Source organism: Streptomyces sp. NPDC001027 (assembly GCF_040299045.1).
Lineage (GTDB): Bacteria > Actinomycetota > Actinomycetes > Streptomycetales > Streptomycetaceae > Streptomyces.
Map to the genome: position 1 here is coordinate 1 of NZ_JBEPBI010000009.1, position 57671 is coordinate 57671.

Sequence of the window (57671 nt, forward strand, 5' to 3'; positions counted from 1 at the left end):
CCGGCGAGGTGTTCGCCGGGCCCGCACGGTTCGGATCAGAGGTCGGGCGACGGCGTCAGCTCCTGGCCCACTGCTGGTTGGCGCTTCCGTTGCAGTACCAGACGTCGACCGACGTGCCGTTGCCGGTGCCCGCGCCGGCCGCGTCCAGGCACAGGGCCGGGTTCGCGACGCTGGTCACCGAGAGGTCCGCGTTGACGTTCCACTGCTGTGCCGTCGCGCCGGTGCAGTCGGAGATGACCACCGGGTCCCCCGCCGAGGCTCCGGTGCCTCCCACCGTCATGCACTTGTCGCCGTAGACGGTGAGCTGCTTGCCCGCGTTCCAGTTCCAGGTCTGGTTGCCGCCGTCGTTGCAGTCCCACAGGTCGAGCTGGGTGCCGTTGGTCGTGCTGAAGCCGGGCACGTCGACGCAGCGGCCCGAGCCCACTCCGCGCAGCACCTCACCGGGAGGCGCGGGCGGCAGGTTGTTGACGGGCGGGGTCTTGCCGAAGCCGTAGCCCCAGCGCAGCAGCGCGACTCCGGTGGCGCTGTTGTCCACCAGGTTGCCCTTGGCGTCCAGCGACTCGATCGAGTAGGCGTCGCCGAACCGCAGGCCCGGCCAGTACACCAGCCCCATCCCCTTGCTGCGGGCGGTGTTCGCGACGGCCGCGAGGTACGAGGTGTAGACGTTGCCGTTCCACGCGCCGTAGTTCAGACCGATGGTCATCGGGGCGCCGGCCTCGTCGATGACGGTCCGCCCGGCGTACTTGCCGAGGCGGGCCTCCAGGTCGGCGGTCCAGTCCGACTGCTTGGTGTACTTGTTCCAGAAGCCGTAGAAGTGCAGCGACAGCAGCGTCCCCCGCAGTGCGCGGGCCGCGCCGACGCCGGTGACGTTGTCGTTGTAGCCGGTGCCACTGATCACGACTCGGCCGCGCGGCACGTCCTTGTGCTGGGCCAGCCAGCCGCTGGTGACGCCTACCCACTGGTCCAGGGTGTAGCCGTGCGGCTCGTTCATGGGCTCGAAGTAGACGCGCGGGTTGTGCTTGTACGCACGCACCACCGTGTTCCACATCTTCTTCCAGGCGGCCGTGTCGTCGACCAGGCCGTCCTTGCTGGTGTCGGCCTCCCAGTAGCTGACGATGACCTTGTCGCCGTGGGCCGTGGCCGCGTCGATGGTCGCCCGGTACGACTTCCACCAGGCAGTGCCCACGCTCGCCGGGTTGATCGGCAGGCGCAGCGTGTTGGCGCCCAGGTTCTTCTTGAAGCCGCTCACCATGCGGGTGGCGGTGCGGTACACCGTGCGGTAGTCGTCGGTCACCTTCAGCCCGCTGGGCACCACGGCGTCGCTCGCGTAGTTGTCCCTCGGGTCGGCCCAGTTCACCCCGCGGAAGTCACTCGTACCGCCCTTGGACGCGGGCTTGGCCGGCGCGTACGAGCCGGCCTGCGCCGGGGCGGCCTGCTGGGCGAGGGCGGGTGCGGGGGCGGACAGCAACATGAGTGTCGCGCCGAAGCCGGCCATGAGCACACTGGCCAGTCTTCTCGACCTCGTCGGGGTCTTGGTCATGTCGTCTCCAGTGACGGAAATCGCGGGGCGCCGTGCGGGTTCGTCACCTGAAGCCGAGGCAGTGAGGAACCAGGGTCCGGGTCCGGGCACAGCTGGTTCGGACCCTTGTGAACCGGCCATGGTTACGTAACCATGGCCGGACACTGGCACGTCGGCCGCACCGGTGACAAGACCTGTGACCGGTTCGGGAGGAGGACAGCCCCTTTGCTCCGCCGGGGAGGCGCGGTCAGGCCCAGGGGCCGACCGGCGTGAGGGAACTGTCGGGCGCGAAAGGCAGCGCTGTCCTGGTAGGGGCCGGCGGAGACCGGGTCGATGCCGCTCGGCGTGGGGACGACCTTCTCGATCAGGCCGTCGGCGCCGAACTCCGTCTTGTCGACGGTGTTTTCACGGTGGGTGCCGTCGCCGCTGGACCCTTTGCGAACAATGTCAGATAGGTCGAACAGCCCCTGACGTGTCCCCGCTCGACTGACGCAGCGTCACGGAGTCCTCACGGCAAGGCAGTTCGGCGTCAGATCCAGGGCTGCACCACGACGAACGAGCGGCTCGCCCGGTACGCGACCGTGTTCTCGGAAGGATCGAGCCACAGCTGGAGGTCGTCGCGGTGGCGCAGGTAGCGGCCGGGGTAGTTGTACGACTCCAGGGAGACCGAACCGGCCGTGGAACCGGAACGGGGGCAGAAGGTGGCGTCCTTCCGGAAGATGGCGGATCCGTCGTCGGCGTCCAGCCGGATGCGGAACGCGTAGTGCCGCACATACCTGCCCTCGGCGTCCCTGAGCGAGTAGCAGCGGGGGTCGGCCAGGCCGGGAACGAACGTGAAGGCGGCCGCCCGGCGGACAGCGGCGGAGCTGGTCGCCCCGACGGGACTCAGGACGCCGAACCGGCCGGACCGGCTCACGTAGCCGCCCCGGTCGTCGACCGACCGCAGGGCATGCCGCCCCGAGATCCGCGTCGCGGCCGTCGCGGTCGGAGCCGCCGCGGACGCCCGCGTCGTCGGCGTCGGCTTCGATGTCGGCGTCGGCGTCCGTGAGGCGGAGGTTCTCGGGGACGCCGGCGCGGACGAGACGGCGGGCGACAGCGGAGCCGCGACGGCAGGGCGCGGGACCGGCTCGTGCGATCCGGCGGTGGCGTACCAGGCGGCTCCGGCGACCGCGAGTGTGACGGCGGCTGCGGCCGCGGTCGCCGCGGGCTTGGCGGCCAGCTTGCCGAGCGTCCGCGCCGCACGACTCGCGTCGCCCACCGCACGGCTCGCGTCGCCCGCGGTTCGCGCGCTCGCGCCGCCGGCCGCCCCGGCCGAGTTCGCCTCCAGCACCCTGGCCAGCACCAGTCCCGTCAGGGCGACCGGCGCCGGCACCAGCGCGAGGCCGGCCAGCAGGCCCTCGGCCGGAACGAGGTCGGAGGAGTTCGACAGGCACTGCGGGCAGTCCCGGACATGGCGCGCCAGCCGCTTGCGCCACAGCCCGGACGGCCGCCCGTCCCAGGAGGCGAGCACGGCGGCGAGGTCGGGACAGCGCGGCGAGGCCGTGACGGCCCGGACGACGGCGCGCGCCGTCTCCAGCCGTTCCTTGACCCGCTGGACCCGGACCGCGGCATGCTGCGGCGCGAGGCCGCAGGCCTCCGAGAGCTCGCCGCGGGTCAGCTCGCCGGCGCGCTCCATCCACCACAGCGCGAGCACCTCGCGCTCCTCGTCCTCCAGCCAGCGGGTCGCCTCGACCGCTTCGCGCCGCTGGCCCGACAGCGCGAGCCGGAGCACCACCAGGTCGGAGAAGTCGGCCTGCGGGTCCGTGTCGTGGGCGCTCTCCTCCAGAGGCTCCGCGGTGTGCCAGGTCCGCCCCTTGCGCCACCGGTCGCGGATCTGGCGCACGGTGATGGCGACGAGCCAGGACCGGAACCGATCCGGTCGCTCCAGCCCGGGCAACCCGTCCAGGACCCGCATCATCGTCTCCTGGACCACGTCGTCGACGTCGCTGTGGCCGTTCAGGGCCCGCCCGACGATGTTGTAGACCAGCGGCAGAGAGTCCCGTACGAGCTGTTCCGAGGCCTCTCGGTCCCCGGCCCGCGCCGCCATGACGACGGCGACGTCCGACCGTTCCCGCGCGTCCTGCGAGCGCACCCAGCCTCACCTGTCCCGTCGCCGTGCCGATCTGTCGCTGTCGCGGGCGACAGTGTGCCAGGAGCGAAGCCCGGACGGTCCGCTCGGGTCGCTCCCGGGCGCCGCCCCACGCGTTCCTCGGTCCGACGATTTGCGCACGGCGATTTCCGCCGGGCGTTTTCCGTTATGCGCGACGCTCCGGCGCGTCTCCCCTGCGTACGCCGCGAATCCTCTCTCTTGACACCCGTTCTTACCTCGCTCTAACTTCTTGCCGACTTTACGAACAATGTCCGTAATTTCGAACGACGTGACCGACCCGGTCACACGCCCGGCACTCCGCTTTCCCCCCGTCCCGGCACCCGCACTCAGACAGGAAATGCGCATGTCAAGGGTTCTCACCCGGCTGGCGGCGATACTCGTCGCCGTCGGCCTCTTCTTCACCTCGCAGTCCCTCACCGCTCCCCAGCAGGCCGCCGCCGCCGACCCCGGCTACCTGATGGTGCACTTCATCGGTGAGGGGGCGACCAACCAGCAGATGTATCTCTCGCACAGCACGGACGGCCTGCACTGGAGCGACCTCAACGGCGGCGGCATGGTGCTGCGCTCCACGATCGGCACCAAGGGGGTGCGCGACCCCGCACTCGTGAGGTCCCCCGACGGCAGCAAGTACTGGATCATCGCGACCGACCTGTGCATCAGCTGCGGGCAGGACTGGAACGCCTCCATCAACAACGGCAGCCGGAACCTGGTGGTGTGGGAGTCCACGGACCTGGTCACCTGGTCGCAGCCGTGGCTGCTCAACGTCGCCGGCGCGATCCCCGACGGCCGCAACGCCTGGGCCCCCGAGGCGATCTGGGACCCCCAGACCAACGACTACGTCCTGTACTGGGCGACGAACGTGCCCTTCAACGGCAAGACCAAGCACCGCATCTTCTACGCCCGCACCAGCGACTTCCACACGATCAGCGCCCCGCAGATCTACATCGACCGCCCCGGCGCCCAGGAGATCATCGACACCCAGATCATCGAGATGCCCGCCGGCGTGGGCGACTACCGCTACGTGCGGGCCTCCGGCGACGGACAGATCACCCTCGAAGGCAGCAACTCCATCCTGGGAACATGGACCGACCTCGGCAACCTCTCCGGCATCGGCCTGACCGGCGCGATGGTCGAGGGCCCGATGTGGATGAAGTTCAACGGGCAGAACAAGTGGGGCCTCTACCTCGACCAGTACGCCTCCAGCCGCGGCTACATGCCCGTCCTGACGACCGACCCGTCCAACCCCGCCTCCTACCAGACGCAGGCTGCGGGAAACTACAACATGGGCGGCACGAAGAAGCGCCACGGCTGGATCCTCAACCTGACGGCCGCCGAGGAGAGCCGTGTCCTCGCCCGCTGGCCCAACACCCCGGCCCAGCGCCTGCAGTCGTTCAACTTCCAGGACCGGTACGTGCGGCACGCGAACATGGACGTGCGCATCGACCAGAACGTCACCAGCGATGACGCCAAGTTCCGGATGCGGCCGGGTCTGGCCGGGACGGGCACCGTGTCCTTCGAGTCGGTGAACTTCCCCGGCTACTTCCTGCGTCACGCCAACTACGACTTCCAGCTGGTCTACAACGACGGCAGCGCGCAGTTCGCCGCCGACGCCACCTTCCGCCAGGTCGCCGGCCTCGCCGACCCGACCTGGTCGTCGTTCCAGTCCTACAACCACCCCGACCACTACATCCGCCACTACGCCTACCAGCTCCGCCTCGACCCCATCACCACCGCGACGGGACGCAGCGACGCCACCTTCCGCCTGACGAGCTGACCCCGACCCCGACACCGACACCGACACCGAATCAGATCACCGACACCGCCAGGGATGCCGGCGCCTGCACAGGAGGCGCCGGCATCCCTGTGCGTCGTCACCGGTCGCGACCGCGACGAGACCCGTCGCGCCGGCCCGTAGCCCAGGCGTGTGACGTGCCCGGCCGAATGCGGCCGTGAGGCGTGCCGCTCTGTCCCGCACACGGCGCAGGATGTTTTGGTCGGAAACGCCGGGCTGCGACGGCCCCTGCGTCCGACGACCGTTCCGCACCCCGCGTGCCTGCGGGGCAGACCCCCGAGGCGCACATGCTCAGCACAGCGGCCGCCCTCCTGGCGAGCACCCCGTCCCAGCTCCTGCCGGCGCGGGAGCTGATGGCCTTCACCCTGGCCTCGCACATCCTGCTGGTCCCGTTCGGCGTCGCACTGCCGTTCATCACCCTGCTCATGCACCACCGGGCGCTGCGCCGCGACGACCCCGTCGCCCTGACGCTCGCCCGGCGCTGGTCGGCGGTGATGGCGGTGCAGTTCGCGGTCGGCGTCGTCACCGGAACCGTGCTGTCCTTCGAGTTCGGCCTGCTGTGGCCCGGCATGATGGGCCGTTGGGGAGACGTCTTCGGCCTGGGATTCGGCGTCGAGGCGTGGGCGTTCTTCCTGGAGGCCGTCCTGATCGCGGTCTACCTCTACGGGTGGCGCCGGCTCAGGCCCTGGACCCACTTCTGGCTGGCCGTGCCGCTGCCGCTGGCGGCCCTGATGGGAGCGTTCGGAATCATCGCGGCCAACTCCTGGATGAACACCCCGCAGGGGTTCCGCCTGGACGCCCAGGGCCGTCCGGTTCAGGTGGACGTGCGGCAGGCGATCTTCACACCGATCTTCGGCGCGGAGTACTGGCACTTCGTGGTGGCGATGTTCCTGACCGCCGGCTACGTGGTGGCCGGCGTGTACGCGGTCGGCTGGCTGCGCGGGCGCCGCGACCGCTACCACCGGCTGGGGTTCACGCTGCCGTTCACGGTGGCCGCGATCCTCACGCCGGTGCAGTTCGTGCTCGGCGACTCCGCCGCCCGGGCCGTCTTCCACAAGCAGCCGGTCAAGTTCGCCGCCACGGAGCTCGTCTGGAAGACGGACACCCATGTGCCCGAGTACATGTTCGGTCGGCTGAACAGCGACGGGACGATCTCCGGCGGCCTGCGGATCCCCCAACTGGACTCGATCCTCGCCGGGTTCAAGCCCAGCACCGAGGTGACCGGGCTGACGTCGGTTGCGGCCGCCGACCGTCCCACCGTCCTGCAGGCCACCATCGCCCACTGGGCGTTCGACATCATGGTCACCATCGGCAGCCTGCTGATCCTGCTCGCCCTCTGGTACGGCTGGTGCCGGCTGCGGCGCCGCGACCTCCCCCGCAGCCGCTGGTTCTTCCGCTGCGCGGCGGTCGCCGGGGCCGCCTGCCTGGTGACGGTGGAATGCGGCTGGATCACCACGGAGGTCGGCCGCCAGCCCTGGATCGTCTACGACCACATGAGGGTGTCGGAAGCGGTGACCTCCACCGGCGCCGGGTCGCTGTGGACGATGCTCGGCATCGTCGTCCTCGTCTACGCGGCGGTCTTCGGCTCGTTCCTCGCGGTCGTCCTGAAGATGCGGACCGGCTGGCGTCGCGCGGACGAGGGGCGGGCCGCCGCGGGAGCCGTCTCGGCCCCGGAGACCGGCACGCCCTACGGCCCGAGCGAACCCGAGCCCACGGCCGCGGCCGCGGCCGCCCGGGCCCTGCCCGGCGAGGGGTCGGACCGCTCCACGGGCGGTGCGTCATGATGGCCGACCTCGTCGCCTGGGTCATGGTGATCGCGATCGCCGCCTACGCCTGCGCCGGGGGCACCGACTACGGCGCCGGCTTCTGGGACCTGCTGGCGGGCGGCACGGACCGCGGCCGACGGCCCCGGTGGCTCATCGACCATGCCATGGCGCCCGTCTGGGAGGCCAACAACGTCTGGTTGATCTTCGTCCTGGTCATCATGTGGACCGGCTTTCCGACGATGTTCCAGGCCGTCTTCAGCGCCCTGTGGCTGCCGCTCGCCCTCGCCTGCGTCGGCCTGGTGCTCCGGGGCGCCGGATTCGCCCTGCGCAAACCGACCCGCCGACTGGCCCAACGACGCGTCTTCGGCGCGACGTTCGCCGTGTCGTCGCTGCTCACGCCGTTCTTCTTCGGAGCGGCGCTCGGCGCCGTCGCCTCGGGCCGGGTCGCGGTCGGCACGACCGCCACGGCGGACGCCTGGGCCAATCCGACCTCGGTCCTGACGGGTCTGCTGGCGGTCGCCGCGACGGCGTTCCTCGGGGCGGTGTTCCTGTGCTCCGACGCGCTGCGGTTCGACGCCGACGACCTCGTCGGATACTTCCGGCTGCGCGCGACGACCGCCTTCGCCGCCGTCGTCGTCCTCGCGCTCATCGGCCTGCCCGTCACCCACCACGACGCCCGGTACGTCTGGGACGGCCTCACCGGGGGCGCGGGACTGCTGCTGGTCGCGGCGGCCGCGGTGTGCGGTCTGACCACCGTGCTGCTTCTGCTGCGCAGGTCCTACGGCTGGTCCCGGTACACGTCGGTGGCGAGCGTCGCCCTGATCGTCGGCGCCTGGGGCCTCGCACAACGCCCGTATCTGCTGCCCACGTCGCTGACGGTGGCGCAGGGGGCGGGCGCCTCCCACACCCTGCGCTGGCTGGGCATCGTCACGGCCATCGCCGTCGTGCTCGTCGGCCCGGCGCTGGCGGTGCTCTACCGGCTCGACACCATGGGCGAACTGGAGCCGCTCACCGAAGCCGACACCGGTGCCGCCAAAACCCCCGGCGACGGCCCCTGACGACGTCCGGCCGGTCCTCGCACGGACGGACCGGCCGGGCGTCGTCCCCGTCAGCCCAGCCGCGCGGCGATGTGGTCGCCGACCCGCAGGGCGTTCGCCATGGCGGTCAGCGACGGGTTCACCGCGCCGATGCTCGGGAAGAAGGCGGTGTCCACGACGTACAGATTGTCGAGGTCGTGAGCCTTGCAGTGGACGTCGAGGGCCGAACTCCTCGGATCCTCGCCGAACCGCACGGTGCCGGCCTGGTGCGCGGTGGCTCCGATCGGCATGCCCTTGTGCAGGTAGATGCTGTGCGACAGCAGACGGTCCTCGTGCATGCCCAGGCGCCCGAGCATGCCCTGCAGCTTGTGACGCAGGCGGTTCAGTCCGGCGATGTTGTTCTTCTCGTCGAGGGCCAGGTGGATGCGGTCGTCCCGGTCGAGGGTGACACGGCTCTCCGGCAACGGCAGGTCCTCCCCGCACAGCCAGAAGTCGACCGCGTGGTGGGCGAGCATCTCGAACGGCATGTCCGGCGCGACCGCGCCGGCCCAGCGCGGGGCCTCGCCGTGGATCTGGTCGGCGTCCGACTTGCCGAGCATCTGGATGCCGCCGAGCGGATACTCCCAGTCGTCCGCGCCCAGATACCAGTCGTGCAGGGCCAGGGTCTTCTGGAACCTGGTGGGGTTCGGCTCCCTGGACACCGCCATCAGCGCCTGGTTGTTGTGCCGCATGTAGTGGCGTCCCACGACGTCCGAGCTGTTGGCCAGACCGCCGGGATGTCTGTCGTTGGCCGAACGCAGCAGCAGGGCCGCGGAGTTGACCGCGCCACAGGCGACGACCACGATGTCCGCGCCGAACGACTCGGTCGTTCCGTCCTCGAACTCGGCGACGGTGCCGGTGACGTTGCGTCCGGTCGGATCGGTCTCCAGGCGCCGCACACGCGCGCCCGTCACCATCGTGACGTTGTCGTGCCGCAGCGCCGGGTCGACGCAGATGACCTGGGCGTCGGACTTGGCTCCCATCAGGCACGGGAAGCCGTCGACCCGGTCGCAGCGGATGCAGACGCTGGAACGGGTGGCCCCGCCGTGATCGTCCTGGGTGAGGTTCACGCCGATGGGCAGGTGGAAGGGGTGCATTCCCCTCTTCTCCAGGTCGTCGCTGAGCTGCTGGATGCGCGGCTCGTGCTCGACCGGGGGGTACGGGTACTGGCCGCCGGCCGGCCCCTCGGTCGGGTCCTCGCCGTGGCGCCCGTGCACCAGGTAGAGCTGCTCGGCCTGGGTGTAGTAGGGCTCCAGGTCCTCGTAACCGATCGGCCAGGCCGGTGAGACGCCGCCGTGGTGACGTATCTCGCCGAAGTCCTCGGGCCGGAGCCGGAAGAGCGCGGCACCGTAGAACTTGGTGTTGCCCCCGACGTAGTAGTTGACCTCCGGGGGGAACTCGTCGCCGTGCTTGTCGCACCAGAACTCCGGTGCGCGGTACTTCCCCTTGACGAAGACGGCGGTGGAATCCCAGTTGTCCCGTTCCCTCGGCAGATAGCCGCCGCGTTCCAGGATCAGGATCCGCTTGCCGGTGGGGGCCAGCCGGTGGGCGAGCGTGCCGCCGCCCGCGCCCGTGCCGATGATGATGACGTCGTAGTGGCGGTCGTCGACCATGAGGACATCCCGTTCGCAGAGCGCCCACCAGGGCGACAGGAACATTCATGCCTTTTTCGACGCTATCGGGCGCCGGCGGGGTCGGCGACTCGAAGGAGGCCGGCCATGCGCCCTTCCCGCCCGGGACGACTCAGAGAACGGCGATCGGGTTGACCGGTGAGCCGGTGGCGTGCGGCAGCCTCAGCGGAGCGACGACGCACAGGAACGACCAGCGCCCCTCCTCCTCGCAGACCTGCGCCAGGTCCTCGAACTGCAGGTAGTCCAGCAGGTGGAGGCCCATGGCGTGGATCGCGAGCACATGCACGGGGAAGTCGACGCCCTCGGTGCAGCTCGGGGCGGTGTCGTTGTTCCCGTCGCTGCCGAGCACCGACACCCGGCGGTCCGCCAGGAACTCCAGCGCGGTCGGATGCAGTCCCGCCCGCGCGTCCGCCGCGTGCCACGCCCCCAGTTCGGCACGGCGCCGGCGATGCCCGACACGAACGAACAGGAGGTCGCCCTCGCCCACGCGGACATGCTGGGCGGCCTCCGCCGCACCGAGGTCGTCGGCGCTCACGTGCTCGCCCGGTTCGAGCCACGGCACGCCGTGCAGCCGGGGGACGTCCAGCAGCACACCGCGTCCGACGATCCCGTCGTGAGCCGTCTCGATCGAGAGCGCGCCCGCGCCGTCCGCGGTGACGGTGTCCGCGCTCACGCCGCCGTGGAGCGTGCCGTCGTAGATCACATGGCACAGGGCGTCGACATGACTGTCTGCGTCCCCGTGCACGTTCATGGCGACGCTGTCCATGGCGAAGTGGAGTCCGCTCGCGGCGTCGCCGGGCTCTCGTGGCCAGGCGCGCATCCGGTGCCTCGCGGGCTCCGGATCGTCGGGGCCGGGCGCGGTCTGCACCGGCGCGGCCATCGTGACCGACCGGCCGGCGCGCACCTCGCGGTTGGCGGCCAGCACACGGGCGGGAGTGAGGGCCGACAGAGCGCCCCGGTCGCCCTCGGCCCAGGCGGCGCGCGAGGCCACGCGCCGGTACAGCGCGTCGAACTCGGCGGCGGTCAGCCGGGGTCGTCCCGTCGGCCGGGCATGGGTCGCCATGGCTGCTCCGGAATCCTGGGAGAAGCCCCCTGCGTCCACTATCGGTCACCCCGGTCGCGCCTGTCACATGGAAGCCGGCCTCGAGCACTCACCCCACAACCGTGCGGGGCCACGGGGCCGGGCGGCCCGCCGACCGGCGGGGGCCGGGCGGCGGGCCGGAAGCCGTGCCGTGCGCGGTCGGCTCACGCAGTGGCGGGCTCGTCGTCGAGGCGGAACCTCGGGTCGCCCGGGACGGACGCCAGGAGTCGGGCGGTGTACGGGTGGCTCGGCCCCGCGAAGGTCGCCGCCGTCGGACCGAGCTCGACGAGGTCCCCGTGCAGCAGGACCGCGACCGTGTCGCTGACGTGCCGGACGACGGCCAGGTCGTGCGAGATGAACAGCATCGTCAGCGACAGCCGTCGGCGCAGATCGGCGAGCAGGTTGAGAATCTCGGCCTGGGTCGTCAGGTCGAGCGCCGAGGTGATCTCGTCGGCGATGACGAACCGGGGACGCGGCGCGAGGGCCCGTGCGATGGCCAGCCGCTGCCGCTGGCCGCCGGAGAACTCGTGCGGGTAGCGGTCCATGGCGTCCGGGTCGAGGCTCACCTGGACGAGCAGCTCGGCGATCCGGGTCCGGACCGGTCCGACCCTGGCCCGGACCGGGTCGAGTGCCTCGGCGAGCGACTGCGCGACGGTGCGCCGCGGGTCGAACGAGGAGTACGGGTCCTGCGGAATCATCTGGACCGTCGCGGCTCCCGCCCGCCCGCGCGAGGTGCGCAGCGGGGCGCCGTCCACGAGGATCCGGCCGCTCGACGGCCTGTGGACGCCGACGAGGGTCCGCGCGAGCGTCGTCTTGCCGGACCCCGACTCGCCGACGAGGGCGAGGGTGCTGCCCCGGGGGATGTCGAACGAGACCCCCTTGAGCACCCTGCGGGCCGCGTCGCCGTGGCCGAGCTCGACGGTGAGATCCTCCACGCGCAGCAGCGGGGCGGCCGCCTGCGGGTCCGGTGCGATGGCGTTGCCGGACATCAGCGGCTCCCTTCCGCGGCCGGGGGGCGGTCCGCGGCTCTGTCGGAAAGGTCGTCGGAAAGGTCACCGGAAAGGCGGTCAGAAAGGTCGTCGGACAGGTCGTCGGGCAGCGCTCCGTCCAGCTGTGCGCACGGCGCGTCGGCCGTCCACCGGACCGCGCTGAGGGTCTCGCCGGCCTCGACCGCGGCGGGCGTCGCGGCGAGCAGTGCGCGGGTGTAGGGATGGGTGACCGTCCCCCGGCGCAGGTCGGCGCCCGTCGTCCGGTCGACGACCCGGCCGCCGTGCAGCACCAGCACGGTGTCGCAGAGCACGCCGACCACGCCGATGTCGTGCGAGATGAACAGCATCGCCGTGCCGTGCTCGCGGTTGATGCGCCGGAACTGGCGCAGCACCTCCGCCTGGACGGTGACGTCGAGTGCCGTCGTCGGCTCGTCGGCGATGAGCAGCCGCGGGTTCGTCGTCATCGCGGAGGCGATCGAGGCGCGCTGGAGCATGCCGCCGCTCAGCTCGTGCGGGTGCTGGCGCAGCCGCCGCTCCGGCTCGGTGACGTGGATGTCGGCGAGGGCGCGCACCATGTCCCGGGCCGCCTGACGCCGGGGTTTCCCGAGGTGGACCCTGGCCACCTCGGTGAGCTGGGCGCCGAGCCTGAGCGCGGGGTTGAACGTGCCGATGGGGTCCTGGTAGACGATGCCGATCTCGGTCGCGAGGCGTCGCGCCTGCGGGGCCGCGAGCAGGTCGAGGTCGCCGAGGGCGAGGCGGGAGGCGTTCGCCCGCACGCCCTCGGGGAGCAGGCCCGCGACCGCCATGGCGATGGTGGACTTGCCCGAGCCCGACTCCCCGACGAGACCGACGATCTGACCGGCCCCGATGGTGAACGACACGTCGTCGACGAGTGTCCGGTCGCCGGCCCGCACGGTCAGTCCGGCGACGGTCAGCAGGCCGTCCGGCGCCTCGCCGTTCTGCGCCGGGGCGGCGAGGGCAGCCCCTCCCGCCGCGTCCGCGGCGCCGGCCGGTGCGGGCGCTGCGCCGCGGGTTCGCGGGTCGGCGAGCGAGGCCACGCCGTCGCCGAGGAGCATGGCGCCCACGCCGGTGACGATGAGCATGATCGACGGGGCGAGGACGAGCGACGGCTGGGCGAAGATCGACGGCAGGGCCTCGTTGAGCAGCCGGCCCCAGTCGTACTGCGGGTTCTGCACACCGAGGCCGACGAACGACAGGCTGCTGATGTCGAGCAGGGACAGGGTGAAGCTCGAACCGAGGAGCACCAGCAGCGGGCCGCTGATGTTCGGCAGGACGTGCCGGCCCAGGATGCGCAGGCCGGGAACGCCGAGCAGGCGCGCGGTGAGGACGTACTCCTTGTCCGCGACGGTCGCCGCCAGATTCGCCGTCAGCCGCGCGAACCCGGGGACGCCGGCGACGGCGATCGCGACGATCGCGGACCCCGTGCCCGGTCCGAGCACCGCCGCGATGACGAGGGCGAGGACGAGCGAGGGGAAGGCCACCGCCGAGTCGATGAGCCGCAGACAGGTCTCGCGCAGCCAGCCGGGCGCGAGGTGGACCAGCGCGCCGATCGCGACGCCGACGACGAACGAGGCGGCGGTGGCGGCGGCGGCCATGAGCAGGGTGAGCCGGGTCGCGACGAGGGCCCGGGCGAGGACGTCGCGGCCGAAGGCGTCGGTGCCGAGGAGATGGCCGGCGCCGGGGCCGAGGCGGGCGTTGTCGGTGAGGGTCTCCGCGGAGCTCCTCAGCAGCGGCGGGGCCACGAGGGCCACGACGAGGAGCAGTCCGAGGATGACGGCGCCGGACAGCAGCGACGGATTGCGGAGCCATCGGCGCACGCTTGTGTCAGTGGCCACGACGACCTCCCTCGAGGGTGCGGGGGTCGACGATCCCGAGGACGACGTCGACGAGGAGGTTGACGAGCAGGGCGAGCATGCCGACGACGAGGATGATGCCCTGGATCACCGGATAGTCCTTGTAGATGATCGCCTGGACGACCTCGGTGCCGAGCCCGGGATAGGTGAAGACGTTCTCCAGGATGATCGTCCCGCCGAGCAGCGACGTGAGGACGAGACCGCTCAGGGTGAGGACGCTCGTCACGAGGTTGGGCAGCGCGTGGCGCAGGTGGAGACGCACGGACCCCAGACGGTGGCCGCGGGCGGTCCTCATGTAGTCCTGGGTGAGCACCGACGCCGTCTCCTGCCGGACGACCCGCGCGATGGCGAAGGCCGGGCCGATGCAGAGCGCGGCGATCGGCAGGACGAGGGCGCTCGGCGTCGAGGCGCCGCCGGACGGCAGCAGCCCGAGGCTGATCGAGAACAGGACGACCAGGAGGGTCGCGACGACGTAGACCGGCGCGGACGCGAGAAGGCCCGCGACCGTGCCGAATCCGACGCCGAGCCGGCGGCGGCGTCCGTCACGGGTGAGGACGCCGACGGTCATGCCCAGCGGGACGGCGATGACCAGGGAGAGCAGGACGGCCGGGATGACGAGCTGGACGGTGTACGGCAACCGGGTCGCGACGATGTCCGCGACCGGGGTGTCGAACCGGAACGAGGTGCCGAGCCGTCCGGACGCGATGTCGCCGAGGTAGTGGACGAACCGTGTCGTCAACGGCTCGTCGAGGCCCAGCCGTTCGCGAATCGCCGCGAGCGTGGCCGGGGACGAGTTGGTGCCGGCGATGGCTCGGGCCGGGTCCCCTGGCAGCAGGGGCACGATGAGGAACGTCACGAGGACGAGCAGCAGCATGGACATCAGCAGGCCGCCCGCCCGGCGGACGGCGAACCCGGCCCAGCCCCCGCGCGGCCAGAGCCGAAGCCGCGGCCGGGGAACGCGCCGGCCGGGCGCGGCCGGCAGCGGTCCGGTCGGGACCGCGGACCCGGCGCTCACAGCGCCCCCGCGAGCGCCGCGTCGTCCGGGCGTCGCTCGTACCAGCGGAACCGAGGTTCGAGCTGGGCCGAGAGCCGCAGCAGAGTCGCCTCGTCGAAGGGCGCGCCGACGAGTTGCGCGCCGACCGGCAGGCCGTCCGCGGTCGTGTGGACGGGCAGCGAGACGGCGGGCAGCCCGGCGATGTTGGCGAACGCGGTGAACGAGACCATCCGGGTCTCGGTGTGCCGCGGGCCGTCCGGGTCGGAGTTCGCCTCGTCGTACACGGGGCCGACCGGCGGCGCGACGACCGCCGTGGTCGGGGTGAGGAGGACGTCGAAGTCCCTGCCCCACTGGGCGACGACGTCGCGTGACTCGGCCTGCAGGCGGGCCGCCGTCCGGGCGTAGTCGCCGGCGGTGACCTCGAGGGCGGTCTCCCGGCGGCGCCGGATGTAGGGGTCCACCGCCTCGGGGTCGTCGACCTCGATGGCGTAGGTGGAGGCGCTGATGACGGTCCAGGTGAAGCCCATGATCGCCTCGTACGAGAACATCTTCGGACGGGCCTCGACGACGTCGTGCCCGAGGTCGCGCAGCGCCTGCGCGGCCTTCAGCGCCGCCGTGCGGCACTCCTCGTCGACGGGCAGCCCGGTGGGTGCGTCGAGGAGCAGGCCGATCCGCAGCCGTCCGGGATCGGCGCCCACCTCCTCCAGGTACGGGCGCCCCGGGTCGGGCGCGCTGTACCAGGCGAGCCGGTCTGCACGGCCCATGACGTCGAGCATGAGGGCCGCGTCGTGGACGGTGCGGGTGATCGCGCCCTCGGTCGTCGAGTGCTCCCAGCCCCGCACGAACGCGGGCACGCGTCCCCGGCTCGGCTTGAGGCCCACGAGACCGGTGACGGACGCCGGGACGCGGATCGATCCGCCGCCGTCGGAGGCGTGCGCCACCGGGGCGAGTCCGGCCGCGACGGCCGCCGAGGCGCCGCCGCTGGACCCGCCGGAGGTGTGCGCCGGGTTCCACGGGTTGCGCGTCTTGCCGTGCCGGGCGTTCTCGGAGACGGTCAGCGCGCCGAACTCCGGCGAGTTGGTCCGGCCGAGGGGGATCGCTCCGGCGTCGAGGAGGAGCTGGACGTCGGGGTCGGTGACCGTCTGCGGGGTGTCCCGGATCGCCAGTGAGGACATCGTGTTGGGTTGTCCCGCGACGGAGTTGAGGTCCTTGATGGGGACGGGCACGCCGTGCAGCGGGCCGAGCGGTTCACCGCGCAGCACCGCCCGTTCGGCCCGGACGGCCGCCGCGCGCACGGCGTCGGCGTCGAGCCAGACGACGGCGTTGACGACCGGGTTGATCCGCTCGATGCGGTCGAGGTAGGTCTCGGCCACCTCCACCGGGCTGACCTCCTTCGTGCGCACGAGGTCGGCGATCTGCTGGGCGGTGCTGAATGGGTCGATCACCAGGGGACTCCTGTCGGAGAGTCGGAGAGGTCGAGGGTCTCGGTGCGGGACGCCGGACCGCGCGGGGTCTTCGCCCCGGGCGGCCCGGTCCGGCCGCGTGGTGCTGCGCCGCGTGCGGGCGGCCCGCCCGTCAGCCGGTGACGCGCAGGATGGGGTCGTCGAGCGAGCCGCCGAGCATCCGGGCGCTGAACCCCTTGCGGAGCGCGTAGATGAACGGGTCGTTGACCAGCGGCACCGCGTCCGCCTGCGAGATCAGGGCCTTGGCGGCCGTCTGGTACGCGGCGCAGCGGGCCTGCTCGGTCGTCGCTGCGGCGCCCTGGGCGAAGGCCTTGTCCACCACGGGGTTCTTCACCGCGCCGAGGTTGCCGCCGCCTTCCTGGACGGTCGGACCCACGAAGTGGGCGAGCGGGTTGGCCACGCTGCCGAGGAAGTTGAGGTCGGCGAAGACCGTGACGTCCCAGGCGTCGGGCTTGCCGAACACGGTCCCGACCCACGAGCCGACGTCGACGTTGGCGAGGGTGACGTCCGCGCCCGCGGCCCGCAGCGCCTCCTGGACGTACTGGTTTCCGGCGCCGGCCGGCCCGACGACCTGGGGGCCGACGATGCGGATCTTCTTGCCCTTGAGCACGTCGGCCGCCGCGGCCTTGTCCGTCGGCACGAGGAAGGAGGCGCCCGGGTCGTTGCAGGGGGTGGCCTTCTGCACGAACATCGTCGACGGTTCGCCGGTGTCCCTGGAGGCGACCTTGGCGAAGGCGGCGCGGTCGACGGCCTGGGCGACCGCCCGGCGGGCGGCGACGTCGGCGAAGACGGTGCCGGGTCGTTCGTTGAAGAGCAGGTAGAAGTCGGAGAACCGGCTGACGCTCACGGTGCGGCCGTCCACGCCGTCGAAGCGCGGGATGCCCGAGGCGTCGATCTTGCCGATGTCGAGCTGACCGCTCGTCACGAGGTTGCCGGTCGCCGTCGGGTCGGGCGAGACGAGGTACTCCAGCGTCGCGGCGACCTTGCCGGGGATCTTCGTGCGCCAGGCCGGCCAGGCCTTGTAGTCCGGGCGGAGCGTGTACGTGTACGAGACGCCGGACTGGGACTTCTGCAGAAGGTACGGGCCGGACTGGGAGCCCTTGGCCTTGCCCGCGGCAAGGGCCTTGAGGTCCTTGAGTCCCGCCGGGCAGACGATGCCCGTGCTCGCGACCGACAGGCCGGTGACCATGTCGCTCCACGGCCTGGCCAGCGTGATCGTCACCGTCCGCGCCGCGTCGTCGGCGCTCACCTTCACCGTGTTGCCGGGGCCGAAGACGGTGGGGAGGTCGGGCGCCGCCGTCTTCGGGTCGAGGTAGCGGTCGAGGGAGCCCTTGACGACCGTCGGCGTGATCGGCGTCCCGTCGGCGCAGGTCGCGTCGGTGCGCAGGGTGAACGTGGCCGAGGTCGGCGTGCTCTTCCACTGGGTGGCGAGACCGCCGACGAGACCGCCGTCGTCCTTGCGCACGAGGGTGTCGTAGCTGTCCCGGGCGAGCAGGTAGTCCGGCAGGGACAGGGCCTTGGCCGGGTCGAAGCCGGCCGGCACGTCGATCGTCGTCCGGATCTTCGTGGCGGTCGCGGCGCCGCCGCTGCTGCTCGTGTCTCCGGACGTCGATCCCGTGGTGGTGCAGCCGGCGAGCACGGCCGTCATGGCGACTGCTGCAGTCACGGGGACCGCACGAACACGGGTGGGGCGCATGGGTGCTCCTGGAGAGATTCAGGGCTCTGCGCAGGTCGGGATCGGGCGGGACGAGCGCGAGCAGTTCAGGGCGAGGGCGGTGCGCGCGGTCCTCTGCGGCTCGGTGTGCAAGCGAGCCGTGGAGCACTCGGTGTGCAGAGAATGCCGCCTAGTGAACGACGTAGTCAATAGCGTTAACTATCTCGGTGCACACCGATGCGCATCACGCTCCGAATCCGTCCCCCGGCCGTCCGTATGTCGGCCGTGCGGCGTCGCGGGCGGCCGCTCTGTTTCCCGGGGCAGGTGGCGGGGCGGCCCCGCGCCGGTCGGGCGGGTCGCGCCGCTCGCGTCAGCGCGTCAGTCGCGCGGGAGGGTCGCCGCCTCCGCCTCGAGGGCGGCGAGGAGGATGTCCGTCTGATGGCGGAAGACGTCGGTCATGTCGATCCTGCGCAGGTGTTCCTTCGCCGCCTCGGCGTAGGGGTAGAGGGCGGGATCCGTCGGCTGGTACTCCTGCACCCAGTTCGACTCGGCGCCGAACCGCTGGTTGACGAGCCGCCAGGCGTTGTTGCTCGCCATGGCGAGGATGAAGTTCGAGAACGCCTGGTAGTGCAGGACGGCGGCCCGGCCGCGCCAGCCGCCGAGGTGGAACGCCTCCAGGACGGCGTCGACGGCACGCAGCTCGTGAACGCCTCGGGTGACTCTGCCCATGCAGAGCGCGGCCGCCGCCGGGTGTTCCAGAGAGGTGTTCCAGGCGCGGATCGCCAGGTCCCGCAGCGACTCCGTCCACGACGCGTGCGGCTCGTACCCGTCCAGGGACATCCTGTCGAGCTCCTCGGCGACGGCGACCATGATGTGGTCGCGGTTCGCGAAGTGGCGGTAGACCGCGGTCGCGGAGGAGGACAGTTCCTTGCCGAGCCGCTGGAAGGTCAGCGCGTCCGGCCCGTCCTCGTCGAGGATCCTCAGCGCGGTCGCCACGATGAGCCCCTGGGAGAGGGTTCCCCGCTGGAGCCGCTTGGTCGACCGGCCTCCGGCGACTGCCACGCCGACACCTCCCCTCGGACGGACGGCGAGCCTGCGCCGCCGCAGCCTGCGCCTTTCCGCCGGCGACAGGGAGACCAGCGTAAGCGACCGCCTCCGAGCGGATCGTCCCGGCCGCGACACCGCGACACCGGGGGCCCACGTCCCCGGACCGTCGGGGGAAACGGCAGGGACGACGCATGACACCGTGACCGACGGTCAGCCGTCCGCCACGGCCGTCCGCCGCAGTGCACCACGGCCGTCCGTCAGCCGTTCGCCGCGGCCTTCTTGATCGCTTCGCGGATCCGGGAGTAGGTGCCGCAGCGGCAGACGTTCTCGATACGGTCGATGTCGGCGTCCGTCGGCTGGGGCGTCCTCTTCAGCAGGGCCACCGTGGCCATGATCTGGCCAGGCTGGCAGAAGCCGCACTGCGCGACATCGCCGTCGAGCCATGCCTGCTGCACGGGATGCAGCTTGTCGCCGTCGGCGAGGCCTTCGATCGTGGTGACCTCACGGCCCGCGCAGTCCGCGACCCGTACGACGCAGGGCTGGATCTCCTCGCCGTCGAGATGGCTCGTACAGGCGCGGCAGACGCCCACGCCGCAGCCGTACTTGGGCCCCGTGACGTCGAGCATGTCGCGCAGGACCCAGAGCACCGGCATGTCGGACGAGGCCTCGACCGTGACCGGCTTCCCGTTGAGGACGAAGGAGTAGGACGGCATCAGCACCTTCTCTGAGGTCGGGTCAGAAGTCGAGCGGGAAGCGGCGGGGCCTGGAACCGGTCGCCCGGGCATAGGCGTTGGCGACGGCGCCCGCCGCGGCCGGGACGCCGAGTTCGCCCGCCCCGCCCGGCTCCCGCCGGGAGGGCATGATGTGCGCCTCGAAGCGCAACGGGGCGTGCCGCTGGCGGGCGTAGTGGAAGTCGGCGTAGCTGCTCTCGCGGACGGCGCCCCGGTCGATGTGCAGACCGGCCCGCAGGACGGTGGAGATGCCGTCGATCGCGGCGCCCATGAGCTGGGCCTCGAGGCCGCGCGGATTGACGGCCGTGCCGACGTCGGCCGCCATCACCACCTTGGTCACCCGGGGGTTCTTCGGGTCGGTGGCGTCGATCTCGACCAGGCAGGCCACGCAGGAGCCGTACTCCTCGTGGACGGCGACGCCCTGCGCCTGGCCGGCGGGCAGGGTCCGGCCCCAGTCACCTGCGGCCGCGACCTTGTCGAGCACGGCTTTGACGGCCTTGTTCCTGAGTGTGGCGCGCCGGAAGGCGACCGGGTCCTTGCCGAGGCTCCTCGCGACCTCGTCGACGATGATCTCTTCCGCGGTCCGCATCGTCCCCGAGTCCACCGACCGCCAGGCGCCGAGGGGTATCGCCAGTCCCACCGATCCCGAATCCCCGGACACACGGCCGAAGTTGTACAGCCCGCTGTCGCTGGGCAGCGGGCCGGAAGCAGGGGTGAGCGCCTGCGTCCCGCCGTCGCCGACGTGTCCCTGAGCGGAAAGGCCCCGCCCTGGGTGCGACTCGCTCACCGAGGCCATCGCGTGGGCGAACGCCACCACCCGGCCCTGTATGCGGCTGGCCCGGATCCGGTGGTGGCTGGCCGGGCGCATCCGGCCGTGCCGGATGTCGTCGGCGCGGCTCCACATCAGCTTGACCGGCCGGCCCGCCGCCTTCGAGATGAGGGCCGCCTCGATCGCGGCGTCGTGGTTCAGCCGCCGGCCGAAGGAGCCGCCGCCTCGGACGACATGGACCTTCACCTTCGCAGCGGGCAGCCCGACCGCCGAGGCGATGCTCTCGCGCGCGTCCATCGGCGTCTGCGAGGAGAACCAGATCTCGGCGTGACCGGCACGCACGTCCGCCACCGCCGTCAGCACCTCCATGGGGGCGTGGCTGACGAAGGCGAACTCGAACTCGCCCTCCGTCTGCACCGATCCGCGCGGCGGGTTGCCGAGTCGCGGGACGGCGGCGCGCAGCCGCGAGCGGATCGCGGCGTCGGAGAGCGACACGAGCGGACCCGGCGCCCAGGTGATCCGCAGGGCGTCCCTCGCCTGGAAGGCGTGGTGGAAGGACTCCGCCACCACGGCGACCCCGCCGGCGATCCTGACGACGGCATGGACGCCCGGCATCGCGCGTGCGGCCCGGGAGTCGACCGAGAGGAGCTTCCCGCCCAGCGTCGGCGGCCGGGCCACCACGGTCGGCTTGGCTCCGGCCACCGCCAGGTCCCCGGCGTACTCGGCCTTGCCGGTGACGATGTCCCGGGCGTCGATCCGGGTCGTCGGCCGCCCGATCAGCCGGTGCCGGGAGGCGGGCTTGGGTTTGCTCGACACGGACGGCCGGGTGATCCGGGCGGCGCTCGCGGTCAGTGAACCGAAGGTGGCCGAACGCCCGTCCGGCGCGACCACCTTCGTGTCGCGGGTGCGCAGTGAGCGCGCGGGGAGGTTCCAGCGCCGGGCCGCCGCGGTCACCAGCTTGGCCCGCGCCAGGGCGGCCAGCTCACGGGCCGGACCGTACAGCGACCTCACCGAGCTCGAACCGCCCGTGAACTGGTTGCCCTTGGCGCGGGCGTCGGCGAGCGGGATGTCGACGTCGGCGAGCCGGGCGTCCAGCTCCTCGGCGATCATCATGGCCACCGCGGTGGTGACGCCCTGCCCGACCTCGACGCGCGGCAGCCGTACGACGACCCTGTTGGCTTCGGTGACTTCGAGGACCAGCATCTCCTCGTCGGCGCCGGTCACCAGGACGCCGGACGGCCGGCGCGACGCGGTCGCGGCGGGCTCGACGCCTTCCGCCGGCCCCGCGTCACAGCCGAGCGGCGCGGCGACGGTCAGCGTGGATGCCGCGAGCGAGTAGACCACGAACTTCCTGCGGGACCACTGACGGGCCAAGGAACGCTCCTCTCCGAGTATCCCGGCGGTTCGACTGGTATGAGGGAGCATCGCCCTCCGGGGTTGCCTGCGGAAGCCGGACCGCGTTCCCCGGGGTGTGGACTGCTGCGGGACCTCGCCGGGTAGCCCTTGTCGCAAGTTATTCGCAAGGGCGGTTCATGCGCAGCAAGGGTGTGAGGCACTGATGACGACCCGCCGAACACGAGGTGCCGCCATCACGGCGGTCGTGCTGACCGGGCTCGCCGCCCTGACGGCCCTGGCCACCGCCGCCGTGCTGGTCGGCAACCTGCTCGCGGACCTGTTCTACGGTCTGTTCGATCCAAGGGTGAAGTTCAGTGACATGTGACGCGCCGGAATCCCCGGCACCTCCCGTTCCTTCCCCGCCCGTCTGGCGGTCGTACGGCACGCGACGGCGCTCCACCCGGACCGTGCGAGGTCGAGGACTACCGCCGCACCACCGGCGCCGGCCTGCTCGCCGTCGGCCACGACCGGGCACTCCTGCACCGCTGGTGCGACCGCACGGTCGACTGGGGCACGCCGGCCGACCAGGGTCCTCACACGGCAGAAGGGCTCCCGCGAGTCATGTCCTCGCGGGAGCCCTCTGTTGTGCCGCCTGCAAGTGAAGGTTGAGAAGACGATCACGAGCAGGACGTCTGTTGCGACGCGGACGCGGCTACGGCGTCACGGCGTCGCCTGTCTTCAGGGCGCGAGCAGCAGGCTGTCGCCGCGCTCCTTGGCGGCGGCGTAACGCCGGGCCACGTCCTGCCAGTTGACGACCGCCCACATCGCGTCGATGAAGTCGACCTTCTGGTTCTTGTACTGGAGGTAGAAGGCGTGCTCCCAGGCGTCGAAGACCAGGATCGGCGTCGAGCCCTGGCCGACGTTGCCCTGGTGGTCGTAGACCTGCTCGACGATCAGCCGGCCGCTGAGCGGCTCGTAGGCGAGGACGCCCCAACCGGAACCCTGCGTCGTCGCGGACGCCTTGGTCAGCTGTGCCTTGAAGCCGGCGAACGAGCCGAAGGACTCGGTGATCGCGTCGGCCAGGTCGCCGACGCCGTCCGCCGCGAGGGGCTCACCGCCGCCGTCACCGGTCATGTTGTGCCAGTAGATGCTGTGCAGGATGTGGCCGGAGAGGTGGAAGGCCAGGTTCTTCTCCAGGCCGTTGATCGAGCCCCACTGCTCCTTGTCCCGGGCCTCCGCCAGCTGCTCCAGGGTGTCGTTCGCGCCCTTGACGTACGCCGCGTGGTGCTTGTCGTGGTGCAGTTCGACGATCTGCGGGTTGATGACCGGTTCGAGCGCCGCGTAGTCGTACGGAAGCTCCGGGAGCGTGTAAACCGCCATGTCCAACGTCCTCCGACGTTATTGCGAGTGGTATGCAGCTGAACGCTAACAGCAAGAGCGACATCTTGCCGATCAGGCATTGGACCTAGGACTTCGGACGTGTCGCGACGGGGCGCGAACTCGGCCGTCCGGGAACCTTCTCCTGTTGCAATACGTTCGCAACAGCCTGCAGGACTCAGGGGAGAGGCAACACCGTGAGCGGGAAACCACAGTTGGCGCACCACGACCAGACGGCACAGCCGGACGCGCGCGCACTCCTGCGTCGGCACGGACTGCGCTGCACCCCGGGCCGACTGCACGTCCTGTCCCTGCTGTCCACGTCCGAGCTCCACCTCTCCATCGCGGAAGCATGCGATCGACTCACCCGGGCCGGCGGCCACGTCCACCCCACGACGGTCTACCGCACGCTGGAGGTCCTGACGGCGAACGGCCTGACCCACGCGGCGCGCGGACCCCGCGCGACGCGCTACGGCATCACCGGCGCACCCCATCACCACGCGGTGTGCCAGCGGTGCGGGCACGTCGCGGCCCTGGCGAGTGCTCACCTGACCGAAGCCGTGGGGAGGATCGAGGAGTTGACAGGGCTGCGGCCCGACGCCTCGGGATCACTGCTCGTCTACGGCCGGTGCGCCGACTGCGGTGAATGAGAGGCGAGCGAGTGCGGGGCGCCGCCCATGGAACGGACGCTGTCAGGCTTACGGCGCCCCGCACTATTGCAATGTATAGGTTATTGCGAACATGTTGCAATAGTGGCCTCGAGGTCCCGGTCGGCCGGGTCCGGGACGCGGCCCGCAGCCGGTTCTATTCGACGGCGCCCTGGTCGGCGGAGGCCGGCCGGGCCAGGCCCGCCGTCCACTTCTCCTCGATCCGGCCGACCTTCCACACCAGCAGGGCGACGGCCCAGGTGGCGAAGAACAGGACGACGATGACGTAGCCGATGATGTTGAGGTCGAGGCCGGACACCCAGTCCCAGAAGGCGCCGTGCAGACCCGCCTTCTCGGCGACCAACCCCAACAGCTCGACCGTGCCGATGATGAGCGCGACGGCCACCGACAGGCCGGTGATGGTCAGGTTGTAGTAAACCTTGCGGACCGGCTTCGAGAACGCCCAGCCGTAGGCGAAGTTCATGAACGAGCCGTCGATGGTGTCGAGCAGCGACATGCCCGCGGCGAACAGGATCGGCAGGCACAGGATCGCGTACCAGGGCAGGCCGGAGGCCGCGCCCGAACCGGCCAGGACGAGGAGCGCGATCTCCGTGGCCGTGTCGAAGCCGAGGCCGAAGAGGACGCCCAGCGGGTACATCTGCCAGGGCTTGGTGATCGACTTCATCAGCCGGCCGAGGAGGCGGTTCATGAAGCCCCGCTTGTTGAGCTGCTCCTCCAGGGCGGCCTCGTCGAAGCGGCCCGAGCGCATCTCGCGGAAGACCTTCCAGATCCCGGCCATGATCACCAGGTTGACGATCGCGATGACGCAGAGGAACGTCCCGGAGACGGTGGTGCCGATCCAGCCGGTGATGCTGTGCAGCGTGGAGTCGTCGTTCTCGACCGGGCCCGCCAGCGTCTTGACGCCCAGGGAGAGCAGGAAGGCGAGCGCGAAGACGATGGTGGAGTGGCCGAGGGAGAACCAGAAGCCGACCGACAGCGGGCGCTGCCCCTCGTTCATCAGTTTTCGGGTGGTGTTGTCGATCGCCGCGATGTGGTCGGCGTCGAAGGCGTGCCGCATGCCGAGCGTGTAGGCGGTGACGCCGATGCCGATGCCGAAGGTCTTGGCGCCCAGGCTGTAGTGCTCGGGCGCGACGACCACCACGAGGATGAACCACCCGACGACGTGCAGCGCGAGGATGAACGCGGCCATCCCGCCGAGGCTCGCCCACTCCTTGCGGGTCATCGACGTGCGGATGCGATGCCATCTCGATTGATTGTTTTCAGCCACACCCTCCAGCTTGCTGCAATAAGTTTGCAGGTAATATCCATACGCAGCAAAACTCGGGTCAGCATTCGGTCGGCATCTTCAAAAGTGGGCAGGTGGGGTCGCTCGCCGATCCGGTCGACGACCCCCTGGGCTCGGACGCCGCCCGCACCCCGTCGAGCGTCCGCGGCCCGCGCGCCACGATCACGGACATCCCGGCCGCACGCTTCGAGCCGGCGGCCTGCGCCTCTCTGCTCGGGTTCACATCCCGGCCGCCTTATTGCACACTGCTTGCAATAACTTATGCAGGGCGGGAAGGGTGGGCGATGGGTTCTCCGATCGTGCTCGGCATCGAGTCGTCGTGCGACGAGACCGGTGCGGGGCTGGTACGGGACGGGCGACTGCTGGGCCATGCGGTGGCGTCGAGCATGGACGAGCACGCGCGTTTCGGCGGGGTGGTGCCCGAGATCGCCTCCCGGGCACACCTGCACGCGCTGCGCCCGGTGATCGGGGAGGCGCTGGAGGGGGCCGGTCTGCGGCTGTCCGACATCGGGGCGGTCGCCGTCACCACCGGGCCGGGCCTGTCCGGCGCGCTGCAGGTGGGCCTGGCCGGGGCCAAGGGGATCGCCTACGCCCTGGGAGTGCCGCTGTACGGCGTCCACCATCTCGCCGGGCATGTCGCCGCCGACACGCTCGAACACGGCCCGCTGCCCGACCCCTGCATGGTGCTGATCGTCTCCGGCGGGCACACCTCGCTCCTCCTCGTCCGCGACCTGGCCCGCGATCCGATCGTCCACCTGGGCGACACCCTCGACGACGCCGCCGGAGAGTGCTTCGACAAGGTCGCACGGGTCTTCGGGCTGCCGTATCCGGGCGGCCCTGCCATCGACCGGGCAGCGCGCGTGGGGGATCCGCGCGCTGTCCCCTTCCCCCGTCCGCTGCCGGGGTCGTACGACTTCTCCTTCTCGGGGTTGAAGACGGCCGCCGCCCGGTGGGCCGAGGGGCACGCGGGCGACGGCCGGGAACTGCCGGTGGCCGACGGTGCGGCCTCGCTCCAGGAGGCGGTCGCCGACGTGCTGACCCGCAAGGCGGTGGCGGCCTGCAAGGAGTACGGCGTGGGAACGCTGGTCGTGGTCGGCGGGGTCGCCGCGAACTCCCGGGTCCGGTCCCTGGCCGAGGAACGATGCCGGGCCGCCGGCATCGAACTGCGCGTGCCGCCGCTGAAGCTGTGCACGGACAACGGCGCGATGATCGCCGCCGTCGGCGACCTCCTCGTACGCGCCGACGCCGAACCCGCACCGCTGGACGTGTCGATCGACCCGTCGGCACCGCTGGAGCGCGCGTCCTTGCACCCGGTCTCGGCAGAGGCGGTCGCTGCCTGATGAGCGCCATCCGTATCTTCAGGGGCCCCGAACTGCGCGCGTACTCCGACGACTTGCGCTCCGTCTACGTCGAGGCGTTCTGTGCACCGCCGTGGAACGAGGACGAGGAGAAGGCGACCGGATTCGTGGGCCGACTGGCGAACGACGTCCGCCGCCCCGGCTTCACCGCCGCACTCGCCTTCGCGGGTTCGGACGTCGTCGGCTTCGCCACGGCCTGGACGACCTGCGCCCCCTTCCCCACCGACCGCTGCTACCCCCAGGCCGCGGCCGGCCTCGGCCCCGACCACACCATGGACTGGCTGGTCGGGGCCCGCGAGATCGACGAACTCGCGGTCCGTCCCGCCGCCCACGGCACGGGGCTGGCCGGTGACCTGCTGGAGGCGGTCACGGCGGACGCCCCAGACGACCGCTCGTGGCTGCTGACCTCCGTCCGGTCGACCCGGGCCATGTCCTTCTACCGCCGCCAGGGCTGGACTCAGGCCACCCACCCCTCCCCCGACGGCAAGGGCATCGTCGTCTTCCTCGGGCCCCGCCACCCGGCCCGCGCACTCGCCCCTCAGCCGCTGTAGTCAACGGCGCTCCGGCAGCAGGACAGCCCGGAACCCCTACGCCACAGACGTCATCGTGGCGAACACCACGACGTTGGCCTTCGCCGTGATGTCGCTGCGGTAGTAGATCACCGAGGTGTCGGCGATGAACGGGACCCCGTAGCAGGTCACTCGCGGCGCGGACGCCGTGGTCGGACACCGGGCCCTCAGCATCCCCGACGGCCGGAGAGCGGGGATGCTACCGGCCGAGGGGGACGGTTCTGGTCGGCCCGCGCTGCCCTGACGTACAGACCGGGCCGGCGGCTACGGCGACTGCCCGTCGGTTGGATGCGCGCTCGCCATGTTCACGAATCGCATTGCGTGGCGTCGCCCGCCGGATGCCTGGTGGGCACGTTCAGCAGTGTGCCGGACCTGACCTCGCGCACGTCACCGCTGCCGACGCGCACCGGGAGTGACGTGCCGGAGCGCAGGGTCAACTTGGTGGTCTGCTGGCCGAGCGTCACGTCGAAGGTGCGTCCGTGCCACTTCACCCCGGTGATGTTCACCCCCGGCAGCTGCGGCGGCAGGAACGGGTCGATGGTGATCGCGTCGGTTCCCCAGCGCATGCCCGTGAACCCGTACAGGAACTCCTGCAGGTAGCCGCCCTGGCCGGTGGTGAAGTTGAACGCACCGCCGTTGCGGGTCTCGTACCACTGGTTGAACGGTGCGGCTTGGTACGGCTCCGCGCTGTTGCGGAGGTAGTCGTAGACCTGGCAGCCCGGCGATCCGAGGGCCGCGCCGTTGATGGCGGCGATGGCGTCCGTCATGGACGGGCCGCCCGGATCGGTGCGCTCCTTGTAGTGGTCGAGGTCGTTCTGGGCCAGGCTGGGCGACATCGGCACAGCCCAGGGGTACTGCAGCAGGGTGACGTCGGCCTGCTTGACGGTCCGCCCGTCGTAGCCGTCGAACTCGGGGTGGATGTTGTTCTTGGTGTCGACCGGGATCTTCAGGCCGTCGGCGACCTTCTTCCACGCCGGGTCGGCGGTCCGGCCCACGAGTTGGGCGGCGCGGATCGCGATGCGCAGTGACTCCTGCGCTCCGGCTTTGGTGGTCGCGCTGTTGTCGACCGGGTAGTTGTACTCGTCCGGCCCCATGGCGTCGTTGATGTCGTAGCCGCCGGAGGAGTCGGGTACGGCGCGGGTGGCCCAGTAGTCGGCGATGCCCTTCAGCACCGGCCATGCCTTGTCCCGCAGCCACGCCTTGTCGCCGCTCGCCTGGTAGTACTGCCACTGCGCAAGGGCGATGTCGGAGTTGATGTGGATCTCGTACGTGCCCCAGGGGTCGGGGGCGGTCTCCTTGCCGGTCAGCGCGCTCTCCCAGGCGAACTTGGCGCCCTTGATCGGCTGGCTGGGAGTGGACAGTTTGGCGGCGTTCGCCTCGGCCGCGGACAGCAGCTTCTGCCGGTAGGTGTTCGCCCCGTTGGCGATGTCGGGGTACTGGGCGAGCAGCGCCGGGTACATCCAGGTCTCCATGTCCCAGAACACGTGACCGCTGTAGCCGTCCGAGGACAGACCTCCCGGGCTGGTGCTCCAGGTGACACCGGGTCGCATGCTGGCGAGCAGGTAGAACATGGACGCGTGGATCTGGGCGGTCATGGCGGTGTCACCGGGGATCGAGATGCTCGACTGCCACAGCCGTGACCATTCCTTGTCGTTGCGGGCGAGCAGCTGCTGGTAGCCGGTCTTGACGGCGCGGGCCGCGGTGCTCGCTGCGGCCTGCTGCGGGGTCGCGGCCTTGAGCGGTCGGTCGGTGTCGACGCTGGAAGCGATGCCCACGTACTTGGTGATCCGGTACGCCTGACCGGCGCGGACCGGGAACACGGCGCTCTGTGCGGCGCTGCCGTCGGGTACGTCCATCGACTTGGTCGGCACGGCCTTGTCGTTGACGCGCAGTACCGAGTTGAGCCCGGCGATGGCGAGTTTTCCGTCGGTGACGACGGTCTGTGAGAGGGCCGCGTTCTTGCCGTCCACGTGCGGGTCGGTGGTGGAGGCGCGGTGCAGGCCCCGGCCGTCGAACTCGTCCACGACGGTGGCCGTTCCGTTCCAGTGCGGGACGGCGCGCACGGTCACCGTCCCCAGATGGCCCTCCGCGCGGTTGGCGTTGACCTCGTAGGCGAAGCTGGTCGTGTCGCCCGCGGGCGAGGTCCAGTCGAACGACGTGCTCAACACAGGCCGCTGGGCCTGATCCGTGGCCTCGGAGTCCTGGCGGGCGGCTACCTCTGCGCCCGCCTCCAACCGTTCCCAGCCGAAACCGCGCCATCACAGCGGGAGTGACGGCGGCCCCGCGGTCGAGTGGCTCACCGAAACGCCTGGGCCGTTTCAGTTCGGGCAGTTTCCGTCCACGCACACCAGCCCCCACGGCCTGGTGCCGACGCGATCCGGCTCCTCGAAGATGCGGTCGAACCCGGTCAGCAGTCCCGCCCGGAGCCATCTCGGACGGCAAACAGCGGGCCTTCGGACGGTGGCCGGCGGACCTCATGGAAACCCCGCGTCCCGCGTCCCCACAATCATGAAAGTGAGGTCGAGGAGATGGTGCCGACTCGTCGACTCAAGCTCCGCTCGTTAGCATTTCCACAGGTCAGGGCGACATTCTGCTCTGCAAGAGAGCCCGAGCCTCACCACGCCCCGAAGTCGTGGGCAGCGGATTCAGTCCATTTAGGCAAAGTTGACGACCCGACAGGATCGTGCCGAAGGCATGGAGGACGATCGCGCCAGCTCAAGGACGGCCTTCGAACTCGCCCGCGGCGGATTCTCATTCCCCCGCGCAGAGGCTCCGGCCCTCTGCATCGGGCCGGAGCCTGTGTGACCGTTGCGGCAGGACCGGCTGGACGGCGACCAAGCGGCGCTCCCTTGACATGCCACGGCAGGGGTTGGCGATCGCAGCACCAGTTGGCGGTCATGACGGCCCACGGTTCGGCGAACCGACCAAGGCTCGGGACCACCGCCAACTGACGCTGCGCTCGTTAATGAATGGCGATCACCGGGTGCTGGGCCGGGTTGATCCAGCGGATGATCTCGGTCATCACCGAAGCGGGCAGGGCGACGCATCCTGCCGTGGGTCCGGCTTGTGGTCCCAGGTCGTGGAGGAAGATTCCGGCGCCGCGTCCGGGGACCGCCGGGGCGGTGTTGAAGTTGATGACGAGGGCGTTGTGGTACTGGGTGGGGTAATTGACGAGGTCTTCGCTGCCGTGCTCCCCCGCTTCGGTGAGCGGGAAGCCGCCCTGTTCCGAAGTGCGCATCTGGTTGTAGTAGGTCGAGGAGGGGTCCTCGACCCACCAGTCGTCCTGTGCCACCTGCTGGTAGGGCATCTGCGTCCCGGGATTCGCCCCGACACCGAATCCCTGGGTGATGGTGAAGGCGCCGGTCGGCGTGGTGTCCGTACCCTGCTTGCGTGTGGCCCCGTCAGTCACTCCGTTCGCCCCGACCCGGGCCTTGGTCGTGGAGTAGACCTGGTGCCAGGTGGTTCCGCTCTTCTGCCACGCGATGACGGTGGCGTAGGAGCCATGGGCCTGGACGGTGATGATCTGGGTCGCCCTGCCCGCCGTGACCGGCACGGGGAAGGGTGATGTCGTCGGTGCGCCCGCGACGGCGGGGAGAACCAGTCGCTCGCCCGGGTGGATGACGTACGGGCTGGTCAGGTGGTTGGCGCGGGCGATCGCCTGCCAGCCGCCGGGCACGTGGTGGGTTTGCGCGATGCCCGAGAGGGTGTCGCCCGCCTTCACGGTGTACGTCGTCGTGGTGGCGGCGACCGCGGTCGTCGTGGCGGCCTGCGCCGGGGCGGCGGCGAGGACGCCGCCCACGGCGGTGGCGGCGAGGGCCGAGGAGGCCATCGCGGTGCGCAGGCGTGGGGGCCGGGGTCTGGCGTGCCGTCCTGAGCCGGTGATGAAGGACATCGGTTTCCTGTTTTCCCTTGTCGTCACGGGATCTGCTGGTGAAGGGCGGTGACCTGGTTGGCGGTCAGCGCGTAGTTCCACGCCTGGACGTCGCTGATGGAGCCGGGGAAGAAGTCGCTGTTGGCCCCGTTGTACTTCGAGCGCCCGACGGAGAACGCGCCCGTGGCGCCCCACGACGTCACGTTGGCCGCGGTCCCGGTGAGGGTGCCATTGACGTATAGCTGGGCCGTCTTGGTGGACGCGTTGTAGACGCCGACAAGGTGGGTCCAGGTGTTCGCGGTGGCCCCGGAGGCGTAGGCGTTGGTGAAGGAAGGGCTGGTCGTGTCGGCGTTGGTGAAGGTGAGGGCCCAGCCGGGGCTGCCCTTGAGGGCGTGGTTGTACTGGAGGTAGAAGGGGCTGGCCTGGTTGCCGTCCTGTCCTGCGACGGTCGCGTTGCTGCTCGGCAGCGAAATGGGCTTGACCCAGGCGGAGACCGAGTAGCCGGCAGTGGTGTCGAGCACCTGGGCGCTGCTCGCGGCGTAGCCGCTGCTGCCGTCGAGGGAGAGGACGGTGCCCCGGGTGGCGTCGGTGGCCCAGGTCGTGCCGCCGGTCAGGGTGAGCGGGTTGTTGCCGAGGTTCGGGTTGGCGCCTGCCGCGTTGAGGGTGTTGAGGGTGTCGGTCGCGGCGGTGTCGGTGGCCACCGGCATGCCGTCGCCGTCGTCCAGGTTCCAGGTGTCGACGGGGGAGAGCAGGGCCGTGGTGAGCGCGCCGAAGGCGGGGTTGGACAGGTTGACGTGGTCGCCGCTGTCGGCTGCCGCCGCCAGCTTTTCCTCGCCGGTGGTCGCGTCCGTCACGGCGACGGCCGCGTCCAGGTCGGCGAAGTAGACGGCCGGGGTGGCCCAGGGGTTGCCCAGGTTCATGCCCCCGAGGAAGGCATTGACGTCCGTCCGGTTGCTGTCCGTGGTGCTGGTGCAGGGGTCGTTCGGCGTGGCGCCGTCGCCGGTGAAGCCCTCGCAAGGCGTCAGCGAGGTGAGCACCACGTTGATGCCCCAGCCCTGGAGCTGCTGCACGAGCGCCGTGTAGCCGTTGGCGTCCAGGTCGTCGCTGGTGGCCCCGGCCAGCAGGTCTTCGAGTCCGACGTCCACGATGACCGTGGAGATGCCGGGCTGGTCGAGGATGTCGCGGTCGAGGCGGGAGAGCACCGAAGGCCCGCCGATGCCACCGCCGTTGTAGGTCTCCGGGTTGTCGGTCATGAGCTGGTTGGATTCGATGCCCTCGGCGATGACGCCCTGGGGGGTGGGCGTCGAGGGCTCGGCGGCGGTCAGCTCGTCGGCCACCCGGTACCCGTTGGAGTTGGGCAGTGTGGTGCCAGGCTGGAACGGATCGACCAGGTGGTCGCCCAGCACGGCCTCGGTGGGCATGCTCGCCGACTGCACGTCCAGGTCGGTGACCAGGTCGGTGAAGTTGCCGTAGGCCGCGGCGTTGGTGGTGAACGGCGTGGCGCTGGTGCTCGTGGTCAGGTCGCCGGTGCCGCCGGCGGTGATGTACTCGTAGGAGCCGCCCGCGTAGGAGTGCTGCACCAGGTAGGGGACGGCGTTGCTGAGTTGGTAGGAGACCAGCAGGTATTGGTTCGCGGTGACGGTGAACGCCAGCGGGTCGCTGTAGACCATGCCGCCGACGGGGACGGTGACCGACTGGCTTCCGCCGAACTTGAGTGTCGTCGGGGTGCCGGCCGGGACCGAGCCGATCACGCTCGGGGTGGAGCTGAGGGCGATGGTGGCGTGGCCGATGGAGAGCTTGCTGGTGCCGAGCGCGTTGTCGAGTTTGACGCGGGTGGTGCCGCCGGATACCGAAGGCTTCAGGGCCAGGCGGATGGTCTGGTTGGAGAAGGTGCCGCCGCCCGGCAGCCCGTAGCTGCCCTCGGTGGCGCTGGACCAGGCGCCGGTCCAGGACTGCCCGGCCGGAGCGGCGGCGTAGCTCCCGTTCGCCTCGGCGGTGCCCGCGGTGGTGTTGCGGGTGCCCAGGGCGAAGACGTGCAGGGTCGACTCGCTCGGTCCGGCCGCGCCGGTCAGGTCGGGCAGGGTGACCGAGGCGATGGTGCGGGTCGGGTCGACCGGCACCGAGAAGGCGTAGAGCTGGCGGTTGGCCGTGCTCTGGGTGGTGCCGTTGGCGTGCGGGAAGACCGCGGCGGCGATGGAGCTGTCGGTGTTGGACCAGTCGGGCACGGTCAGCGTGTAGCTGACGCTGGTGCCGTCGGTGAAGGTGATCTGGCCGCTGGCCGGGCAGAAGGCGTCGGCGTTCTCGCCGGAGAAGCAGTAGGTTGCGCTGACCCGGGTGCCGGCCGGCACGTAGGGGGCGGTGGTGTCACCGGCGATGGCGCCGGGGGAGGCCAGGTTGGTGTAGGTGGAGGAGGTCAGGAAGACCAGCGCGCTGCCCTGGCCGGAGTAGCCGACGGTCTGGTTGGCCGCCAGCAGGTTGTCTTTCTGGCCGGAGCCGAAGGCGGGAAGGGTCATGGTGGCGCCGTCGGCGGTCACCTTGCCGCCGCTGGTCCAGCCGGCGTTGGTCCAGTCGGTGGCGGAGAAGCTGTGTCCGTTGCCGTCGAAGTTGGCCGCGGTCATGTTGCTGTCGGCGCTGATGCCCACGTTGTTGAAGCAGGCGGCAAGGCTGGCACAGGTGGTGTTGGCGTGCCCGGCGGCCAGGAACGGGTAGGCGGAGGTGCCGGAGACGTCGCCGGCACCGTCCACGGAGTAGGCGTAAAGGGTGTGCGGGCCGGGCGAGGGCGGGGCGACGGTGGCCGTCGCCTTGTTGCCGCTCGCGGTCACGGTCTCGCTCGCCGGCGGGTTGCTGGTCGGCGGCGGCACGTCGAGGTGGTAGACGAACTTGGTCGCGGTGGTGCCGGAGCCGTTGATGTCGAACTTGCCCGAGGTGCCGGCGGCCGCGCCGACGGCGGCGTCGGTGACGTCCGTGTTCGGGAAGAGGTTGCTCTCGGAGGCGAGTGTCGGCTCGTCAGGAGCGGTGGGCTGGGCGGTGAAGTGGCAGGTGGGTGACTGGGTGTAGGTGGTGGTCGCCATGCCGTCGGTGACCGTGACGTCCCAGTCGACGGTCTTGCCGGCGGTCAGCGTGGATACGAAGGACGCCGGGAGCGAGGCCGTGGCGTAGGTGTTGCTGGAGAGGTTGTCGCCGCTCTTGAGCGTGTACTTGGTGGTGGTGCCGTCGACCCAGTACTGGAAGGTGGCCTGAAGCTTGTCGCCGTTCGGGTCCTTCACCTTGGCGCGCAGCACCGGCGGGGTGGAGGCGATGGTCTTGCCCATGTACGGGTAGGGCGAGGTGGTGTCGCAGGCCGCGTCGGCGGCTCCGGACACGGCTGCCATGGTGGCGGCGGTGGGCGCGCTGGGCGGATTGTCGTAGAAGATCTGCAGCGTCGGATTGTGCGAGAAGCGTTTGAACCCGAGGTCGTTGCGGCTGGACTCCATGGAGTCCTCGCTCAGCGTCGCGGTGAAGCTGCCGGCATGGCCGCTGGCCGCGGTCTTGATCGGGCTCAGCACGTTGAAGCCGTTGGTCGTGCTGCCGTTGCCCGGGCAGTAGGTGGGGTTGTACGCCGGGCCGAAGCTCGCCGAGGTCGAGTAGCTGTTGTAGCCGGGGCGGTTGCTCCAGTCCGTGCCGGAGCCGATGCCCTTGGACCAGTGCAGGTTGACCGTCGCGGTGGTGGAGCAGGAGGCCGAGTAGACGTCGGTCGCGTCGACTTCGGCGCTGTTGATGACGGCGCCGAAGATGGTCTTGGACAGGGTCCACTGGTAGACGGCGTGCTCGTCGCCGGTGTTGCAGGAGCCTTCGGGCCAGCCGTTGTAGCCGACGCCGAGGTAGCCGTTGTCGGCCGACGAGCCGGTCTTGTTGTAGAAGGAGGTGCCCGGGCAGCCCTGCTTGACCTCGTCGAAGGCCGGGTTGGCGTAGTCGACCGGGTGCCAGTTGACCGACGGGTCGACGAAGACGGGGAAGACGGTCGAGGCGCGGCTGAGCATCGCCCGGTCGGGGACGAGCGTCAGCGCACCGGCGCCGACGTGGGCCCCGACCCGGCCGACGTGTGCGGCCAGACCCGGGTGCGCGGCGTCGGAGGCGTCTGCCGCCACCTTGGCCCCCGGGGGCTGCCCGCCGGCGGGCAGGGTCCGGTTGGAGTCCCACTGCAGAGGTGTGGGCGCGTCCGCCAGAACCGATCCGCGCGCGTCGGTGACGGCGAGGCCCCCGTCGGCGGCGGTGGCCAGGCGTCCGCCGCCCACCCGGGCACCCAGGCGGAGCGAGGCCAGCGCGGGGTTGTGTGCCGCCGCGGCGTCGTGGACGACGAGGGTCTCGCTCGGGCCGCCTGCCGCCGTGGCGGAGACCTGCAGGTCCACGCCGGGAAGCACGGCAGGGTAGGTCGCGGTGGAGCCCGAGACGTGAGGGGCCGGCAGGGCGGTGGGCCAGGTGAGGGTGAGCGAGGTGGAGCCGGAGCGGGTGACCGCGAGGGGGGCGGTGCCGCCGTCGGAGAAGGCCACGGTGCCGTAGGCGGTGGCCTTCGGAGCCCAACGGCCGTCGGCCCGGTGGACGAGCGTCAGGTCCACCGGCACCCAGCGGCCGCTCTGCCGGGTGCGCACCGGCAGCGGGGTGGAGACCGAGCGGAATCCGCCGCCCGGCTCCGCCTCCACCTGCACGGTCGGGCTGGTCAGGGAGGACACCGGCACCGGCTTGCCGGTGGCGTGCGCCTGCGTGGCGGCGGCCCGCATGGCGTCGGCGTCGGCGGCGGTGGGTCCGAAGCCGTTCGGCAGGACCGGCGAACTACCGGACTTTGCAGGGGACTTGGCGACCGGGGCGCTTCTGCCGGTGACCTGGAGACTCGCAGCCGGCTGCGCCGCGGCCGTCGGCGCCCAGGCCAGTCCGGCGGCGCTGACCACCAGCACGGCGGCGGCCGCCACCATCGCTCTCGGTCTGCCGTTCCGCGCGCGTGCGCGAGGTGTGTGCATCGGATTCCTGTCTCTCGAGCTCGATCGAAGGTCCGACCCGGAGCGAAAGTAAGTGGTGGTCCGGGACCCCGTAAAGATCAACCGCGCAGGTGAGAGCCGTGCGTGTCCGTGTCAAGAATCAGGCAAGAGGTTCTCGTTCGCCCGTGCGTGTCAACTCAGCTGGCCCGTAGCCTCCGTTGCGTCTTGAAGATCGACTTCATCGCCATGCGAAGGAGCAAGTCCTTGCCAAGGACGACAGGTTCGCGCGTCCGTGCAGGCAGACGCGTGACGCACCAGGGCCGCCTGATACGCGGACTGACCGCACTGGCGGCGGTGATCTCCGTGATCGTGGGCGCCACCGGTGCGGGCGAACCGGCCCGCAGTCGCCAACAACCCGGGTTCACCCAGGTCAAGCCGGTCCCGGTGACCGCCGTACGCTCCCACTACGGCCCCGTCCGGCACCTGGCCAACTTGCCTTCACCCAAGGTGACATGGCCCAGCGGCACCGCCTCCTTCGCCGCCATCGCGACGAACGGAGCGGCCCCGAAGACCGCGGGCCGCACCGCCCCGCGGATCCCCGCGGCCTCCGGCGCCCGGCTCCGGGCGGGGAGCCTCCCGGTCTGGCTCGCCCCCTCCTCCGGCCTCGTACTCGGCCACGCCACGGCGCGCGTTCTGCCACGGGGAACCGGACAGTCGGCCGGAGTCGACGGAGTGCTGCTCCAGCTGTCCGGGCTGCCCGGCGGCAGCCGCGGCAAGGTCCGAGTCGGCCTGGACTACCGGGACTTCACCGCCGCGTTCGGCGGCGACTGGGGCTCGCGTCTGCGCCTCGTGCAGCTGCCCGCATGCGCCCTGACCACGCCGCGACTCGCCTCCTGCCGCACCCAGACACCCGTGGCTGCTGCCAACAACACGACGGAGCAGACCCTTTCGGCCCCGCTCGCCCTCGCTGCGGACAGCGTGGTCCTGGCGGCCACGGCCGCGCCGAGCGGAGGCGGCGGGGATTTCGCGGCCACCTCGCTCAAGCCCTCCGGCTCCTGGCAGGCCGGCGGCAGCACCGACGCGTTCACCTGGTCCTACCCGATCACCGGGCCAAGCGTCCCCGGCGGGCTGACGCCCAACCTCTCCCTGGGCTACGACTCGCAGAGCGTGGACGGCATGACCTCGTCCACCAACAACCAGGCCTCGGTCGTCGGCGACGGCTTCTCTCTGCCGAGCAACTACATCGAGCGCTCCTACGCCTCCTGCCACGACAACCCCACCGGTACCACCAAGACCTGGGACAACTGCTGGTCCGCCGACAACCAGCTCACCCTCTCGCTCAACGGCACCACCACCACCCTGATCAAGGACGACACCACAGGGACCTACCGCGCCCAGGGCGACTCCGACGAGCGCGTCGAACGGCTGACCGGCGCGACCAACGGCGCCCAGAGCGGCGAATACTTCCGGGTGACCACGTCGAACGGCACCCAGTACACGTTCGGCCTGAACAGACTGCCGGGGTGGACGTCGGGGAACGCGACCACCGACTCGGTGCTGACTGAGCCCGTCTACGCCACCGCGTCGGGCCAGCCCTGCTACAACGCCACCTGGGCCAACTCCTGGTGCCAGCAGGGCTACCGCTGGATGCTCGACTACGTCAAGGACACCCACGGCGACGTGATGTCCTACTTCTACACGCCCACCACCGCCTACTACGCGCGCAACCTCGGCAAGACCGCCGACACCTCCTATGTGCGCGACGCGGTGCTCGCGAAGATCCAGTACGGCCAGCGCGACGGCTCGGTGTACTCCACCAGCCCCGCCGCCCAGGTCGCCTTCACCTACAACGGCCGCTGCAACACCTCCGCCACCGGGTGCGCCACCTCCACGCTGACCAGTTCCACCGCGTCCCACTGGCCGGATGTGCCGTTCGACCTGAACTGCGCCAGCGGCGCGTCCTGTTCGTCCAACTCCCCGACGTTCTGGACCGAGAACGAGCTGACGGGCATTCAGACCCAGGCGCTGATCGGCTCCACCGAGACGAACGTCGACTCCTGGACGTTCACCTACTCCTTCCCCGCCACCGGAGACGCGACCACGCCCTCGCTGTGGCTGAACTCCGTGACCCGCACCGGCCAGGACACCTCCGCCGGCGGCTCCACGTCGGCCCTCGCCATGCCCCGGGTGACCTTCTCCGGTACGCCGCTGTCGAACCGGGTGAACCTGACCGACGGCTACCCGCCGATCACCCGCTACCGGCTCAACACCATCACCACCGAGTCGGGCGGCGTCATCAGCGTCGGCTACTCGGCCCCTGCCTGCGGCGGGGGCGCCCCGAGCGACGCCGGCCAGAACACCTCCCTGTGCTACCCCGGCTACTGGACCCCCACCGGGCAGACCAGCCCCATGCTGGACTGGTTCAACAAGTACATCGTCACCACCGTCACCCAGCAGGATCCGACCGGCGGCGGCGTCAACGACGCCATCGTCACCCGCTACATCCCGGTGGGCGCTCCCGCCTGGCACCACGACGACAACCCGCTGACCCCCACCGCCCAGCGCACCTGGGACCAGTGGCGCGGCTACGGCGGCATGAAGGTCACCACGGGCACCGCGCCCGACCCGGCCACCGAGACCGACTACACCTACTTCCGCGGCATGGACGGGGACACCCAGTCCGGCGGCGGGACACGCTCGGCGACCGTCACCGACTCCCGCGGCGACCCGCCGGTGACCGACGCCGCCCAGTACGCGGGCCTGACCTACGAGGCGATCCTCTACAACGGCCTGAACAGCGGAAAGGTCGTCAGCGACACGATCACCGCGCCCTGGAGCAGCGGTGCCACCGCCGTCCACGCCCTGTCCGGCGGGCTGCCCGCGCAGAAGGCGTTCCTGACCGGTCAGAGTTCGGTCGAGGTCTACACGCCGCTGGCGTCCGGGACCACCCGGGAGACCGAGACCGACTACTCCCACGACTCCCACGGCCGGGTCACCAAGGCCGACGACAAGGGAGACGTCTCCACCGCGAGCGACGACCTGTGCACCACGGCGAGCTACGCGGACAACACCTCCGCCTGGATCTTCGACCTCGTGGACGAGACGAAGACGGTGTCCGTCAACTGCTCGGCCAGCCCGTCGCTCCCGGCCGACGCCGTCAGTGACAAGCGGGTCCTCTACGACGGCTCCAGCACCCTGGGCGCCGCGCCCACGGTCGGCGACCCGACCTCCACCCAGCAGGTCACCTCGTACACCGGCTCCGCCCCGGTCTACTCGACCATGTCGTCGCTCACCACGGACGTCTACGGCCGAACGCTGACCAGCACCGACGCCGACCAGCGAACCACCACGACTACCTACACCCCGACCACCGGCGCCGCACCCACCGCTGTCGTCTCCACCGACCCGCTGCAGCAGACGCTCAGCCAGACCTACGACCCGCTGCGCGGGCTGATGCTGACGCAGACCACCGCAGCCGGTTACGTCACCAAGGCGCAGTACGACGCGCTGGGGCGGATCACCGCCGTGTTCCGGCCCGGGATCACCGCCGCCACAAACAAGTACGGCTACACGCTCGCCGCCGACAAGCCGAGCTCCGTCATCACGCAGACCCTGAACGACGACGGCAGCTACCGCAGCAGCGAACTGCTGATGGACGCGCTGCTCCGGCCCCGCGAGACGCAGATCTCCACCGTCGACGGCGGCCGGGACGTCACCGACACCGTCTACGACACCAACGGATGGGTGGCCAAGACCACCGCCCCCTACTATGCGGGCGGTGCCCCCAGCGCAACGCTGGTACAGGCCCAAGACGGTGACATCCCGTCGGAAACGGGCTTCACCTACGACGGCGCCGGACGCAAGACGGTGGCCACCGCCTACGCGCTGGGCAGCGCCACCTGGAACACCACCACCGACTTCGGCGGCAACTTCACCACCACGATCCCCCCGAAGGGCGGCGTGGCCGAGACCACGGTCACCGACGCCCGGGGACACCAGACCGACCTGTACCAGTACCACACCGGCGCCGCGGCCGACCCGGTCCACGACGCTGCCTCGGACTACTCCGACACGCACTACACGTACTACCCGGACGGCCACCAGGCCAGCCAGATCGACCCGGCCGGCAACACCTGGACCTGGAACTACAATCTCCTGGGCGACCAGGTCGCGGCCACCGACCCCGACTCCGGCGGTTCCTCAGCGACCTACGACAACGCCGGCCAGTTGCTGACCACAACCGACGCCCGGGGCGACCAGGCCAGCTACAGCTACGACAAGGACGGCCGCAGGACGGCGGCCTACGACACCACCGGCAACGCCACCCCGTCCACCGCCAACCAGGTCGCGTCCTGGACGTACGACACGCTGAAGAAGGGGTACCTCACCTCTTCGACCTCCTACCAGCTCGGCACCGGCAGCGCCTCGGTCACCAACGCGGTGCTCGCCTACACCAATATGGGTGAGGTCGCCGCCTCGAAGACCACGCTGGCCAACCTGCCGAGCAACCTGGCGCCGCTGGCGCCGTCCGCCGGCTACACCGAGTCCTACACGTACAAGACCACCGGAACTCTGTCGAGCCGGCAGGACCCGGCAAGCGGCGGACTGCCCGTGGAAACCGTCAACTACGGCTACGACCAGTACGGTCAGGCCACCAGTCTCGCCAGCACGGGCACCACCGACTGGACCTACGTCTCCGCCATCGGCTACGACGAGTACGGCGAGCCGCTCCAGTACTCCATGGGCCCGACCACCAACTGGGTCGATCTGACCCTGAAGTACGATCCGCAGACCGGCCAGCCCACCGACGCCAAGACCACCGACTCCACCAGCGGCACGGTCGTCGATGACACCGGCTACACCTGGGGCAACTCGGCTGTCTCCAAGGGCGCCGGGCTGCTCACCTCGACCACCGACAGCCAAAGCGGCGGCTCGGTCGTCGACACCCAGTGCTACGGCTACGACTGGGCGGCCCGCCTGACCGCGGCCTGGACCGCCACCGACAACTGCGCCGCCACGCCCGACACCGGCAGCAGCGCCACCGTCGGCGGCGTCAACCCCTACTGGCAGACCTGGACCTACGCCGCCGACGGCCAGCGCCAGACGCAGACCGACCACGACACCCCCGGCAACAGCGCCAACGACACCACCACGACTTACCACTACCCGACCGCCGGTTCCAAGACCGACCAGCCCCACACGCTCGGCAGCACCACCGCCACCGGCCCGGCGGCCAGCGCGAACACAGCGTCCTACCACTACGACGCCTCCGGCAACACCACCTCCATCCAGGGCGGAGCACTGGGTGACCAGACCCTGACCTGGAACCACCAGAACCGGCTGGACACCGACACCACGTCGGCCGGCACCACCAGCTACCTCTACGGCCTCGACGGCGGCCTGGTGCTGCGCACCGACCCGACCCAGGCCACGCTCTACCTCGGCGACGAGGAACTGGTGGAGAACACCTCCACCAAGGCAGTGACGGGCACCCGCTACTACTCCGTCAACGGCACCACCGTGGCCGTCCGCTCCAGCAGCGGGAACATCCAGTATTTGATCCCCAACCGGCAGGGCACCGACTACCTCTCCGTCGACTACCAGACCCAGGCGGTGACACGGCGTCAGTACCTGCCCTTCGGCGGCGTTCGCGGCGCGGCCCCGGCCTCCTGGCTCGGCGACAAGGGCTACGTCGGCGGCACCACCGACACCGCCACCAGCCTGGTCAACCTCGGTCTGCGCGAGTACGACCCTCAGACCGGCCGCTTCATCAGCCGCGACCCGCAACTGGAGGCCACCGACCCCTCGCAGCTGACGGGCTACGACTACGCCGCCAACAATCCAGTGACCGGCAGCGACCCGACCGGCCAGAGCTGGTTCAGCTCCCTCTCCAACGCGGTCTCCAGCTTCGCCGACACCGCCCAGCAGGTCATCGACCGGACCAACGCCCCCATGGCCGCACTCGGCGTGGGACAACTGCTGCTCGGCGGAGCCGCGGACGGCCTGGGCGGCGCGCTCATGGCGACGGGCATCGGGGCGCTCGGACCGGGCGAGGCGCTGATCCTCGCGGGCTCCGCGCTCGCCGTGTCCGGCAGCGCCACGGTGGCCGGTGCGGTCGCCGCGCCCAACATCGCCTTCGCCGTCCAGAACGGTGATGGCGGCGGGGGCGACGACGACGGGGGTGGGTCGGACGGCTCGTCCGCCGAGGATTCGAGTCGGGACGCGGATGCGCAGTCCCTCGTCGACGAGCACAAGCACGGCGGGAGGACTGAGCAGCTCACCCTGGACAACGCCTACCGCTCGCTGGACGGTGCTCCGGAGGGGACCCGGGCCCGGGTGATGCCCAAGGAGAACAGGATCGAGAACGACGAGGGCGGATCAGAGAACCCCGACCTTGAATACCTCGACCAGCAGGGTGACATCGTGGGCTACGGCGAGTGGAAGACCATCGGGAAGGCCAGCAAGACGTCGTTCACGAATCAGCTGAAGAAGGCCGTCAAGCAGCTGCGCTGGCGCCAGGACGCGATGGGCGGCACGGACGTCAACGAGATCTTCATCCAGGTCCCCGACCTCGCCGATCCTCTGGAGATCAAACAGTGGGTCCGCAGCTATCAGAAGGCCCGCAGGGGCGGCATCAGTTCGATCCGTGGGTACCACCTGCGGGTCTACAACGAAAGCGGCACCAATCTCGGCGACTTCGACCTGGGCAAGGACGCCGACGAGGGTCACGTCGAGGGACATACCTACTATTCACCGAATGGGTACACCTACTGAACCGTTCGGTGCCGCTGTCTGACCTCAAGCTGTGATCACTGGGACACGGGCGGATGCGTACGGTGACGGCGGGTCCGCCCCTGTCCCTGTCCCCGAAAGGCACGTTTCTTGGCCTCAACGCTTTATCCAGTGCTCGAATCCTTTCCCGACGCCGCGAGTGCGCTGGCGCGGGCGCGGGCGATCATGCGTGATCTGGCCGACTGGTCCACCGCCCCCTGGCCCCAGCTGGAACCCATCAGCACGGCCGAGCAGTACGCGTACGCTCTTCGTTCCTTCGACACCGCCCGCATAGTCGCGGACCGGGATCCCGTCGTCGTCTTCCCCTTCCTGGACGAACTCGTGCGTTGTGATGCCATCGCGTTCGATGCGGAGCAGCCGAAGTCCTGGCTCACGGCGAACCTGCGGCTCAGCCCTGACCTGTCCGACCTCTGGCCGCTGCCCGAGGGTGTGATGCTCTCCCTGGACACGACCCCGCCCTTCGGCACCACCCAGAGCGAGGCCGAGGACGACGCTACCGAGCAGGAACTGGACCGGATGGTCTCCGTGCTCGGGCCGCTGAGCCTGGACGTGAGCTGGGACTGTGGCTGGCGCGGCCTGGCGGAGTCCAAGGACTGCGGCATGCAACTCTGTCTGAACACTGTCTGGGCCGAAGAGACCTCCGAACTGTCCCTCGGTGAGTTCGGTGTCTGGATCCGACTCGGCGCCCGCGTCGCCTGGACACCCGAGGGCGAAGCTTGGCGCCGGGACTCAGGACTCTTGCTGGGCGAACCCCAGCAGGGCTAATGGCCCAGACACACCAGCCTCCTACGCCCCGGTGGAGGCGAAGCGTGCGAGCCACTCGTGCAGGGTGACGCCGAGGTGGGGCAGAACACGTGGGCGAACAAATGGAGGTCGGGCGGGCTGCCCGGCGGTCTTCCCCGGCGACCGGCAGGCAGGTGCCGGTCGGCAGCCAGCCCGCCTCGGTGAGCTCAGGGGTTCCCTCTGCGGGTCTACACGAAAGCGCCGACAGTCTGGACGACTTCGACCTCGGCAGCAACGCCGACCAAGGTCATGTCGAGGTACATACCTGCTGTTCGCTGTCTGACTTCAGGCTGTAATCCGGGATGGGGACGGATGCGTACCGTGAGGACGAGTCCGCCCCTGCCCCTGTCCGAAGGGCGCGTTCCTTGCCGTCAATGCTTTGCCGACCGCGCGAGTCCTTTCCCGACGTGCCGAGTGCGCTGGCGCGGGCGCGGGAGATCTCGCTCGAGCTGGCTGACTGCGTCTCCAAGGCCACACCCCGAATGGAGCCGTTCACCACGGCGGAGCAGTACGCGTACGCCCTCTCCGCTTTCGACACCGCCCGCATCTATGGGAATCAGGCAGAGCCCGGCGTCGGCCCCTGCTTGGACGAACTGCGGCGCCGCACCGTTGTCCCGTTCGACAACGAAGAGCCGGAAGGGCGTCGCGTCCGCCCGCCCGTCCCGCGACGAGATCAAGACCGCATCGAGGCCCTGATCGGCGAGATCGAGGCGAAGCAGGAGTCATGACGTCCGTGACGGACACCGGCATACGCGAGGATCTGGTCCCGCTGGATACACCGCTGCCCTCTACACAGCCCGCGCCGAGCTCAAGCTGCTCGTCTTCGGCGGCGCGATCTTCGTCGGTGACTCGCTGATCACGACCACCGAAGTCGAGAACTCCCGGCTACCTCGGCACCCGCCTCCAACCGTTCGCCCCCGAAACCGCGCTCCGGATCCTGCCGGGCACCCTCGCCACCGGCGTCGGCGCGCCATGCCTCTGCGGGACCGCATCACAGCGTGAGCGACGGCGGCCCCGCGGTCGAGCCACTCATCGGAACACCTGGGCCGTTTCAGTTCGGGCAGTTTCCGTCCGCGCGCACCAGCCCCTCACGGCCTGGTGCCAGTGCGATCAGGCTCCTCGAAGCTGTGGTCGAATCCGGTGGGCAGTCCCGGCCAGAGGCCTTCCGGACGCCGAACGAAGAGCCTGCGGACGGGGGCCGACTGACCCCATTGAAACCCCGCGTCCCCAACACGTCCCCACGATCATGAAAATGAGGTCGAGGAGATGTTGCCGGCTCGTCGGCTCAAGCTCCGCTCGTCAGCATTGCCACAGGTCAGCGCGATGTCGCCTCAGCGAGGGAGCGAGAGCCTCGCCCCGCTCCGAACCCGCGAGCAGCGGATTCAGTCCGTTCAGGCAAAGTTGACGAGCCGACAGGACAAAATGAACGTTTCCGCAGGTCAGAGCCCTGCAAAAGTGGGGCGGGTGGGACTCGAACCCACGGCCGACGGATTATGAGTCCTTTGAGGATCTTGGCGACCCTTGTCAATCCATGCTCATCTTCGCCGTTTTACCAGGTCAGGCGAAGTTTGGCGCCTCAGTCCTTCCCGGCCCTTGTCCGTCTTTTCCGATCCGTGTGTCCAACCTGCGTCCAGAACGCGTCCCGGAAGGACAGGCCCAACCAGCTTCCGAGACGATCACCGCAGCTCGGGAGTGCGCCTCGAACCCACGCGCAACGGATTGGCTCACCAACGAGGTGACGCTCCACCCCTCGCCGGGGGGAGCATCATCCCCGACTTCAAGCAGCGAGTTTGCGCCGGACTGCGGGCAGACCTGGGTCGCGGCGTTTCGATCGGATCAGCCGAGGACGTAGCTCTCATCACCGAAGTCAGCGACGATCTTCAACTTACCGCCGAGCGCCTTGACGTAGGCAGCGAGGGTGTCGACCTCACTGCGCTCCAGTTGACCCTTCTCGATGCGCGAGACGCGGGCCTGGGTGACGCCCATGGCTTCGGCGACCTGGACCTGTGTGGTGTGCTGCCGCTTCCGCAACTCGGCAAGGCGGTGCACACGGGAGGCCAGGACCATCGCCTGCGCCCCCTTCTGGATCTGATCCTTTTCGACATCCGTGAAAGCGAAGTCCTCAGCCAGATCTCCCCAGGAGACGGCCTGCGGGTCCTTGAGGTGATCAGTCATCGTGCCTCGTCCTCTCCATCGATTCGCTTCAGATGCTCCGCGTACGCCTGCTCCGCCTGAGGCACCGCGACGCGATACCAGCCGGACCAGTTGCCCGCCTTGTCGCCGCCGACCAGAATCACGGCCTGCCGGTCCGGGTCGAACACGAACAGCAATCTCACCTCTGTGGCCCCTGCCGAGCCGGGTCGAAGCTCCTTGAGGTTCGAGAGCACCGAGCCCTTGACCGTGTCCACCAGAGGCCTGCCCAGCGCGGGACCTTCTTCTTGAAGGGCAGTGACAGCCTGGCTGACCTGAATCAAAGTGTCACGGTCAGTACGGCGCAGACCGTGAAGCCAGGACAGTGCCGGCTCGACCACGACAATCTTCCAAGCCATGCACGTGCCCCCATCTGCGATTTATTACACTGGTAGCATACACCACTGACGTCATAGTGGCAGATGTGAGGCCACGCCGGCCCGGTCGGGCTGGCCGCCCCTCAGGTCCTGTACCGGGAGGCGGCGCGGATGCGATCGCCGTCCACGGGGTCGGGGAAGCCGGAGTGGATGCAGCAGTCCAGGCGATGCGCCACTGCTCTCGTCCACCTCACTGACGACCAACTCCAGCACAGCCCCCGGCAGAGCAACCCGGCCGGGGGCAGATACCTCTTGCCGAGTCACAGCCCTGGCCGCCCGCCCAACCCCCTCGGCCTCGCCGACACCCTGTCTCATCGTCGTCCTGGTCGGTGGTTTCATGCGATGACGGACCCGCATGTTGACTCCCGGCGGCAGGTGCGCGGGGCTCCCGGAGCTGTGGGGAGGGTCCCGACGGCTTCCGTCAGGAGTGCGGATCGAATCGGGGCGGACTCAAATCCGAACGGGTTCATGACCCTCTGAGCAGCGGGGGCCTGAGCCGCAGTGCGGCAGGATCTCGTCGATCCCGCGAGATCGGCTCCGGTCAGGGAGACATCGAAGGCGCCGACGTACGAGCTGGGGCCACAGGAGCTGGCCGCAGATCATACCGAGGAACTGTTCGGCCACTGCGGAGGTCTGCTGCGTCGCCCGACGGCCGAACGGAAGTCGAGTGTGCCGGCCTGCGCTTCGGCGTCCAGGTATGCGCGGAGCCGGTCGACGAAGGGTCCGCGGTCGATGGTGAAGCCGGCGGCGAGTCGGCGGCTGGTCGCTCGCGGTGACGTCTCCCATCGTTTCCCGGCATCCGACAAAACGCTCGGCGGGTGGTGGTCACCCGGTGGTCATCACGTGACACTTCGGCAGCAAGGTCTCGGTGCCGGCCATGAACTTCTCCTATATGACCGAGGGCCGGATCGGCGGCGAACGGGCCCAGTGACCTCCCGCAAGAGTTCGGTCCCCTCTTCTTGATCCGGCGTCTTCACGCGAACAGCGCCCGCTGCGGTGAGAGCTGTTGCCCCTGCCACCGAGACTTTTAGGGGTGCGGTATTGCGGCTGCTGAGGCGATCGAGGGAGATGCGCATGAGGCAGCCCTGGCCCGAATGGCTTTAGCCGGTCGTCAAAGCGGCACTCAACGGGCTTCAGAGACGATCCCCCGCTCGGGAGTGCGTCTCGAAATCCCCTGGAGCGGTTTTCCCTTCCCCCGCACGACGGATGGGGTCGGGGTCCATGAGGGCGACGTCGCGGACCATCGCGAGCATCACGCTGATCCTCTGACGGACGAGGCGGAGGAGAGTCCGGGCAGGGACCTTTCCTCAGCGCGGTTACACAAGAGCGACCGGAACACATTGTCGCGGCATACTGGACGATATATATTCCCTAATACGCAACCTGTGTCTCAAGCCGCGGGAGACGCCATGAACGCTTCGCACGTGGCCCGAGGAGTCTTCATGTTCCAGGCCCATGCCGCGCGGGGCCCGAGCCGCGAAGGGTGAGGTCGACTCGGTGACTTGGAAAAACGACGCGCGACAGCGCCCTCGCCAAGATCGCGGACGTGGTCTCCGAACGCTGAGCGCAGACCTCCCGACGCGAACGCACATATGGCAGCGAACCCGAAACCAGTGCTTTGCACCCAGCGCGGAGCCCTCACGTCAGGAGAACCGTCCGTGACCATCAGTTCGCCAACCACCGCCATAGCCGACGCGAAAGCGACCGAGCTCCCAGAGCCTGCCCCGAAGCCAACGTCTGTCACCCCCGGACAGACCGAGTCCGCGCTCGGTCTCTGGACGGACGGCCGCGGCGCCGAAGTCGGCTACTGGGAATGCAGTCCAGGTCGATTCGCCGCGACCCGCGACGGTTACAGCGAGATCTGTCAGATCCTTTCGGGACGGATGACCTTGTACCCGAGCGGTGCAGAACCCATCGACCTTGGGCCAGGAAGCACCATCGTCATGCCGGAGGGTTGGACAGGGGATTGGGAGATTCACGAGACGGTCCGCAAGCTGTACGTCATCATCAGTTATCCGGCCGAACCCGGAGCGTAAGACCCTTGCTCTCCGTTCGGCGGCTCCCTCGCGCTCGTGACCCAGTCCTCAGCCAATCGTGACGAGCTTTTCGTCGCGGTCACCGATGAACTGATCAGTCCGTGCGAATCCCAGATGGAGGAGATCGACCAGGGGGAAGCCGGTGACGACCGGCTGTCAACCTGCTGCGCTGGACCGCCCCGAGCGAGGCGGACGACGTGACGGCGGAGGCCGGGCGGATCGCAAGCTCAGGCTGTAGATCCACGCCATCGCCGACGTCCGGCCGTCCAGACCTGCGACCCGGCGTCTCAGCCGACGGCGACGTAGACCTTTCGCAGGGGGAGCGGACCTCCCACTCGGTTCGCTCCCCCGCCCGCACGCGTACCACGACACCGGGGGTCAGCACGATGCCGGTTTCGCATCGCACGGTCGCGTCGCCGACGAGTACACGAAGACCTCGTCGGTCTCGACATCGCGCACCGCACCGGTCGTCAAGGTCCACACTCCGACTTCGGCGCTCCCGAACTCGCCGAGGGTCTTCGCGGCTGCCACCGGACGTCCCACGAGGATGTCGTGCGCTTCCGACGGCAGCGGGTCGAGCTCGACCTCGTGTGCGTTGACGCAACGTCCCATCGCAACGCCCCATCGCCACACTCTCCTTGTAGTCCAAGGACACGAGATCCGTCAGTTCTCAGGCTGATGCCCCAACGGTGGCGCGGCGGCGCGGGACCCAGCCGGGCCGGGGCACGGCGGACAGCAGACGCTGGGTGTAGGCGTCCTGCGGGTCGTCCAGGACGGCGGTGGTGCGGCCCGCTTCCACGACGCGCCCCCGGTGCATGACGACGCAGTCGTCGCTGATCTGCCGTACGACGCCCAGGTCGTGGGAGATGAAGAGGTACGCCACGCCGGTCTCGGCGCGCAGGTCGGTCAGCAGGTTGATGATCTGCGCCTGGACGCTGACGTCGAGGGCGGCGACCGCCTCGTCGAGGATGAGCAGCCGTGGTTCGAGAGCCAGGGCGCGGGCGATGGCGGCGCGCTGACGCTGGCCGCCGGACAGGGCGCGGGGCCGGGCACCGCCCTGTCGCTTGTCCAGGCCCACCTGGTCGAGGAGTTCGGCGACCCGTTCGCGTCGGCGGTCGGCGTCCCAGTCGAAGTGGGCGCGCAGGAGCTCCTCGATGGCCGACTCGATCGTCTGCTGGGAGTCGAGGGAGGTGTAGGGGTCCTGGAAGACCATCTGGATCTGGCGGGCACGGGCCTTGCGGGCTCCGCGTCGGGCGCGGGCCGCCTCGCGTGGCTCGCCGTCCAGGGTGATCCGGCCTGCGGTGGGGGTCTCCAGGCCGGCGACCATGCGGGCGACCGTGGTCTTGCCCGAGCCCGACTCCCCCACCACGGCCAGCGATCCGCCGGGCGGGAGGGTGAAGCTGACGTCGTCCACGGCGACGAGTTCACCGGCGGGCTCCCCGGCTGAGGCACGGACGGGGAAGACCTTGCGGAGGCTCTCCAGGCGCAGCAGCTCACTCATACCGACTCCGTCTGCTCGTCGTGCTGGTGATCGGCGTGACCGTCCGCCTCGTAGGTGATCCGGCCGCGCAGTTCCTCGGCCCGGTGGCAGGCCACCTGGTGGTCGTCGACCGTGCGCAGTGCCGGCCGCTCCGCGCGGCAGCGGTCCTGCGCGAAGGGACATCGTTCGGCGAAGACGCAGCCGGGGCCGGCCTCGAAGGCGGAGACGGGGCGGCCGGGGATGGCCCACAGCCGTTTGACGTCGACCGTGCTGGGGCGGGAAGCCAGCAGACCGACCGTGTAGGGGTGCAGGGCGGTCTCGTGCAGGTTCGCGGAGGCCGCCGTCTCCAGGACGGTCCCCGCGTACATGACGGCGATCCGGTCGGTGACGGCCGCGGCGAGGTCGAGGTCGTGGGTGATGAAGACCAGGGCCAGGCCGCGTTCGCGGCGCTGCTCGTCGAGGATCGCCATCACCTCCTCCTGGGTGGTGACGTCCAGGGCGGTGGTGGGTTCGTCCGCGATGAGCAGACGGGGCTTCGTCAGCATCGCGGAGGCGATCATGACGCGTTGCAGCAGGCCGCCGGAGAGCTGGTGCGGGTACTGCCGCATCCTGCGCGGGGCGTCGGTGATGCCGACCTCCCGCAGGAGGTCCACGGCGCGTTCCTCGGCGTCCTTGCGGGACGCCTTCTGCTCGCGCAGGGCCTCGGTGAGGAAGGCTCCCACGGTGTAAACGGGATTGATCGCCGCGCGGGGGTCCTGGTAGATCATGGCCACTTCCGAGGAGCGGTAGCGCCTCAGAGCCCGACGGTCCATACCCGTCACGGAGGTTCCGTCGAACAGGACGTCCCCGTCGGTGGCCGCCCCGTGCGGGAGCAGGCGCATCAGGGCGCGGGTCGTCATCGACTTGCCCGAGCCCGACTCCCCGACCAGGCCGAGCGCCTCTCCGGCGCCCACCTCGAAGCTCACGTCGTGCAGCACTCGACGGGGTTCGCCGCGCACCGGGATGTCCAGGCGCAGGTGACTGACCCGCACCAGAGGATGGGTTCCGCTCATGCCCTTGCCTCCGCGCGTTCGGCCAGTCGCTCGCCCAGCATGTTGAAGGCGACGACGGTGATGATGATCATGAATCCCGCGGCCAGCGATTCCTGCGGACTGCCGTTCAGCAGGGCCGTGCGGCCGTCCGAGACCATCAGGCCCCATTCGGCGTTGGGCGGCTGGATGCCGAGGCCGACGAAGGAGATGGCGCCGAGGTCGAGCAGACTGCTTCCGAGCGAGGTGACCGCCTGGGCCCGGACGAGCGGCAGCACGTTGGGCAGGATGTGGCGCACGCAGATGCGCGGTCCGGACAGTCCGGCGAGGGTGCAGGACTCGATGTAGGGCAGGTGCCTCTCCCGCAGCGCGGCGGAGCGCACCACCCGGGCGATGTACGGCGTGTACGCGACCGCCAGCGCCACCACGGGAGCGGTGAGACCGGGCCCGAACAGGACGACGCTGAGCACGGCGAGGAGCAGCGGGGGAAAAGCGAAGGCGATGTCGAGGACGCGGGTGAGGAGCCGGTCGAACCAGCCGCCGAACCACACGGCCGCGATGGCCAGGGCGGTGCCCGCGGCGGTGGCGATGACGACCACGAGCACCGGGCCCAGCAGGCTCAGCCGGGCTCCGTACACCACGCGGGAGAAGATGTCGCGTCCTACCGCGTCCGTGCCGAACCAGTGCTGGGCCGACGGTCCCTGGGCGGCGGCCAGGATGTCGGTCTGGCTCGGGTCGTAGGGCGCCAGCAGCGGGGCGGCCGCGGCGACCAGGACCGCCAGCGCGCACCACAGCACGGACAGGATCAGGACGGGGTCGGCCTTCCGCCAACGGTGAAGGCTCGACGGCGGTGAAACCGTCACGGGCGTACTCGTCACGGCGGTCATGGGCGTCCGTCCTTCGTGCGCAGTCGGGGATCGAGGACGGTGTGCAGGGCGTCGACCAGCTGGGTGGTGACGACGAAGGCGATGATGATCAGCGAGGCGACGGCCAGGACCACGTTGTAGTCCTTCGCGCTGACACTGCGCAGCATCAGCGTGCCCAGGCCGTCGATGCCGAAGGCCTGCTCCACGACGGCGGCGCCGGCGAGCAGCCCGGCGACGGTGAGGCCGTAGACGGTGGAGATGGGGATGGCGGCGTTGCGCAGCACGTGCCGGCGGAAGACGGTGGCCGGGGGCAGGCCCCGGCCGGTGGCCGTCCCCACGTGCTCGCTCGCCTTCTCCGCCCGCAGGGAGGTGCGGGTGATCTGGGCCAGCCAGGCGCACCAGCCGATGGCGAGGGCGAGGGCGGGCAGGGTCAGGTGCCACAGCTGGTCGGTGAAGCCGCTGCCCGCTCCGACGGCCGGGAACCAGCCGAGCCCGAGGGCGAACGCGCTGACCAGGATCGGTGCGGCGACGAAGCCGGGGATCGCGAGAGCGATGGAGGTGAGCGCGGCCATGGGACCGTTCAGCCGGCGGAAGGCCCCGCCGAGCACGCCCAGCAGGAGCCCCAGCAGGAGGATGAGTACGGCGGCGTAGACGACGAGGAATACGGTGGTGCCGAACCGGGGCCCGAGCAGGTCGGCCACGCTGCTGTTGCGGTAGACGATGGACTGGCCGAGATCTCCCCGGGGGAGCCCGGACAGCCAGTCGAAGTACCGCACGACGAGCGGCCGGTCGAGTCCCAGTTCCTGGTGCAGCTGGGCGATGCGTTCCGGCGTCGGGTTTCGGCCGGCGAGGGCCAGCGCCGGGTCTCCCGGAGCGGCGGCCAGTGCCGCGTACACGGCGAACGTGGCCACCACGACGGTGAGGACCGCGCCCGCCAGGCGCCGGACAATGGCGCGGATCCGCCACAGTGTGCGCCCGGAGAACCGGGAAACAGCGGGGTGCAGGGTGAGGGTCATGATCGCTGCGATACGTCCGGCCGGGGCCGCGTATCTCCTCCTTTCCAGCGGCGGGGCGGACTCCGGAACCGGCGGTGACCGGCTCCGGAGCCCGGCGGGGCTAGCTGGGCGAGCCCAGCAGTGCCAGGGACGGGGTGAACATGTACGCCATCGACGTGGTGGCGCCGGTCAGCTTGTCACTGAAGTAGGAGATCTCGTACGGGGCGACCAGCGAGGTGTCGTGGTAGCTGCTCTGGAAACGCTTCTGCAGGGTCAGGACGTACGGGGCCCGTTCACGGGGGTCCTCGATGCCCCGGGCCGTGTTGTACGCCTTGGTGGCCACCGGGTCGTCGAACCCGAAGTTGTACGCCGAACCCGGCACTGCGAGGAAGCCGAGCAGCTCCAACGGGTCGGTCGTCTGGTTGAACCCGACGGCGAGCGTCAGGTCGACGCCCTTCCTGGCCGACGGGTTGACGAAGGTGTCGCCGTACTGCAGCGGCTGCCGGGCGTCGATGGCCACGGACAGGCCGATCACCTTGGCCTCCTGCTGGATGAGCTGGGCGACCTGCGACTGGGTCTCGTCGCCCGCCATCGTGACCAGCTTCAGCGTCCTGCCCTTCGCCTTGCTCGACGCCATGAGCTTCTTGGCGGCGTCGATGTCGTAGGCGTTGGCCTTCTCGTACTCGCGGGCGGCCGCCGCGTAGAGGTCCTCGGCGCCCTTGTCACGCGAACTCGGCGGAAGGGACATGTAGTTGGGGGTGGCGGCGCCCTTGAAGACGACGTCCGCGAGGCCCTTGCGGTCGATGGCCTTGAACAGCGCCTGGCGCACGTTGGTGTCCGCCAGGGGGCCGCTGGTGCTGTCGGCGACCGAGAGTTCCAGGTACTGGAAGGCGGGACCGTAGTGCAGGGAGCCGCTCTTGGCGGACTTCAGGCTGGAGATCACCGCCGGCGGCACCTCCCAGGCGCCGTCGACCTCACCGGAGACCAGGGCCTGGGTGAGGGCGCTGGAGTCGGACAGGGGCTTCAACGTGACGCGCTGGGCGTGCGCCTTGTAGGCGGGGTTCCAGTAGGCGTCGTTGCGCTCCAGTTCGATGGCGGAGCCCGACGTCCACGAGCCGAACTTGAACGGGCCGCTGCACATCAGTCCGCCCTTGGCGGTGCCGAGGTTCTTGCCGGCCTTCTCGGCCCACGCCTTCTCGATCACCGCGTAGCTCGGCGCGGCGAGCTGCTTCACGAACTGCTCGTCGTACGACTTGAATTTGACGGTCACCTCGTACGGACCGGACGCCGAGGCGGACTTGGCCAACTGGAGCGGCCCGCCGGTGATGGCTCCGGGGCCGAGGCTGCGCTCCATGCTGTAGGCGACGTCCTCGGCGGTCAGGTCCTTGCCGTCCCAGAACTTGATGCCCTTCCTGATGGTCAGGACGAGCGTCTTCTCGTCAGTCCACTTCCAGGACGTGGCCACGTTGGGCTTCAGGTCGAAGTCCGGGGTCAGGCGCAGGATCGGATCGCACAGGTTGGAGATGACCAGGTCCGTGCTGTAGTCGATGGCCTGCAGCGGGTCGACGGAGGCGGGTTCGCCCTTCGGCAGGCCGATGGTGAGGTGGTCCACGTCCTTCGCGGCCGCGGCGGGGAGTTGGCTGACCAGCTTGGGCTTCGCGGGGTCCGACGATCCCTTGCCGCCTGCACCGCCGCCCCCGCAGGCCGTGGCGAGAAGAGCACTGGCACAGACGACGCCGAGCAGAGCGGCCGTACGGCGGCCCCGGCGTCGGGCGCCGGGTGGTACCGCGACCGCGGCGGGAGTGTTGGTGTCCACGGCGGGTTGCTCCTTACAGGGCGTCGCCGGAGGGCGACGGGGGAGGGGACGGGAGCGGGGGGCGGCGGGTGTGCCAGGCGGTCGCCTGCTCGAAGGCGGCGGCTGCCTGGAGTACGGCGGCATCGGCGTGGTGGGGGCCGATGATCTGAAGGCCGACGGGGAGGCCGGCGTCGTCGAATCCGCAGGGCACGGAGAGGGCGGGCAGACCGGCGTGGCTGGCGGGTTCGGTCAGGCGGTGGAAGTCGATGGCGGGGAACGCGACCGGATGCCCCTCGTTCTCGGCCGGCCCTCCGGCCGGTCCCGGGTGGGGGAAGACGGTGGTCGGCATGGTGGGGGTGATCAGCAGGTCGTAATCGGCGAAGACGGCGGCGAACCCCTCCGAGATACGGGCACGGGTCTGGACCGAGGTCCGCCAGTGGTCGACCGCCGACCGCGAGGACGCGAGGTCCCCGATCGCCGAGATCATCGGGTGGGAGGCGCCGGGATCCCAGCCGTGCGCCTCGACGAGGTCCCGCAGGCCCACCGCGAACGCCGGCGCCCAGAAGTCCTGGAAGTACTGCAGCGGGTCGGGCAGTTCCACCTCCACCGGCCGCACCGACGCCCCCAGTACGTCGGTGAAGACCGCTCCCGCCTCCTCGACCCGCCGGAGCACCTGGGACGCCACGTGCCCGTGGCCGAGGTCGGCGCTGTAGGCAATGCGCAGGCCGCACAGCGACAGGTCGCGCAGGGCGTCCGTGAAAGGCGTGGGCGAGGCAGGCAGCGAGAGCGGGTCGCGCAGGTCGGGGCCGGCCGTGGCCTGGAGCATCAGCGCGCAGTCCGTGACCGTGCGGGTCAGTGGTCCCGAGGTGTCGACGGAACCGTAGACGTCGCCCTCGCCGTGGACCGGGATGCGGCCCATCGACGCCTTCAGACCGACGACACCGCAGCAGGAGGCGGGGATGCGGATCGACCCGCCGCCGTCGCTGCCCCAGGCCAGCGGGGCGCAGCCCGCGGCCACCGCGGCCGCGGCGCCGCCGCTGGAGCCGCCGGCGGTCGTCGCCGGGTTCCAGGGGTTGTTGGTGGTCCCGGTCAGCGGGCTCTCGGTGACGCCCAGCATGCCGAACTCGGGGGTGCAGGTCTTGCCGACCAGCACGGCTCCGGCGGCCTTCAGACGCGCCCAGCCGACCGTGTCCCTGTCCGGCACGTGGTCCTTGTAGTGCACGGACCCGTAGGTGGTGCGGACACCGGCTGTGTCGGTGAGGTCCTTGACGGAGACCGGTATGCCGAGCAGCGCCGGAAGGTCCTCGGCCGGCTCGTTCACGAACCGGTGTTCCGCCGCGCGGGCGGCGGCCAGGGCCTGTTCCGGAACCGTGGTCACGAACGCGTTGACGACCGGGTCGACGGCCTCGATACGCGCCAGCACCGCCTGGACAGCCTCCACCGGGGACACCTCACGGGTCCGGTAGGCGGTGGCGAGTTCCGTCGCGGACATCTCCCACAGCAGGTCAGTCATCCGGGGTCTCGCTCTCCCGGGATGCGGACCCGTCGGCGGTGTCGACGGGCAGCCACAGGACACGCCAGTCGGCGGTGAAGCCGGGACGTTCACGGCCCTCGACCTCCACCACGCACTCCAGCAGCAGCACGAAGCCCTCGCCCTTCGGCTCGGTCTCTGCGACGGTGACGTGCAGCCGCATGCGCTCACCGGCCAGGACCGGGGAGACGAACCGCACCCGGTCCAGGCCGTAGTTCCAGCCCTCGACGGCGCCCGGTTCAGGCCCCAGGGTGTCGCTCATCAGGCGGTCGAGCAGGCCGAGCAGATGGAAGCCCTCGACCAGGCCCTCGGGGTAGAGGTCCTCGGCGAAAGTGGACTCGTCCTGGTCCTGGTCGAGGTAGGTGGCGTGCTCGAAGGCGGGCAGCCGGTCCGGGTCGACGGCGAACCAGTCACCGACGAAGGTACGGCCCCGCAGCGCGGGGATCTTCACGAGCGACACCCGGTGGACACCGGGGACCCGCGAGGGCGTGGGAGCGAGGTCAGTCATGGCGGGCCACCAGGAGGGAGTCGGCGATCAGGACGCGTCCGGTGCCGTGCTGCACGAACGCGGGATTGAGGTCGGCCTCCGTCAGCAAGCCCGCGAAGTCGGTGCCGAGCAGTGAGAGGCGGTGGACGGTGTCGGCCAGCGGGCCGGTGTCCGTCGTAGGCAGAAGGTTACGGTATCCACCGATAAGGGTGCCGAGCCGTGTGCGGGCGATCAGGGCGGCGGCCTCGTCCGGGCCGACAGGTGAGAGCGCGGAGGCGGTGTCCGCGTAGAGCTCCACGAGGGTGCCGCCGGTCCCGACCGTGGTGACCGCGCCGAACACCGGGTCGGCGACGAATCCCAGCAGTGCCTCGACACTGTCCTCACCCACCTGCTGCTGGACCTCGAAGCCCTCGATGACGGCCCCGGGGCGGGCGGCGCCCACCCGGGCGGTGATGTCCTCGACGGCCTGCCTGAGGGTCGCCTCGTCTCTCACTCCGAGGACCACTCCCCCGACGTCCGAGCGGTGCGGGACATCCGGTGAGGAGACCTTCACCACAAGCGGATAGCCGTGCTCGTCCGCCCACCGCACGGCCGCCTCGGCGTCCGGGACGACCGCGGACGCCACGAGCGGCAGGCCGTACAGCGACAGCAGCCGTCGGGTGAGGTCCGCCGGCAGTGCGCCGACATGCTGTGCGACCTCCTGCTTCAAGGCCTCCACAGCCTCAGGTGTGGGGTGCGAGCGTGTTGTGGACCGGACACCTTCCGGCACCGGCCGCCGGTTGCGGGTCAGCGCCCGGAGCGCGACCAGGGCGTTGCCGATGCCCCGCAGCACGGGTACGGCCGGACCGGCCTGTTCCTCGCACCGCGGCTGCACGCTGAGCGAGGAGCTCGACGCCACGACGACGGGCTTGCCCGGCGCGCTCTCGGCGACCGCCCTCGCGGCACGGAACTCATCGGCCTCGTAGTCGGTCTCCTCGTCGGTCATGGTCGCATGCGCGTCGAGGACGAGCAGCACGGAGTCCACGGCGTCATCGGCGGCGATCAGCTCGACGGACCGCAGGAAGCCACCGTCGGGGTACTCCACGCTCGCGCCCGCGTCGAAGGGGTTGTTCGCCGGCGCTCCCGGCATCGCCGTCTCCAGGCCGCGCGCGGTCTCGGCGGTGAAGCGCGGGACTTCCACGCCCTGGTCCGCCGCGAGGTCGGCGGTCAGCGCGGCCTGACCGCCCGAGATGGTGATCACGCCGATGCGGGCGCCGGCGGCCGGGGGGAGTTCCGGTACGGCCAGGCACTGGAGCACTGCCGCCATCTCGTCGTAGTCCGTGACCACCGGCAGATCGAGCTGCTCGAACAGCGCCCGGTAG

Annotated in this window: 38 protein-coding genes and 3 pseudogenes (1 of these 41 running past the window's edge); 13 read left to right on the top strand and 28 right to left on the bottom strand. The window is 70.3% G+C overall.

Translation table 11 applies throughout. The features are described 5' to 3' along the window. Positions 1–55 precede the first annotated feature (55 nt). Together ABT300_RS04980 and ABT300_RS04985 are read right to left on the bottom strand one after the other, a co-directional pair. A complete protein-coding gene (locus tag ABT300_RS04980; protein WP_351672230.1) occupies positions 56–1540 on the bottom strand; it encodes a ricin-type beta-trefoil lectin domain protein in 1485 nt (494 codons plus the stop codon). 508 nt (positions 1541–2048) lie between these two features. Continuing rightward, positions 2049–3650: a sigma-70 family RNA polymerase sigma factor gene (locus tag ABT300_RS04985; protein WP_351672232.1), complete on the bottom strand. Its 1602-nt coding sequence runs from the start codon at positions 3648–3650 to the stop codon at positions 2049–2051. Between the two features lie 361 nt (positions 3651–4011). Between ABT300_RS04985 and ABT300_RS04990 the strand changes: the two genes are divergently transcribed. The 3 genes from ABT300_RS04990 to ABT300_RS05000 all read left to right on the top strand — a co-directional run bounded on the left by ABT300_RS04990 (position 4012) and on the right by ABT300_RS05000 (position 8284). Then, positions 4012–5442: a glycoside hydrolase family 43 protein gene (locus ABT300_RS04990; protein WP_351672234.1), complete on the top strand. Its 1431-nt coding sequence runs from the start codon at positions 4012–4014 to the stop codon at positions 5440–5442. Between the two features lie 305 nt (positions 5443–5747). Further along, a complete protein-coding gene (locus ABT300_RS04995) occupies positions 5748–7244 on the top strand; it encodes a cytochrome ubiquinol oxidase subunit I (RefSeq protein ID WP_351672236.1) in 1497 nt (498 codons plus the stop codon). Further along, complete coding sequence (locus ABT300_RS05000; protein ID WP_351672238.1) at positions 7241–8284, top strand: cytochrome d ubiquinol oxidase subunit II; 1044 nt, start codon at positions 7241–7243, stop codon at positions 8282–8284. Before ABT300_RS04995 ends, ABT300_RS05000 begins: the two co-directional genes overlap by 4 nt. 50 nt (positions 8285–8334) lie before the next feature. On the opposite strand, the gene ABT300_RS05005 is transcribed toward ABT300_RS05000, so the two are convergent. The 10 genes from ABT300_RS05005 to ABT300_RS05050 form a co-directional block, all read right to left on the bottom strand. Beyond that, on the bottom strand, positions 8335–9915 hold the full coding sequence (locus ABT300_RS05005; RefSeq protein WP_351672342.1) for a GMC oxidoreductase: 1581 nt from the start codon (positions 9913–9915) through the stop codon (positions 8335–8337). A 130-nt stretch (positions 9916–10045) separates the two neighbouring features. Next, positions 10046–10996, bottom strand: a complete 951-nt coding sequence (locus tag ABT300_RS05010; protein ID WP_351672240.1) for a cyclase family protein — start codon at positions 10994–10996, stop codon at positions 10046–10048. 182 nt (positions 10997–11178) lie between these two features. Then, positions 11179–12003 (bottom strand): ABC transporter ATP-binding protein, encoded by an 825-nt coding sequence (locus ABT300_RS05015; protein ID WP_351672242.1) that lies wholly within the window; start codon positions 12001–12003, stop codon positions 11179–11181. Further along, positions 12003–13859: a dipeptide/oligopeptide/nickel ABC transporter permease/ATP-binding protein gene (locus tag ABT300_RS05020; protein ID WP_351672244.1), complete on the bottom strand. Its 1857-nt coding sequence runs from the start codon at positions 13857–13859 to the stop codon at positions 12003–12005. Before ABT300_RS05020 ends, ABT300_RS05015 begins: the two co-directional genes overlap by 1 nt. Further along, complete coding sequence (locus tag ABT300_RS05025; protein WP_351672246.1) at positions 13849–14892, bottom strand: ABC transporter permease; 1044 nt, start codon at positions 14890–14892, stop codon at positions 13849–13851. The genes ABT300_RS05020 and ABT300_RS05025 overlap by 11 nt, the downstream gene beginning before the upstream one ends. Beyond that, a complete protein-coding gene (locus ABT300_RS05030) occupies positions 14889–16316 on the bottom strand; it encodes an amidase (RefSeq protein WP_351672248.1) in 1428 nt (475 codons plus the stop codon). The genes ABT300_RS05025 and ABT300_RS05030 overlap by 4 nt, the downstream gene beginning before the upstream one ends. A gap of 130 nt (positions 16317–16446) precedes the next feature. After that, entirely contained in the window at positions 16447–18000 is a 1554-nt protein-coding gene (locus ABT300_RS05035) for an ABC transporter substrate-binding protein (protein WP_351672250.1), read from the bottom strand. 366 nt (positions 18001–18366) lie between these two features. Beyond that, a complete protein-coding gene (locus tag ABT300_RS05040; protein WP_351672252.1) occupies positions 18367–19050 on the bottom strand; it encodes a TetR/AcrR family transcriptional regulator in 684 nt (227 codons plus the stop codon). 242 nt (positions 19051–19292) lie between these two features. Beyond that, complete coding sequence (locus ABT300_RS05045; RefSeq protein WP_351672254.1) at positions 19293–19748, bottom strand: (2Fe-2S)-binding protein; 456 nt, start codon at positions 19746–19748, stop codon at positions 19293–19295. Between the two features lie 22 nt (positions 19749–19770). Then, positions 19771–21879 (bottom strand): xanthine dehydrogenase family protein molybdopterin-binding subunit, encoded by a 2109-nt coding sequence (locus ABT300_RS05050; RefSeq protein WP_351672344.1) that lies wholly within the window; start codon positions 21877–21879, stop codon positions 19771–19773. A gap of 241 nt (positions 21880–22120) precedes the next feature. Between ABT300_RS05050 and ABT300_RS05055 the strand changes: the two are divergent. Together ABT300_RS05055 and ABT300_RS05060 are read left to right on the top strand one after the other, a co-directional pair. Continuing rightward, positions 22121–22255: pseudogene (locus tag ABT300_RS05055) on the top strand (ABC transporter permease); the annotation flags it as partial. 89 nt (positions 22256–22344) lie between these two features. Beyond that, positions 22345–22539 (top strand): annotated as a pseudogene (locus tag ABT300_RS05060) (ABC transporter ATP-binding protein); the annotation flags it as partial. Between the two features lie 69 nt (positions 22540–22608). Here the strand turns inward: ABT300_RS05060 and ABT300_RS05065 are convergent. Further along, positions 22609–23250, bottom strand: coding sequence for a superoxide dismutase (locus ABT300_RS05065; RefSeq protein WP_351672255.1), 642 nt, complete (start codon positions 23248–23250; stop codon positions 22609–22611). A gap of 194 nt (positions 23251–23444) precedes the next feature. On the opposite strand from ABT300_RS05065, the gene ABT300_RS05070 reads away from it, so the two are divergent. After that, positions 23445–23897, top strand: a complete 453-nt coding sequence (locus tag ABT300_RS05070; RefSeq protein ID WP_351672257.1) for a Fur family transcriptional regulator — start codon at positions 23445–23447, stop codon at positions 23895–23897. A gap of 154 nt (positions 23898–24051) precedes the next feature. Here ABT300_RS05070 and nicT read toward each other — a convergent pair whose 3' ends face one another. Then, positions 24052–25212 (bottom strand): Nickel transporter NicT, encoded by a 1161-nt coding sequence (gene nicT, locus ABT300_RS05075; protein ID WP_502977881.1) that lies wholly within the window; start codon positions 25210–25212, stop codon positions 24052–24054. A 272-nt stretch (positions 25213–25484) separates the two neighbouring features. Here nicT and tsaD point away from each other — a divergent pair, with 272 nt between their 5' ends. Together tsaD and ABT300_RS05085 are read left to right on the top strand one after the other, a co-directional pair. Further along, positions 25485–26540 (top strand): tRNA (adenosine(37)-N6)-threonylcarbamoyltransferase complex transferase subunit TsaD, encoded by a 1056-nt coding sequence (tsaD, locus tag ABT300_RS05080; RefSeq protein ID WP_351672346.1) that lies wholly within the window; start codon positions 25485–25487, stop codon positions 26538–26540. After that, positions 26540–27109: a GNAT family N-acetyltransferase gene (locus tag ABT300_RS05085; RefSeq protein WP_351672261.1), complete on the top strand. Its 570-nt coding sequence runs from the start codon at positions 26540–26542 to the stop codon at positions 27107–27109. The genes tsaD and ABT300_RS05085 overlap by 1 nt, the downstream gene beginning before the upstream one ends. A 323-nt stretch (positions 27110–27432) precedes the next feature. Here the strand turns inward: ABT300_RS05085 and ABT300_RS05090 are convergent, their stop codons facing one another. From ABT300_RS05090 to ABT300_RS05100, 3 genes are all read right to left on the bottom strand, one after another. Beyond that, entirely contained in the window at positions 27433–29292 is a 1860-nt protein-coding gene (locus ABT300_RS05090) for a glycosyl hydrolase family 65 domain-containing protein (protein ID WP_351672263.1), read from the bottom strand. Positions 29293–30089: 797 nt separating this feature from the next. After that, on the bottom strand, positions 30090–31019 hold the full coding sequence (locus tag ABT300_RS05095) for a LysM peptidoglycan-binding domain-containing protein (protein ID WP_351672265.1): 930 nt from the start codon (positions 31017–31019) through the stop codon (positions 30090–30092). 23 nt (positions 31020–31042) lie between these two features. Then, positions 31043–35947, bottom strand: a complete 4905-nt coding sequence (locus tag ABT300_RS05100; RefSeq protein ID WP_351672267.1) for a LamG-like jellyroll fold domain-containing protein — start codon at positions 35945–35947, stop codon at positions 31043–31045. Positions 35948–36256: 309 nt separating this feature from the next. On the opposite strand from ABT300_RS05100, the gene ABT300_RS05105 reads away from it, so the two are divergent. The 4 genes and pseudogenes from ABT300_RS05105 to ABT300_RS05120 all read left to right on the top strand — a co-directional run. Then, a complete protein-coding gene (locus ABT300_RS05105; RefSeq protein ID WP_351672269.1) occupies positions 36257–42724 on the top strand; it encodes an RHS repeat domain-containing protein in 6468 nt (2155 codons plus the stop codon). 129 nt (positions 42725–42853) lie between these two features. Continuing rightward, positions 42854–43507: a hypothetical protein gene (locus ABT300_RS05110; RefSeq protein ID WP_351672271.1), complete on the top strand. Its 654-nt coding sequence runs from the start codon at positions 42854–42856 to the stop codon at positions 43505–43507. A gap of 425 nt (positions 43508–43932) precedes the next feature. Further along, a complete protein-coding gene (locus ABT300_RS05115; RefSeq protein ID WP_351672273.1) occupies positions 43933–44253 on the top strand; it encodes a hypothetical protein in 321 nt (106 codons plus the stop codon). Between the two features lie 28 nt (positions 44254–44281). Further along, a pseudogene (locus tag ABT300_RS05120) lies at positions 44282–44404 on the top strand (thioredoxin-disulfide reductase); the annotation flags it as partial. A 957-nt stretch (positions 44405–45361) separates the two neighbouring features. Here the strand turns inward: ABT300_RS05120 and ABT300_RS05125 are convergent. Together ABT300_RS05125 and ABT300_RS05130 are read right to left on the bottom strand one after the other, a co-directional pair. Then, positions 45362–45700, bottom strand: coding sequence for a helix-turn-helix domain-containing protein (locus ABT300_RS05125; RefSeq protein ID WP_055519065.1), 339 nt, complete (start codon positions 45698–45700; stop codon positions 45362–45364). Then, positions 45697–46074 carry a type II toxin-antitoxin system RelE/ParE family toxin gene (locus tag ABT300_RS05130; protein ID WP_351672276.1) on the bottom strand — a complete coding sequence of 126 codons (378 nt, stop codon included), beginning with the start codon at positions 46072–46074 and terminating at the stop codon, positions 45697–45699. The genes ABT300_RS05125 and ABT300_RS05130 overlap by 4 nt, the downstream gene beginning before the upstream one ends. Before the next feature lie 1676 nt (positions 46075–47750). On the opposite strand from ABT300_RS05130, the gene ABT300_RS05135 reads away from it, so the two are divergent. Next, complete coding sequence (locus tag ABT300_RS05135; RefSeq protein WP_351672278.1) at positions 47751–48128, top strand: cupin domain-containing protein; 378 nt, start codon at positions 47751–47753, stop codon at positions 48126–48128. 378 nt (positions 48129–48506) lie between these two features. Here the strand turns inward: ABT300_RS05135 and ABT300_RS05140 are convergent, their stop codons facing one another. The 9 genes from ABT300_RS05140 to ABT300_RS05180 all read right to left on the bottom strand — a co-directional run. Beyond that, on the bottom strand, positions 48507–48740 hold the full coding sequence (locus tag ABT300_RS05140) for a hypothetical protein (protein ID WP_351672280.1): 234 nt from the start codon (positions 48738–48740) through the stop codon (positions 48507–48509). Between the two features lie 58 nt (positions 48741–48798). Continuing rightward, complete coding sequence (locus ABT300_RS05145; protein ID WP_351672281.1) at positions 48799–49629, bottom strand: ATP-binding cassette domain-containing protein; 831 nt, start codon at positions 49627–49629, stop codon at positions 48799–48801. Continuing rightward, positions 49626–50660: an ABC transporter ATP-binding protein gene (locus tag ABT300_RS05150; protein WP_351672283.1), complete on the bottom strand. Its 1035-nt coding sequence runs from the start codon at positions 50658–50660 to the stop codon at positions 49626–49628. Before ABT300_RS05150 ends, ABT300_RS05145 begins: the two co-directional genes overlap by 4 nt. Next, entirely contained in the window at positions 50657–51523 is an 867-nt protein-coding gene (locus tag ABT300_RS05155; RefSeq protein ID WP_351672285.1) for an ABC transporter permease, read from the bottom strand. Before ABT300_RS05155 ends, ABT300_RS05150 begins: the two co-directional genes overlap by 4 nt. Further along, positions 51520–52518, bottom strand: coding sequence for an ABC transporter permease (locus tag ABT300_RS05160; protein ID WP_351672287.1), 999 nt, complete (start codon positions 52516–52518; stop codon positions 51520–51522). Before ABT300_RS05160 ends, ABT300_RS05155 begins: the two co-directional genes overlap by 4 nt. A gap of 100 nt (positions 52519–52618) precedes the next feature. Next, a complete protein-coding gene (locus ABT300_RS05165) occupies positions 52619–54313 on the bottom strand; it encodes an ABC transporter substrate-binding protein (RefSeq protein ID WP_351672289.1) in 1695 nt (564 codons plus the stop codon). Between the two features lie 13 nt (positions 54314–54326). After that, positions 54327–55805, bottom strand: a complete 1479-nt coding sequence (locus ABT300_RS05170; protein WP_351672290.1) for an amidase — start codon at positions 55803–55805, stop codon at positions 54327–54329. Further along, complete coding sequence (locus tag ABT300_RS05175; RefSeq protein WP_351672291.1) at positions 55798–56331, bottom strand: hotdog family protein; 534 nt, start codon at positions 56329–56331, stop codon at positions 55798–55800. Before ABT300_RS05175 ends, ABT300_RS05170 begins: the two co-directional genes overlap by 8 nt. Beyond that, positions 56324–57671, bottom strand: the 3' portion of a protein-coding gene (locus tag ABT300_RS05180) for an acetate--CoA ligase family protein (RefSeq protein WP_351672293.1). 800 nt of this gene lie beyond the right edge of the window; only the last 1348 of its 2148 coding nucleotides appear in the window; the start codon falls outside the window, past its right edge — the gene reads right to left on this strand; its stop codon occupies positions 56324–56326. Before ABT300_RS05180 ends, ABT300_RS05175 begins: the two co-directional genes overlap by 8 nt.

Coding starts and splice junctions, on each gene's coding strand:
- ABT300_RS05015 (WP_351672242.1), bottom strand. CDS start 12,003: ATGTCCGGCAACGCCATCGCACCGGACCCGCAGGCGGCCGCCCCGCTG.
- ABT300_RS05095 (WP_351672265.1), bottom strand. CDS start 31,019: ATGTCCTTCATCACCGGCTCAGGACGGCACGCCAGACCCCGGCCCCCA.
- ABT300_RS05170 (WP_351672290.1), bottom strand. CDS start 55,805: ATGACTGACCTGCTGTGGGAGATGTCCGCGACGGAACTCGCCACCGCC.
- tsaD (WP_351672346.1), top strand. CDS start 25,485: ATGGGTTCTCCGATCGTGCTCGGCATCGAGTCGTCGTGCGACGAGACC.
- ABT300_RS05150 (WP_351672283.1), bottom strand. CDS start 50,660: ATGAGCGGAACCCATCCTCTGGTGCGGGTCAGTCACCTGCGCCTGGAC.
- ABT300_RS05005 (WP_351672342.1), bottom strand. CDS start 9,915: ATGGTCGACGACCGCCACTACGACGTCATCATCATCGGCACGGGCGCG.
- ABT300_RS05130 (WP_351672276.1), bottom strand. CDS start 46,074: ATGGCTTGGAAGATTGTCGTGGTCGAGCCGGCACTGTCCTGGCTTCAC.
- ABT300_RS05160 (WP_351672287.1), bottom strand. CDS start 52,518: ATGACCCTCACCCTGCACCCCGCTGTTTCCCGGTTCTCCGGGCGCACA.
- ABT300_RS05085 (WP_351672261.1), top strand. CDS start 26,540: ATGAGCGCCATCCGTATCTTCAGGGGCCCCGAACTGCGCGCGTACTCC.
- ABT300_RS05145 (WP_351672281.1), bottom strand. CDS start 49,629: ATGAGTGAGCTGCTGCGCCTGGAGAGCCTCCGCAAGGTCTTCCCCGTC.
- ABT300_RS05065 (WP_351672255.1), bottom strand. CDS start 23,250: ATGGCGGTTTACACGCTCCCGGAGCTTCCGTACGACTACGCGGCGCTC.
- ABT300_RS04995 (WP_351672236.1), top strand. CDS start 5,748: ATGCTCAGCACAGCGGCCGCCCTCCTGGCGAGCACCCCGTCCCAGCTC.
- ABT300_RS05045 (WP_351672254.1), bottom strand. CDS start 19,748: ATGCCGTCCTACTCCTTCGTCCTCAACGGGAAGCCGGTCACGGTCGAG.
- ABT300_RS05125 (WP_055519065.1), bottom strand. CDS start 45,700: ATGACTGATCACCTCAAGGACCCGCAGGCCGTCTCCTGGGGAGATCTG.
- ABT300_RS05000 (WP_351672238.1), top strand. CDS start 7,241: ATGATGGCCGACCTCGTCGCCTGGGTCATGGTGATCGCGATCGCCGCC.
- ABT300_RS05140 (WP_351672280.1), bottom strand. CDS start 48,740: ATGGGACGTTGCGTCAACGCACACGAGGTCGAGCTCGACCCGCTGCCG.
- ABT300_RS05155 (WP_351672285.1), bottom strand. CDS start 51,523: ATGACCGCCGTGACGAGTACGCCCGTGACGGTTTCACCGCCGTCGAGC.
- ABT300_RS05175 (WP_351672291.1), bottom strand. CDS start 56,331: ATGACTGACCTCGCTCCCACGCCCTCGCGGGTCCCCGGTGTCCACCGG.
- ABT300_RS05010 (WP_351672240.1), bottom strand. CDS start 10,996: ATGGCGACCCATGCCCGGCCGACGGGACGACCCCGGCTGACCGCCGCC.
- ABT300_RS04980 (WP_351672230.1), bottom strand. CDS start 1,540: ATGACCAAGACCCCGACGAGGTCGAGAAGACTGGCCAGTGTGCTCATG.
- ABT300_RS04990 (WP_351672234.1), top strand. CDS start 4,012: ATGTCAAGGGTTCTCACCCGGCTGGCGGCGATACTCGTCGCCGTCGGC.
- ABT300_RS05100 (WP_351672267.1), bottom strand. CDS start 35,947: ATGGTGGCGGCCGCCGCCGTGCTGGTGGTCAGCGCCGCCGGACTGGCC.